The 48,073-nt window shown below is 69.0% G+C and carries 51 protein-coding genes; 25 read left to right on the top strand and 26 right to left on the bottom strand.

Going from position 1 to position 48,073, the window contains the following annotated elements; genetic code table 11:
- Window positions 1–309 precede the first annotated feature (309 nt).
- The 3 genes from AB0H93_RS37620 (at window position 310) to AB0H93_RS37610 (ending at window position 1,983) form a co-directional block, all read left to right on the top strand.
- Window positions 310–882, top strand: coding sequence for a hypothetical protein (locus AB0H93_RS37620; protein WP_358580085.1), 573 nt, complete (start codon window positions 310–312; stop codon window positions 880–882).
- A gap of 397 nt (window positions 883–1,279) precedes the next feature.
- Window positions 1,280–1,756, top strand: coding sequence for a hypothetical protein (locus tag AB0H93_RS37615; RefSeq protein ID WP_358580083.1), 477 nt, complete (start codon window positions 1,280–1,282; stop codon window positions 1,754–1,756).
- A 32-nt stretch (window positions 1,757–1,788) separates the two neighbouring features.
- Entirely contained in the window at window positions 1,789–1,983 is a 195-nt protein-coding gene (locus tag AB0H93_RS37610) for a ubiquitin-like protein Pup (RefSeq protein WP_358580081.1), read from the top strand.
- Between the two features lie 975 nt (window positions 1,984–2,958).
- Here AB0H93_RS37610 and AB0H93_RS37605 read toward each other — a convergent pair.
- Window positions 2,959–3,276: an ANTAR domain-containing protein gene (locus AB0H93_RS37605; protein ID WP_358580079.1), complete on the bottom strand. Its 318-nt coding sequence runs from the start codon at window positions 3,274–3,276 to the stop codon at window positions 2,959–2,961.
- Window positions 3,277–3,669: 393 nt separating this feature from the next.
- Window positions 3,670–4,296, bottom strand: a complete 627-nt coding sequence (locus AB0H93_RS37600) for a hypothetical protein (protein ID WP_358580076.1) — start codon at window positions 4,294–4,296, stop codon at window positions 3,670–3,672.
- Between the two features lie 121 nt (window positions 4,297–4,417).
- Here AB0H93_RS37600 and AB0H93_RS37595 point away from each other — a divergent pair, with 121 nt between their 5' ends.
- Together AB0H93_RS37595 and AB0H93_RS37590 are read left to right on the top strand one after the other, a co-directional pair.
- Entirely contained in the window at window positions 4,418–5,293 is an 876-nt protein-coding gene (locus AB0H93_RS37595; protein ID WP_358580074.1) for a helix-turn-helix transcriptional regulator, read from the top strand.
- Window positions 5,294–5,416: 123 nt separating this feature from the next.
- Window positions 5,417–6,268 carry an oxidoreductase gene (locus AB0H93_RS37590; RefSeq protein ID WP_358580072.1) on the top strand — a complete coding sequence of 284 codons (852 nt, stop codon included), beginning with the start codon at window positions 5,417–5,419 and terminating at the stop codon, window positions 6,266–6,268.
- A gap of 90 nt (window positions 6,269–6,358) precedes the next feature.
- Here AB0H93_RS37590 and AB0H93_RS37585 read toward each other — a convergent pair whose 3' ends face one another.
- The gene (locus AB0H93_RS37585; RefSeq protein WP_358580069.1) at window positions 6,359–6,562 is read right to left on the bottom strand and encodes a hypothetical protein; all 204 of its coding nucleotides are present in this window, start codon (window positions 6,560–6,562) and stop codon (window positions 6,359–6,361) included.
- Window positions 6,563–6,844: 282 nt separating this feature from the next.
- On the opposite strand from AB0H93_RS37585, the gene AB0H93_RS37580 reads away from it, so the two are divergent.
- From AB0H93_RS37580 to AB0H93_RS37570, 3 genes are all read left to right on the top strand, one after another.
- Complete coding sequence (locus AB0H93_RS37580) at window positions 6,845–7,234, top strand: hypothetical protein (protein ID WP_358580066.1); 390 nt, start codon at window positions 6,845–6,847, stop codon at window positions 7,232–7,234.
- 204 nt (window positions 7,235–7,438) lie between these two features.
- A complete protein-coding gene (locus tag AB0H93_RS37575; protein WP_132495539.1) occupies window positions 7,439–8,065 on the top strand; it encodes an ATP-dependent Clp protease proteolytic subunit in 627 nt (208 codons plus the stop codon).
- Window positions 8,062–8,652: an ATP-dependent Clp protease proteolytic subunit gene (locus AB0H93_RS37570; RefSeq protein WP_358580064.1), complete on the top strand. Its 591-nt coding sequence runs from the start codon at window positions 8,062–8,064 to the stop codon at window positions 8,650–8,652. The genes AB0H93_RS37575 and AB0H93_RS37570 overlap by 4 nt, the downstream gene beginning before the upstream one ends.
- Window positions 8,653–8,661: 9 nt before the next feature.
- On the opposite strand, the gene AB0H93_RS37565 is transcribed toward AB0H93_RS37570, so the two are convergent.
- From AB0H93_RS37565 to folP, 3 genes are all read right to left on the bottom strand, one after another.
- A complete protein-coding gene (locus AB0H93_RS37565; protein WP_358580062.1) occupies window positions 8,662–9,009 on the bottom strand; it encodes a helix-turn-helix transcriptional regulator in 348 nt (115 codons plus the stop codon).
- A 187-nt stretch (window positions 9,010–9,196) separates the two neighbouring features.
- On the bottom strand, window positions 9,197–9,946 hold the full coding sequence (locus tag AB0H93_RS37560; RefSeq protein ID WP_358580059.1) for a dihydrofolate reductase family protein: 750 nt from the start codon (window positions 9,944–9,946) through the stop codon (window positions 9,197–9,199).
- A complete protein-coding gene (gene folP, locus AB0H93_RS37555) occupies window positions 9,946–10,761 on the bottom strand; it encodes a dihydropteroate synthase (RefSeq protein WP_358580057.1) in 816 nt (271 codons plus the stop codon). The genes AB0H93_RS37560 and folP overlap by 1 nt, the downstream gene beginning before the upstream one ends.
- Before the next feature lie 266 nt (window positions 10,762–11,027).
- On the opposite strand from folP, the gene AB0H93_RS37550 reads away from it, so the two are divergent.
- Entirely contained in the window at window positions 11,028–11,420 is a 393-nt protein-coding gene (locus tag AB0H93_RS37550) for a VOC family protein (RefSeq protein ID WP_358580055.1), read from the top strand.
- A gap of 60 nt (window positions 11,421–11,480) precedes the next feature.
- On the opposite strand, the gene AB0H93_RS37545 is transcribed toward AB0H93_RS37550, so the two are convergent.
- Entirely contained in the window at window positions 11,481–12,422 is a 942-nt protein-coding gene (locus AB0H93_RS37545) for a bile acid:sodium symporter (protein ID WP_358580090.1), read from the bottom strand.
- 1,255 nt (window positions 12,423–13,677) lie between these two features.
- Between AB0H93_RS37545 and AB0H93_RS37540 the strand changes: the two genes are divergently transcribed.
- Together AB0H93_RS37540 and AB0H93_RS37535 are read left to right on the top strand one after the other, a co-directional pair.
- Window positions 13,678–14,325 (top strand): YeeE/YedE thiosulfate transporter family protein, encoded by a 648-nt coding sequence (locus AB0H93_RS37540; protein ID WP_358580052.1) that lies wholly within the window; start codon window positions 13,678–13,680, stop codon window positions 14,323–14,325.
- Entirely contained in the window at window positions 14,325–14,741 is a 417-nt protein-coding gene (locus AB0H93_RS37535; protein WP_358580050.1) for a YeeE/YedE thiosulfate transporter family protein, read from the top strand. The genes AB0H93_RS37540 and AB0H93_RS37535 overlap by 1 nt, the downstream gene beginning before the upstream one ends.
- 218 nt (window positions 14,742–14,959) lie before the next feature.
- On the opposite strand, the gene AB0H93_RS37530 is transcribed toward AB0H93_RS37535, so the two are convergent.
- From AB0H93_RS37530 to AB0H93_RS37520, 3 genes are read right to left on the bottom strand one after another with little or no spacing between them, the layout of a single operon-like run.
- A complete protein-coding gene (locus AB0H93_RS37530; RefSeq protein ID WP_358580047.1) occupies window positions 14,960–15,361 on the bottom strand; it encodes an arsenate reductase ArsC in 402 nt (133 codons plus the stop codon).
- Entirely contained in the window at window positions 15,358–16,440 is a 1,083-nt protein-coding gene (arsB, locus tag AB0H93_RS37525; RefSeq protein ID WP_358580045.1) for an ACR3 family arsenite efflux transporter, read from the bottom strand. Before arsB ends, AB0H93_RS37530 begins: the two co-directional genes overlap by 4 nt.
- Window positions 16,437–16,799, bottom strand: coding sequence for a metalloregulator ArsR/SmtB family transcription factor (locus AB0H93_RS37520; RefSeq protein ID WP_358580042.1), 363 nt, complete (start codon window positions 16,797–16,799; stop codon window positions 16,437–16,439). Before AB0H93_RS37520 ends, arsB begins: the two co-directional genes overlap by 4 nt.
- A gap of 80 nt (window positions 16,800–16,879) precedes the next feature.
- Between AB0H93_RS37520 and AB0H93_RS37515 the strand changes: the two genes are divergently transcribed.
- Window positions 16,880–17,323, top strand: coding sequence for an ArsI/CadI family heavy metal resistance metalloenzyme (locus AB0H93_RS37515; protein ID WP_132495501.1), 444 nt, complete (start codon window positions 16,880–16,882; stop codon window positions 17,321–17,323).
- A 4-nt stretch (window positions 17,324–17,327) separates the two neighbouring features.
- Here AB0H93_RS37515 and AB0H93_RS37510 read toward each other — a convergent pair whose 3' ends face one another.
- The 4 genes from AB0H93_RS37510 to AB0H93_RS37495 form a co-directional block, all read right to left on the bottom strand.
- On the bottom strand, window positions 17,328–17,975 hold the full coding sequence (locus tag AB0H93_RS37510) for a cation transporter (protein ID WP_358580038.1): 648 nt from the start codon (window positions 17,973–17,975) through the stop codon (window positions 17,328–17,330).
- On the bottom strand, window positions 17,972–18,310 hold the full coding sequence (locus AB0H93_RS37505; RefSeq protein WP_358580035.1) for a metalloregulator ArsR/SmtB family transcription factor: 339 nt from the start codon (window positions 18,308–18,310) through the stop codon (window positions 17,972–17,974). Before AB0H93_RS37505 ends, AB0H93_RS37510 begins: the two co-directional genes overlap by 4 nt.
- A 155-nt stretch (window positions 18,311–18,465) precedes the next feature.
- Entirely contained in the window at window positions 18,466–19,761 is a 1,296-nt protein-coding gene (locus AB0H93_RS37500) for a hypothetical protein (protein WP_358580033.1), read from the bottom strand.
- 106 nt (window positions 19,762–19,867) lie between these two features.
- A complete protein-coding gene (locus AB0H93_RS37495) occupies window positions 19,868–21,469 on the bottom strand; it encodes a hypothetical protein (RefSeq protein WP_358580030.1) in 1,602 nt (533 codons plus the stop codon).
- A 202-nt stretch (window positions 21,470–21,671) separates the two neighbouring features.
- Between AB0H93_RS37495 and AB0H93_RS37490 the strand changes: the two genes are divergently transcribed.
- Window positions 21,672–21,896: a hypothetical protein gene (locus AB0H93_RS37490; RefSeq protein WP_358580027.1), complete on the top strand. Its 225-nt coding sequence runs from the start codon at window positions 21,672–21,674 to the stop codon at window positions 21,894–21,896.
- Between the two features lie 9 nt (window positions 21,897–21,905).
- Here AB0H93_RS37490 and AB0H93_RS37485 read toward each other — a convergent pair whose 3' ends face one another.
- Window positions 21,906–22,451 carry a flavoprotein gene (locus tag AB0H93_RS37485; protein ID WP_358580025.1) on the bottom strand — a complete coding sequence of 182 codons (546 nt, stop codon included), beginning with the start codon at window positions 22,449–22,451 and terminating at the stop codon, window positions 21,906–21,908.
- A gap of 198 nt (window positions 22,452–22,649) precedes the next feature.
- Between AB0H93_RS37485 and AB0H93_RS37480 the strand changes: the two genes are divergently transcribed.
- Both AB0H93_RS37480 and AB0H93_RS37475 read left to right on the top strand, forming a co-directional pair.
- On the top strand, window positions 22,650–22,877 hold the full coding sequence (locus tag AB0H93_RS37480; protein WP_358580022.1) for a hypothetical protein: 228 nt from the start codon (window positions 22,650–22,652) through the stop codon (window positions 22,875–22,877).
- 312 nt (window positions 22,878–23,189) lie between these two features.
- Window positions 23,190–23,417: a hypothetical protein gene (locus AB0H93_RS37475; RefSeq protein ID WP_358580020.1), complete on the top strand. Its 228-nt coding sequence runs from the start codon at window positions 23,190–23,192 to the stop codon at window positions 23,415–23,417.
- Between the two features lie 54 nt (window positions 23,418–23,471).
- Here the strand turns inward: AB0H93_RS37475 and AB0H93_RS37470 are convergent, their stop codons facing one another.
- From AB0H93_RS37470 to AB0H93_RS37460, 3 genes are all read right to left on the bottom strand, one after another.
- On the bottom strand, window positions 23,472–25,403 hold the full coding sequence (locus AB0H93_RS37470) for a peptidoglycan recognition family protein (RefSeq protein ID WP_358580017.1): 1,932 nt from the start codon (window positions 25,401–25,403) through the stop codon (window positions 23,472–23,474).
- 516 nt (window positions 25,404–25,919) lie between these two features.
- On the bottom strand, window positions 25,920–26,480 hold the full coding sequence (locus tag AB0H93_RS37465; protein ID WP_358580014.1) for a GNAT family protein: 561 nt from the start codon (window positions 26,478–26,480) through the stop codon (window positions 25,920–25,922).
- 26 nt (window positions 26,481–26,506) lie between these two features.
- Window positions 26,507–27,364 (bottom strand): helix-turn-helix transcriptional regulator, encoded by an 858-nt coding sequence (locus AB0H93_RS37460; RefSeq protein WP_358580012.1) that lies wholly within the window; start codon window positions 27,362–27,364, stop codon window positions 26,507–26,509.
- 117 nt (window positions 27,365–27,481) lie between these two features.
- On the opposite strand from AB0H93_RS37460, the gene AB0H93_RS37455 reads away from it, so the two are divergent.
- Window positions 27,482–28,477 carry an aldo/keto reductase gene (locus AB0H93_RS37455; RefSeq protein ID WP_358580010.1) on the top strand — a complete coding sequence of 332 codons (996 nt, stop codon included), beginning with the start codon at window positions 27,482–27,484 and terminating at the stop codon, window positions 28,475–28,477.
- A gap of 237 nt (window positions 28,478–28,714) precedes the next feature.
- Here the strand turns inward: AB0H93_RS37455 and AB0H93_RS37450 are convergent, their stop codons facing one another.
- Window positions 28,715–29,662 (bottom strand): sigma-70 family RNA polymerase sigma factor, encoded by a 948-nt coding sequence (locus AB0H93_RS37450; RefSeq protein WP_358580008.1) that lies wholly within the window; start codon window positions 29,660–29,662, stop codon window positions 28,715–28,717.
- A 233-nt stretch (window positions 29,663–29,895) separates the two neighbouring features.
- On the opposite strand from AB0H93_RS37450, the gene AB0H93_RS37445 reads away from it, so the two are divergent.
- Both AB0H93_RS37445 and AB0H93_RS37440 read left to right on the top strand, forming a co-directional pair.
- Window positions 29,896–31,038: a type VII secretion protein EccE gene (locus AB0H93_RS37445; RefSeq protein WP_358580006.1), complete on the top strand. Its 1,143-nt coding sequence runs from the start codon at window positions 29,896–29,898 to the stop codon at window positions 31,036–31,038.
- Window positions 31,035–32,087, top strand: a complete 1,053-nt coding sequence (locus AB0H93_RS37440; protein WP_358580004.1) for a hypothetical protein — start codon at window positions 31,035–31,037, stop codon at window positions 32,085–32,087. The genes AB0H93_RS37445 and AB0H93_RS37440 overlap by 4 nt, the downstream gene beginning before the upstream one ends.
- A gap of 69 nt (window positions 32,088–32,156) precedes the next feature.
- On the opposite strand, the gene AB0H93_RS37435 is transcribed toward AB0H93_RS37440, so the two are convergent.
- The 3 genes from AB0H93_RS37435 to AB0H93_RS37425 are packed head-to-tail and all read right to left on the bottom strand — an operon-like array spanning window position 32,157 to window position 33,495.
- Window positions 32,157–32,429 (bottom strand): DUF397 domain-containing protein, encoded by a 273-nt coding sequence (locus AB0H93_RS37435; protein WP_358580002.1) that lies wholly within the window; start codon window positions 32,427–32,429, stop codon window positions 32,157–32,159.
- A 30-nt stretch (window positions 32,430–32,459) separates the two neighbouring features.
- The gene (locus AB0H93_RS37430; RefSeq protein ID WP_358300477.1) at window positions 32,460–32,657 is read right to left on the bottom strand and encodes a DUF397 domain-containing protein; all 198 of its coding nucleotides are present in this window, start codon (window positions 32,655–32,657) and stop codon (window positions 32,460–32,462) included.
- On the bottom strand, window positions 32,620–33,495 hold the full coding sequence (locus AB0H93_RS37425; protein WP_358300480.1) for a helix-turn-helix transcriptional regulator: 876 nt from the start codon (window positions 33,493–33,495) through the stop codon (window positions 32,620–32,622). The genes AB0H93_RS37430 and AB0H93_RS37425 overlap by 38 nt, the downstream gene beginning before the upstream one ends.
- Window positions 33,496–33,585: 90 nt before the next feature.
- Here AB0H93_RS37425 and AB0H93_RS37420 point away from each other — a divergent pair, with 90 nt between their 5' ends.
- The gene (locus AB0H93_RS37420; protein ID WP_358580000.1) at window positions 33,586–33,849 is read left to right on the top strand and encodes a zinc finger protein; all 264 of its coding nucleotides are present in this window, start codon (window positions 33,586–33,588) and stop codon (window positions 33,847–33,849) included.
- A gap of 1 nt (window position 33,850) precedes the next feature.
- Window positions 33,851–34,135 (top strand): hypothetical protein, encoded by a 285-nt coding sequence (locus AB0H93_RS37415; protein WP_358579998.1) that lies wholly within the window; start codon window positions 33,851–33,853, stop codon window positions 34,133–34,135.
- A 210-nt stretch (window positions 34,136–34,345) separates the two neighbouring features.
- Here AB0H93_RS37415 and AB0H93_RS37410 read toward each other — a convergent pair whose 3' ends face one another.
- The 3 genes from AB0H93_RS37410 to eccCa form a co-directional block, all read right to left on the bottom strand.
- On the bottom strand, window positions 34,346–36,553 hold the full coding sequence (locus AB0H93_RS37410) for a hypothetical protein (RefSeq protein ID WP_358579996.1): 2,208 nt from the start codon (window positions 36,551–36,553) through the stop codon (window positions 34,346–34,348).
- Between the two features lie 5 nt (window positions 36,554–36,558).
- Window positions 36,559–37,542 carry a hypothetical protein gene (locus tag AB0H93_RS37405; RefSeq protein WP_358579994.1) on the bottom strand — a complete coding sequence of 328 codons (984 nt, stop codon included), beginning with the start codon at window positions 37,540–37,542 and terminating at the stop codon, window positions 36,559–36,561.
- A gap of 188 nt (window positions 37,543–37,730) precedes the next feature.
- A complete protein-coding gene (gene eccCa, locus AB0H93_RS37400; protein WP_358579991.1) occupies window positions 37,731–41,696 on the bottom strand; it encodes a type VII secretion protein EccCa in 3,966 nt (1,321 codons plus the stop codon).
- A gap of 258 nt (window positions 41,697–41,954) precedes the next feature.
- Here eccCa and eccD point away from each other — a divergent pair, with 258 nt between their 5' ends.
- The 4 genes from eccD (at window position 41,955) to AB0H93_RS37380 (ending at window position 45,732) form a co-directional block, all read left to right on the top strand.
- Window positions 41,955–43,355 carry a type VII secretion integral membrane protein EccD gene (gene eccD, locus AB0H93_RS37395; RefSeq protein WP_358579989.1) on the top strand — a complete coding sequence of 467 codons (1,401 nt, stop codon included), beginning with the start codon at window positions 41,955–41,957 and terminating at the stop codon, window positions 43,353–43,355.
- 108 nt (window positions 43,356–43,463) lie between these two features.
- Entirely contained in the window at window positions 43,464–44,894 is a 1,431-nt protein-coding gene (gene eccB / locus AB0H93_RS37390; RefSeq protein ID WP_358579986.1) for a type VII secretion protein EccB, read from the top strand.
- Between the two features lie 141 nt (window positions 44,895–45,035).
- Window positions 45,036–45,374, top strand: a complete 339-nt coding sequence (locus AB0H93_RS37385) for a WXG100 family type VII secretion target (protein ID WP_132494485.1) — start codon at window positions 45,036–45,038, stop codon at window positions 45,372–45,374.
- 67 nt (window positions 45,375–45,441) lie between these two features.
- Complete coding sequence (locus AB0H93_RS37380) at window positions 45,442–45,732, top strand: WXG100 family type VII secretion target (protein ID WP_093274562.1); 291 nt, start codon at window positions 45,442–45,444, stop codon at window positions 45,730–45,732.
- 315 nt (window positions 45,733–46,047) lie between these two features.
- On the opposite strand, the gene AB0H93_RS37375 is transcribed toward AB0H93_RS37380, so the two are convergent.
- Window positions 46,048–47,325 (bottom strand): S8 family serine peptidase, encoded by a 1,278-nt coding sequence (locus tag AB0H93_RS37375; protein ID WP_358579983.1) that lies wholly within the window; start codon window positions 47,323–47,325, stop codon window positions 46,048–46,050.
- Window positions 47,326–47,410: 85 nt separating this feature from the next.
- On the opposite strand from AB0H93_RS37375, the gene AB0H93_RS37370 reads away from it, so the two are divergent.
- The gene (locus AB0H93_RS37370) at window positions 47,411–47,824 is read left to right on the top strand and encodes a YbaB/EbfC family nucleoid-associated protein (protein WP_358579981.1); all 414 of its coding nucleotides are present in this window, start codon (window positions 47,411–47,413) and stop codon (window positions 47,822–47,824) included.
- The last annotated feature ends 249 nt before the right edge of the window (window positions 47,825–48,073 follow it).

The raw sequence follows: 48,073 nt of genomic DNA, 5'->3' as shown, positions 1-48,073 counted from the left end.
CCGATCGGCCGGCCGGGCGTGCGGCTCGCTGCGCTCACCGGTCCCGGCCGGCCATCGACGGCGACCGGGCGCGAGCGGAAAGGCCGGCGGCCTCGTCATGGCGCGAGCGGAAGGCAGGCGGCCCCGCAGAAGCCGCCGAGATGGAGATCTGCACCGCGGGCGTCCTGACTCCACGGGTCGGCTGGGCGAGCCTTCGAAGAACGGTGCTGGGCGCGTCGCCGAGCTGGTCGCCTTACCACTCCAGCGGGCACGAAATCGACCGGCTGCGAAGGTACTCACCGGCTTGTGGTCACCACTAGGTTGCCGATCATGGGACCTCAATGGCAGTGGATCGGAAATCTGATCACGGCAGTGGCGACAATCTCGGGCGTCTTCATCGGGCAGGTCCTCACCCGACGTACAGAACGAACCAAGGCGCGCCGCGAGGACGCCACCCGTTGGCTGCAGGAACGACGGCAGGCCTACGCGGACTTCCTAGGAGCGGCGTTGGCACGGCGGGAAGTAATCAGCTACCCGGCCATGTACGAGCTAGGCCACCCGCACCACCCGTCGATCGATCAGCGCCTCAAAGATCTCGCCATGAACCATGAGGTGATCTATCTAATCGCGCCGAGCGACGTGATCCAACGCGCCGACCAGGTTCGTTCGGCCCTCGCTGCGCTCTACGACGACTCTCATCGCAGGATCGACATGAGGGGCGAGCTTCCTCCTGAGCTTGTCACCACAGGCCGCAACGACAGCCAGGTGCCGATGGACATGGCCGTACTTGAAGCTGTGATCGAGTTCCGTAAGGCAGCTCGTCGAGACCTCGGTATCGAGGCTGTGCCCGCCGAAGCGGCTGCCGTCGACGCAAAACGTCCATCTCTGGAGGGCACCCCATGAAGGTGGCCCCGTGTCGGGTGGGACCGGGGGGAGAGATTGCCAACTTATTGCCAACAATCACCCGCAATCGACGGCAAATGACGTCAGGCAACGCGAAACTCGGAACACGCGTTCGTGCAGGTAACCAAAGGTGTTGTCAGGAAACGGCAAACGTCGATGATCATGGAAACCTGATCAGAAGGTTAGGGGTTCGAATCCCTTCGGGCGCGCGTCTGGTCGAGACAGCAGGAACCCCCTCTAGTCAAGGGGGTTCCTTGCTTTTCGGGGCGTAAGGGCAAATTTCTGCTGGTTCAAGGGCACTCTTGCCTCTGCTTCGCGTCCGTCACCAGCTATGTCGAGCATGCTGAGAGTCAGGTAGCTAAGGAGAACCGCAGGCAGGAATGAACAGGGCGGGTTCATGATCAGCTGGGATCGCCAAGGTGACAGGATCATCGTGATCTTCAGCCCACGCCAGATCTGCTGGCTACGAAAGCACTTGACCGATTACCTACATCGTGTCGACCGAGCGCTCAGCGGGCACGTTGACGATCCGGTGATCTCGAACCTGTTCGGCGACACGTGTTCTCATGAGCTCAACTTCGTTACACGGTTCCACCGGGCGCGGGCATCGATCACGACTCTGCTCGATGACTTGCCCGACCGCGGTGGCGTCATCGTGATTCGTGATAACAGGCATCGCATGACCTGGACATGGACTCTCCACGAACTACGCATCGCGCTCGCGACCCGACTCGGGCTGGGTTTGCCCAACGCCGTAGGGCGTCCAGGTCGCGCCAGTGCCCCGAACAAGCTCATGCAGTGGTTGTCAACCGTAGCCGACACCCTGGCCGCAGCGGGCAACCACTCCTTCATGTCGGAATGCTCCGAACAGTGATACCCACTCACACACGCTAAGGAGAATGCCCCGTGGTCCAGCAACAATCACGCCACGAGCGTCAAGACGACGGCGAAGAGCAGGAATCACTCCGAAGCGGAACTACCGGAGCAACTGAACATGACATGGACAAAATTGACGAGCTGATTAAAGAAATAGACGCGGAGATCTCAGAGGAAGAGGCCGAAAGGTTTGTCTCGGGGTTCATCCAAAAGGGCGGTCAATGAATTTCCGGCAATCTTTGATCACAAGTAGTGTCATGGGTAGCCGAACGCGCCGATGGTACTGCGGGCGGGTGCCATGCCCGAGCTGGCGCCCGCCCATGGCGACAGGGTAGCGCTCGTCGGGTCTTCAGTTGCCAAGAGAGTGCCAATAATTGATCACCAAAGGTGTCAGCCAACGGCAAGCAACAAGGGGTTCGTTTTCTTCGTCTGTGCAGGTGGTGGCGGGTATCGGCAAACAACAGCAAGCGTCGGCGGCCATGGAAACGGGATCAGCAGGTTTGGTGGTCGAGGCCGTCCGGTGCCTCCGAGGATGGGCGTTGCGAGCTTGCATACGGCGCCCGCACCTTACCCTCACAAAACAACACCAAGTGACCGCAAACGCCCCATCGCGCTAGTCATTTGCAATTGCGATCAGCTCAGGTGGTCGCAGGTGTTCAGGGTAGACCGCAAACAACCGCAAGTGTCGCCTCAGAATCCGCGGGTTCAGGGTTCGATCCCCTGGCGACCCACCAAAACCCCAGGTCACAGACCTGGGGTTTCGTGTTTGGTGGGCCCGCTTGCCAATAAATTGCCAAGATTCCTCGCTACTCGGCGGAGCCCACGAGCTCCAAAGCCACGGCGCTGGCCCGGGACTCCTGTCCTCGGCCGAAGTAGTGATCTTGCGTCATCGACCGTGAGTACCCCAGCAGGTCCGCCACCTCGCGAGCGGTCAGCCCGGCGTCGGCCAGCAGCGTGGCGACCGTCTTCCGCAGCGCATGGAAGGTTACCCACCCGTACCCCGCGCGAACACGGAACGGCTTCCGCGTTCGGTCGATGACGTTCGAGCAGTTGAGGTAGCCGCCCTCGTGTTGGTGAAGATCGGTTTGCTGGGGTCGACCTTCCCGAGCTGGGATGCTCGATCCGAGAGCATCTGCACCGCGAAGTTCGATCAGCGGCCGAGGCAGACGAGGCCACTTGATCGCATTTGCAAGGCGAGGGTTAGGTTTCTTTGAGTCGGTTCCACTCCTCAAGGACACGGGCGCTTACGTTCTTCACAGTCGACGCGCTCGCTGCGCCCGCGACCCGCTCTACAAGCGTCTGAGCCACGTCACGCATGTCCGTACCGGTGTCGTGTGACATCCCGGCAAGCAGCTCGAGTGCGTCGTGGTCATCGAGTCCGAAGGCCAGCTTCAGCATGCCCTTGGCCTGCTCGATCGCCGGATGGCCCTGAAGTGCCGCGTCGAGGTTGCCGAGGCTGTCGCACGCCCTAGAGCTTCCCCACGGCTGCTGCTGGTCGGAGGTGTCGCGACCTTGCATAGGACCACACCCGAATCTTCCTGATGTCCAGTATGTCACTGTCTGAGCAAACTGGGACCGACGAAACGCACCTGGCGCTGGGATTGGGGTTGGCGGATGCCGCGACCACGCACCGGACATCGGCCGGACAATGTGGTCATCACCGCGCGCTCCGCGAAAGCCCCGGGTTCGGGGGGCTTGCAGGTGGCGTCCGAACACGTGTTCCCAGTATGAGCGTTCCTCAGTGCTACCAGTAGGCTGCTCCCGTCGCCTGCTGGACGGGGTTGCCCGCTCGTGGTACTGATCGGCGGCCGGGTGAACAGAATCCAGTCATGATCGTTGGTGCGCTTAATGATGTCAAACGACCTCAAGTGACCATCCAAACTGGACGTATCAAGTGGTTGATTTTCCTTGCTATGACAGGGATTGTCGTCCGTCGGCAAGTAATGACAAGCCTGATCTTTTAATCCGCGGGTTCAGGGTTCGATCCCCTGGTGACCCACCAAAACCCCAGGTCACAGGCCTGAGGTTTCGTGTTTGGTGGGCCTTCGCCCCTGCTTTGCCCCCGGGAAACGCCATGGCCGTCAGCGCAGATTCGAGGGCAGCTTCCGACCCCATGTGTACGTCCTGCTTCGTCGACGGCCGCGAGTGCCCGAGCTGATCGGCGATCACCCGTGCCGTCGACTCCGCTCCATCGAAGATGGTGGCAGCCGTGCTGCTGAACACGTGCGAGGTGGGCCAGGCGAAGCCCTCGCCACCCCGCGTAGAACGTGCCGGGTATTCGACGATGTAGTCGCGGTCGAGCTGGGCGGCGACGGCGAGCACGACGAAGAGCATGGAGCCCATGCCGTGCGGATCGTAGATCCCGGTCAGGGGTCCGCTCAGCAAATCGAGCTGAATCCCCGTGGCCTGCAAGTCGCCGAGAGCGTCATCAGCTCGGCGGCATTGCGCGCCAAGCGTTTCATCTCGTGCACGGTCAGCAGTCTTCTTTGCGCTGGGTCGTGCAATGAGCTGCAAACTAATTTGCAACAGGCTTGGCATAACCCATGCCCGTTCTCGGCGGACTTTGCCGAGTCTCGCGGCCTCGCACGACCTTTTGCGTAGTACTGGCAGGGCCAGCTATGCCCTTGGTGATCGGCTGGGTGAAGAGCAGACTCAGGGCATGGGCAATAACGACTTGGGCGACTTCCTGCGGGCCCGCCGTGCTGGACTCACGCCGGATGAGATCGGTCTACAGGTCGAGTTCGGCGCCGGTCGCCGGGTCGCCGGTCTGCGGCGCGGTGAGGTCGCGCAGCTGGCCGGGGTGAGTACCGAGTACTACACCCGTCTGGAACAGGGCCGTGCCCGGCAGCCGTCCGAACAGGTACTGCATGCCCTCTGCGACGCGCTGCGGTTCGATGACATCGAGCGGCGGCATCTGTTCGCCCTCGCGGGCACCACAGCCGGGCACAAGGACCGGGCCGAGCACTCGTCACAGCTACGACCGGCGCTGCGACAGGTGTTGGAGTCGATGGATCTGGCTTCTGCTTTTGTCAGCGACCGGAACCTCACCGTCGTCGGCGGGAACACGTTGTGGGCGTTGCTGTTTCCCGATGTGGCCGAGCTGCCGCGCCGGGAACGCAGCATGGCGCGCTGGACGTTGCTGGATCCGCGTGCTCGCCTGGTGTGGCGCGACTGGGAACGCGTCGCCCGCGACTACGTGCACGGGTTGCGGCTGGCCGCCGCCGCCCAGCCGCGAAACCAGCGCATCGCCAACCTGATCGGTGAGCTGATGATGCGCTCACCCGAGTTCCCGGCGTGGTGGTCAGAACACCGCGTCCAGGAACGCAGCACCGGCCTCAAACGCCTCCACCACCCTGTCGCCGGTGACCTGGAACTGCAGTACGAGATCTTCACCTCGGTCGCCGACCCGGGCCAATCGCTCGTCGTCTACTGCGCGCCGTCCGGCTCGCCATCTCAGGAGCGCCTGCGACTGCTGGCCAGCTGGGGCAGCGAACCCGCCACCGCGACTACCCGGGACACCGCCGCCGAGTCCTGACCACCGCCCGAACCGGGCGATCCAGCACCAACACCACCCAGACACGACCCCGCCACACCCGCGGGGTCGATGCCGCCGTGCCCACGCACGCCCCGCGGCCTGATCCACGAAAGGACACCCGTAGTGAGCAAGACATTCCTGATCACCGGCGTCAGCACCGGCCTCGGACTGGCCATCGCCCGACGAGCCCTGGCGGCCGGGCACCGGGTCGCGGGCACCGTGCGCACCGAGGAGCACGCGGCCGCCTTCCAGGCACTGGACCCCGACCGCGCCCGGGCCTTCATCCTCGACCTGACCGACGCGGACCGGATCGACCCCACGGTGCGGGCCGTCGAAGCGGAACTGGGCCCGATCGAAGTGCTCGTGGCCAACGCCGGCTACGGGCTCGAAGGCACCTTCGAAGAGTCATCGATGGCCGATCTGCGCCGCCAGTTCGAGGTCAACGTATTCGGCACGGTAGCGACCGTGAAAGCGGTCCTACCCGGCATGCGGGAACGGCGCGGCGGCCACATCTTCGTCATCACCTCGATGGGCGGGCACACCACCTTCCCCGGACTGGCGTTCTACGAAGGCAGCAAACACGCCCTGGAAGGCATCACCGACACCCTCGCCCAAGAGGTCACCCAGTTCGGCGTGCGGGTCACCGCCGTAGCTCCCGGCGCGTTCAAAACCGACTGGGCAGGTAGGTCACTGGTCCGCGCACCACGCAGCATCGCCGACTACGACGCACTGTTCGACCCGATCCGGACCCGCCGCCAGGCCCTCGCGGGTCAGGGCATCGGTGACCCCGATCGCGCGGGCGACGCCATCCTCACCCTCCTGGACGTGGAGAAGCCTCCCGTGCATCTCCTGCTCGGCTCGGACGCGCTACGCCTGGTCACCGCCGGGCGCCAACGCGTCCAGGACGACTTCGACGCCTGGGAGGAACTCAGCCTCTCCACCGACTCCACCGAAGGCGGAGTAACAGTCGCCTGACACTGGACAATTCACCAAGACAGCGGCCGGTAACGGCGCTGTGGCTACCGACCCCCCGGAGACAGCGACAGCGCCACATCCGACACATGATCAACGAAACGCCACACGTCCGCTCATCAGCGCAAGGCGTTCTGCGTCAAGCAGATGGCCGGTGCCTCGTCCGGCGCGGTCCCCCGTCAGCCGACCGCGCCGGACGAAGTTCTCGGCGTAGATGCAGAACTGGCCACGGTCGTCGCGATCCTCCCGCGCCTCACCGGTCAGCGCGACCACGTCGTCGCAGTCGATCTCGACCATGACCGGCACGACGTAGCGGACCCAGCGCCCCCTGACCAACACCCGCCGCACCCACGCCACACGGGCTCTCCAACGATCTCTAGCGCCCTCTACCAGGCACTACCCGAGCACTTGGCAGGTTTCTCCCGTATCCCGGCGGTCCCCCGTGGTCGGCCTTGGCGGTCAGGGGCAAGGACCGCTGGCGACGCTGCGGGACGCCCCCCACGGCAGGGGCCGCATAATGCCGACCGCGCGTGTCAGTTTCCACGCGACCGTAGTGCAGCAGAACCAGGGAGAGTCGAGATGCCGATGATCGTGTGGTGGCGCAAGCCGCCTAGCGCCAAGGGGCGCGCTGATGGTCGAGCTCTCGTCGCAGCACGCGTGTGCGTCGTCGGTCCATGGGTGTACCTCGTGGTCTTCCTTCCCGTGGCCGTTCTGGCGCCGGCCACGGCACAGATCGGCCAATGGGGTCTGCGGGTACTGGTGGTCATGGCCGTAGTCGGTCTGGTCGCCGTGTTCGTCCGGCGGCCCTACGACGATCAGGATGGTGACCTCGGCTTCACCCTCGGCTTCGGATCGCTGCTGTTGGTGCTGCCAGCTTTGCTGGGCGGGTTCTGGCCACTGGCCCTCCTTCCACCGATCGTGCCGATCCTCATGGTGGCCGCGGCGATCCGCAGGCGCATGCGCCGATGAGTCCGCGCGCGGCGACGAGCGCGTCACATGCGCAGGGCGCCGGCGCAAGCGATCAAGGAGCGATGCTGGGCGCACCGCTCTTATCGCCAGACCGGCTGGACTGCGAGGTCCACAGTGGAGAGTTCGGCGCCGGACTGCTGAGGGCTGATCCGCTCACAGCAGAGAAACCCGAGAAGTGCACCGGGGTGGCGGCATTGTCGGGGCATGACGGACCACGAGAAGCAGCCACTGTTCGACCACCGACTCCGAGAACGGTTCTTCAGCCAGCGGGTACTGGTCCTCGACGGCCCGCTCGACGACGACAACGGGACAGTGCTCGCCACCCAACTGCTGTCCCTCGCGAGCGAGGATCCCCGGAAGGACATCGCGTTGTGGATCCACTCACCGGGCGGCTCGGTCTCCGCGATGCTGGCCATCCGTGACGTGATGCGGCTCGTGCCGTGCGACGTGGCCACGCTCGCGCTGGGACTGGCGTGCAGTGCGGGACAGTTCCTGCTGTCGTCGGGCACACCGGGCAAGCGCTTCGCCCTCCCGCACGCCCGCATCCTGATGCACCAGGGCTCGTCCGGGATCAGCGGATCGGCGGTCGAGGTGGAGGTGCAGGCGGACGACCTGCGGCACACCCGGGACACGGTGCTCGGGATCATCGCGGAGGACACCGGTCAGCCGATCGAACGGATCTTCGCCGACTCGCTGCACGACCGCTGGTTCACCACCGAGCAAGCACGCGAGTACGGCTTCATCGACCACATCGTCGACAGCCTCGACCAGCTCGTGCCCGTGCGCACGCACCAACTGGGGCTCGGCGCGGCGACGGGAGCCGGCGAATGAGCACCTACACCATCCCCAACGTCATCACGCGCAGCGTGGCCGGCGAGCGGATCATGGACGTCTACTCGCACCTTCTGTCGGAGCGGATCGTCTACCTCGGCACCGCGATCGACTCGGGTGTGGCGAACGCGTTGATCGCCCAGTTGCTGCACCTGGAGGCGGACAACCCGGAACGGGAGATCAACCTGTACATCAACTGCGAGGGCGGTGACCCGTCCGCGATGCTCGCGATGTACGACACGATGCGCTACATCAAGGCGCCGGTGGCGACGACGTGCGTGGGCCAGGCGGTTGCGGCCGGTGCGGTGCTGCTGGCCGCGGGCGAGGCCGGACGCCGATCCGTGTTGCCCCACACCCGGGTGGTGCTGCACCAGCCCGCGGCGCAGGGCCGCGGCGCCATCCCGGACCTCATCATCCAGGCGGACGAGGTGGTGCGGGTGCGCACCCAGCTGGAGGAGATCCTCTCGGCGCACACCGGTCGCGATGTCGCGGACCTGCGGCACGACACCGACCGGGACCGCGTGTTGGACGCGGCGGGCGCCGTCGACTACGGGCTCGCGGACCGCGTCCTCGACCACCGGACCTGAAACCGCGTCTCAGGCGGCCATGAGCACGGGTCCCGCGGGGCGGCGCACGACCGCGGGGCCCGCGCCGCGGCGCTGCCGGACGTCGCCCGCGATGCCGGCGAGCAGGTCGGCCAGGTCGACACCCAGCGCACCCGTGACCGCGGCGATCATCTCGCTCGAGGGCTCCTTGCGGCCGCGTTCGATCTCGGACAGGTACTGCGGCGAGATGCCGGCCCGCTCCGCGATGTCGACGAGGCGGCCACCCTGCTCCTCCCTGGTCGCACGCAGGCTCCGGCCCAGCACCTCACGCCACAGCGGTTCCGGCTCGCGATCCGGCATGGGGGTGCGCTTCTGGTGGAAGGGAAGGATGTCCGCCATACCGTCATCCTGACACCGGTCCCGCGCCCGGGGGCAGCGGTTCCGCTCCCGGCGGAAACACCCCGACTCGGCCCGCAGGGCATCGCAGCAGTACCAAAGGAATCCGGCGGGACTGATCACTGTCCGGCTGGCGGATCGTCTGAGCATCGCGCCAGCCCAAGCAACTCGCGCTCCCGGCCGCGCCGATTCAGGGCTTTGCCGGACGGTTCCGCACCAGGTAGCGCACCAGCATCGCGCCGTCTTCGGTCAGGACGGATGCCAGCTCCATGTCGATGGGGTCGAGCGGCAGCCCAGTGGCGATCCGCCCGTGGGTGCCGCTGACCAGCAGAGGCGAGATCGTCAGCCGCAGCTCGTCGACCACACCAGCGGCGAGCAGTCCGCCGAAGAGGTGCGGGCCGCCTTCGCAGTCGATCCGGTTCAGGCCGCGTTCGGCCAGCGCCTCGGTCGCGGCGGCGAGGTCGACGGTGTCCTCCCCGGCGATCAGCAGTTCGGCGCCGGCCTCTTCCCAGGCTTTCTGCTTCTTCACCGGCGCGTTGGCGCAGGTGATCACCAGGGTCGGCGTGGCCGCCTCGGTGATCACCGGCGCATCGACGGGCAGGGACCTTCCGGTCGTGACCACGGCGGTCGGCGGGACGTCCCGGAGCCCGTGGCGACGACGCAGTTCGAGCGTGGATTCGTCCGGGTGCACGCCGCGGAACTCCTCGACCATCGCGGTCGTGGCACCGACGAGCAGGACGTCCGCGAGGTCGCTCCCGAGCTTGAGCACCTTCTGATCGGCTGGGCTGGAGAGCTGGCGCGCGCGGCCGCCCACTTCAACGGCTCCGTCAGCGCTGGAGACGTAGTTGACGACAAGCCATCGGTGGCCTTTTGGGTACGTGTAGAGGCGTTCGAGCTGCTGATCGTCGAGGTCGGCGTGCTCTGGCCAGATCTGCTTCATCACGAGATCCATTCCTGCTCGCGCGCCGGGGTCCGCGTGCCGTTGATGCAGGCGACCATCTCCAGCGTGCGCCGAGTCGGCAGGACCTGATGCACGCGGAACATCGCTGCTCCGACGCGGGCCGCGATCGCGGTGGCCGCCAACGTGCCCGTGAGGAGTTCCTCCCGATCGGCGACGTCGAGGTCGAGGCTTTCGCGAACGAAGGTCTTGTTCGACAGCGCCATCAGCACCGGCCAGCCCGTTTCCACGATCTCCTGCACCCGCGCCACCAGGGCCAGGTGGTCGGGTGTGTTCTTCCCGTATCCGGTGCCGTCGACGAGGATGCCACCGCGCGGGACGCCCTTGGATTCGGCGAGCTCGGCCAGTCGCACCGTCTCGTCCAGCACCGCGGTGACGACATCCTCGTAGTCCGAGCGAACCGGCTCCGCCCGGGGGACGCGGTTGGAGTGGGTGCACACGTAGCCGGCCTCGTAGGCCGCCGCCACGTCGAGGATCTGCGGGTCGGCGGCACCCCACGCGTCGTTGATGATGTCGGCGCCGGCACGGCAAACCGCATCGGCGACCTCGTGCCGCCAGGTATCAACGCTGATCAGGACATCGGGATGCGTTGCCCGGATCCACTCGACGGTGGGCAGCACCCGCCGGATCTCCTCCTCGGCGTCGACCTCCGCGCCGGGACTCGCGGTCACACCGCCGATATCGATCACATCGGCGCCTTCCGCAACGGCACGATCGACGGCCGCTTTGGCCGCGTCCTCCTCGAACGTCGCACCCCGGTCGTAGAAGGAGTCAGGCGTGCGGTTGACGATCGCCATCACCAACGCCCGGTCTCGAACCACTCGCCGGCCACGGAACGAGAGGTCGAATGCGCTAGAGCCGAGTTCCTGCACTGGCCCGATCCTTCCTGCGGTAGCTGCCCGAGCCGCCGTTACCCTCTGCAACCGGATGTGCGCTCAGGGGTGGATACGGGCCAGTCTGCCAGAGCTGATCGCGCTTGTACCCCGGGCAACGTGGCCGACATCGTGCCCGGGAGGTTCGTGCCGACCGGGGCCGGACCCGCGATCGACCTAGGATCGCGAGGATGCGGGTGGAGCTGGCGGCGCTGGTCGTCGAGGACTACGACCGGGCCATCGAGTTCTTCGTCGAAGCACTGGGCTTCGAACTCGTCGAGGACACGCCGTCGTCGACGAATGATGGGCGTCCGAAGCGGTGGGTCGTCGTTCGGCCGCCGGGCGGGGAAACCGGCATCCTGCTCGCTCGCGCGGACGGTGAGCAGCAGGCTTCCGTGGTGGGGAACCAGTTCGCGGGCAGGGTGGGGCTGTTCTTGCGGGTGGACGACTTCGACGCCGCGTTCAACCGCATGGTCGGGGCCGGGGTCGAATTCGTGACCGCGCCACGCGCCGAACCTTATGGGCGGGTCGCTGTCTTCCTGGACATCGCGGGCAACCGGTGGGACCTGCTCGGCCCGGCATGAACGGTCGCCGCGAGCTGCTCGTACTTCACCTCGCTCGATCGGCGTCGTCCGGCTCGGGAATCAGCGGGCGGGTAGGAGCCGGGGCACTGCTCGGACGTAGATCACCATGCCGACGACCTCGACCAGGGTTTGGGCGACGACCACGACCGCCGCGACGGCCAGCGCGTCGGGCAGGGCCAGGGCCAAGGGGAGGACCACCAGTGAGTTGCGGGTGGCGCCGGTGAACACGATCGCGCGGCGGTCCGGGACGTCCAGGCGGAACAGGCGGGCAACGGCGCGGCCGGCGAAGGCCATGACGACCAGGAAGAGCACGTAGAAGGGCACGACGCGGGCCACCGTGGCGAGGCCGTCGCTGAGCTTCGGCACCTGGGAGGCCACCACCGCCAGCAGGGTCGCGGCCATGAGCGGCACCATCAGCGTGCTCACCGCGTCGGCCAATCGTCGTCCGGCCCTCCGGCGAGCCGCCCAGGCTTGGGTGAGCCAGGCCAGCGTCAGCGGGATGACGATCAGCACGACGAACGCCCCGACGAATGGACCGGTCTCGACGACATCGGCGAGGTCCGAGCCCAGGAACAGGAACAGGAAGCCGGGCAGCAGCACCATTTGCGCGAGCAGCAGCAGTGGTGTGGCGGCGAGCAGTCGTTGGCTGCTGCCGCCCGCCAGTCCGCTGAAGACGATCACGTAGTCCACGCACGGCGTCAGCAGGACCAGCAGCACTCCCAATCGCACGGCCTGGTTGGCGGGCAGGAAGGCGAACATGGCCGCGACGACCAGCGGTACCACCACGAAGTTCACCACCAGCGCGGCTCCCAGGAACCGGCCTGCCCGCAAGGAGCGACCCAGCTCGGCGGCCGGTACCTGCAAGAACGTCACGTACAGCAGAGCGGCGAGCACCGGGTTGATGGCCTGCTCCAGGCCCGGCCCCGCATCGGGGGCGGCCCAGCCCACGACAGCCCCAGCCGCGAGCGCGCCCACGTAGACGGCGACCTGGTGGCGTTCCATGCCTGCGACCAGGCCCGATGCGGACGACAACGTTCGTGCTCCTTGCAGGGTGGCGTCGGCGCGGCTTCGTATCAGCCTCTTGCTCGGTGTCTTGGGTTTTTGGTGCGCGAACAACGTCGAACGTCCATGGGTGACCATCTCCAGTGGGCGTTCGTTTTCGTGATCCGTGCAGGTAACAAAGGTACGCGTGCTGCGTCATCGACGGCCGTGAGTCGCGAACGAGGTTCCTCGGCCGCGCCCTCGGCAACTGGCGAATTATCCGCGACTTCGTCCGGCGTGCACCATTTGGCCAGTTGAGGGGCGCGTGTGGCATGTGAGTCAGCAGGTCACGGTAGTGACTTCACCAGATTTCGCCTCTCCGCGTGCAACTGCGAGAGGGCACATAACCGCGCGATATAAAGTAGGACGAATTCCACATAGCCTGGCATCGATTTGAGAACGCTCGTATCACGGTGCAGTAACCATATTCATCGATGTTTTGTTATTTAATCGTGAACATGTCGAAAAAGCCCTGGTCATCGCGCCTTTTCGATTGAGATTCGTCTTTTTGCCGGACGCGTAACGGGAGTAACGAGCCGGGGGATACGTCGTATTAATAATCCGGAGGGGGATCGCGTTACGGTGTGTTGCATTCCGCTACGCCCTGCGATCGCTGGTCGGGTTGTGCAAATACGAGAACGACAAGATCGCGCCATATCGCCTACCCCCGACCAGGCGGTATGAGCAGGTCAGATAGGAGTGATATGGGCTGCTCCCATGCCCAATCCTGCCCCCTCTTCCCGTTGTTGAAGGCAAGCTTGAGCGGCTGGCGCGAATCCTATTGCGACAGCAATGACAGGTGGCACGATTGCGCCCGGTACAAGCTGGCGTCCCGGGGCCAGCTCGTGCCGATCTCGCTGCTCCCGAACGGTGCTGACGTGGGGCACATCAGGAAGGCCGCCGAGCGGTCCGCCACGGCCGAACCGACCCCGCCGGCGCCGCTCATCTCCGAGTCGCCGGAGACCGTGGCCTGGTTCGAACCGGCGCCGAGGCCAGACCTGACCAGGCCTCGCGAGTCGTCATTCCGCTCTCAGTCCCCCCGGCCCCCGCAGCCGCAGCCCCCACAGCGGCCGCAGCCCCCACAATCCCCGTCGGCCCCTTCGCGGGCCCCGCAGGTCCCAAGAACCCCACCAACCTCGGATCGGGTAGCACGGCCCGCGCGAGAGCCGAAGCGCCGCTGGTGGACCCGACTCGCCGAGTGGATGAGAGGCCCCGCATGAGCAACTACTGGCCCTGGTGGGCGGGCGCGATCGGGCTCGCCCTGATCACCATCAACTACACGCTGATCACGGATCGGTCCTTCGGGGTGTCCTCGGCGTGGGACCGCGTCCTGCACTGGCGTGCCGAGCGCCGCATCGAACGGCAGGAGGCCCAGTTCGCCGACGACCGTGCCCTCGAGGAAGCGTTCGCCGCGGCGACCGCCGCGGAGTTCGGAACCCGCTCCGAAGCACCCACCTCGCCGGACGTGATGCGCGGTGACGCGCAGCCGGACGCCGGACCCGCGGCGCGAGAGCGGAGCACGACGCAGATCGTGCGCTCGGCGCCTCTGGTCACCCAGGCCGCCCTGCTCCTGTCGATCTTCGTCGGAGGATGGGTGGCCGCCGTCGTCGCCGGCCGATTCGAGGTCCGCTTCGACATGGGCGAGGGTTTCCGCCAGCTCGTCACCGCCGATTCGAACGTCATGATCGGCGTGCTGTTCGTCGGAGGCATCCTCGTCGGCTTCGGCACTCGCCTGGCCGGGGGCTGCAGCTCCGGCCATGGACTCAGCGGCTGCGGGCGGTTGCGCCCGGTCAGCCTCGTTGCGACTGCCGTCTTCTTCGGCACCGCTGTTGCCGTTTCGTTCCTGCTGTGGAAGGTGATCTGATGCGTACCAGGGGCGCGGTGCTCGTCGCCAACATCATTACCGGGCTGGCTCTCGGCTTCGTCGTCACCAACATCGGGTTCGGCGACTACACCGAGCTGAACCGCATGTTCACCTTCCAGGACCCCCGCATGCTGTACGCCTTCGCCGGGGCCGTGGCGATCATCGTGGTGATCTTCGCCGTGGTGGGTGTCCGCCGCTCGCCAGGGCGGATCCACGGCGGCGTGATCCCCGGCGCGGTGCTGTTCGGCACCGGCTGGGCGATCTCGGGTGGCTGCCCGGCGATCCCGATCATCCAGGTCGCCAGCGGTTACCTGCCCGCTCTCGTCACGATCGCCGGCGTCATGGTCGGGATGTGGCTGTGCCGCTGGGCCAACGCCAGGTTCTTCCAACTCGACCGCGGTTCCTGCGGGCTGTAGCGACCGATGCGGGGGCCTGTCCTGACCGGGCCCCCGCATCCACTTGGCGTCACCACGCCCTTCGGGCGCCTCGACAGCGAAGAACCCCAGGCGCAGGCCTGGGGTTCTTCGCTGCCAGGGCCAGCAGTTCGCCGAACCGGATGGCGACCCACGTCCCTGGCCGGGTGGGACTCACGGGGCGGCCGAAGTCGTTGGCCGCCAATGGAGAACGCCGAAGATCAGGCTCGGAGTTCGGTCAGGAGGTGGCGGACTCGGCGGTCGATCTCGTCCCGGATGGTGCGGACTTCGTCGACGCCCCTCCCCGCCGGGTCGGTGAGTTCCCAGTCCAGGTAGCGCTTTCCGGGGAACACCGGGCAGGCGTCGCCGCAGCCCATGGTGATCACCACGTCCGCGGCTTCGACGGCGTCCGTGGTCAGCTTCGTGGGGATCTCGTTCGACAGGTCGATGCCGAGCTCGCCCATGACGGTCAGGACTGCCGGGTTGATCGTCTCCGCGGGGGCGGATCCGGCCGAGCGCACGGCCACCTCGCCCCGGGCGTGGTGCTGCAGGAGAGCTGCCGCCATCTGGGATCGTCCGGCGTTGTGCACGCAGACGAACAGGACTTCGGGGGTGCGGGTCACGATCGCTCCAGGTGATCAGGGGTGGGGTCGGTGAACCGACGGCGGGCGGCCAGGGCGACGTAGACCAGGGCGACCAGGACGGGCACCTCGATGAGGGGGCCGACGACCCCGGCCAGGGCTTGCCCGCTGGTGACGCCGAAGGTGGCGATGGCGACCGCGATCGCGAGTTCGAAGTTGTTGCCCGCCGCGGTGAACGACAACGTCACCGACCGCTCGTAGCTCAGCCCGATCGCCTTGCCCAGCGCGAAGGAACCGGCCCAGATGATCGCGAAGTACGCCAGCAGCGGCACGGCGATGCGGGCGACGTCGAAGGGCCGGTCGGCGACCTGGTCGCCCTGCAGGGCGAAGAGGATCACGATGGTGAACAGCAGCCCGTGGAGGGCGACCGGGCCGATCTTCGGCAGGAACCGGGTTTCGTACCAGTCCCGGCCCCGGGCGCGTTCGCCGAGCTTGCGGGTCGCGTACCCGGCCACCAGCGGGATGCCCAGGAAGATCAGGACGGACTTGGCGATCTGCCACGCCGAGACGTCCAGCCCGACCTGCGGCAGGCCGAGCCAGCCCGGCAGCACCGACAGGTAGAACCAGCCGAGGCCGGCGAACGCGATCACCTGGAACACCGAGTTCAGCGCCACCAGCACGGCGGCGGCCTCCCGGTCCCCGCAGGCCAGGTCGTTCCAGATGATCACCATGGCGATGCAGCGGGCCAGGCCCACGACGATCAGGCCGGTGCGGTACTCGGGCAGGTCGGGCAGGAACACCCAGGCCAGCGCGAACATCACCGCCGGGCCCACGACCCAGTTGAGCACCAGCGAGGACACCATGAGCCGCTTGTCGCCGGTGACCGTCTCCAGGCGGTCGTAGCGGACCTTGGCCAGCACCGGGTACATCATCACCAGCAGGCCCAGCGCGATCGGCAGCGAAATGCCGTCCACCTGCACGGCGTCCAAGGCCGGGCCGAGGCCGGGGATCCACCGCCCGGCCAGCAGTCCGGCCACCATGGCCGCGCCGATCCACACCGGCAGCAGCCGGTCCAGCGTCGACAAGCGTCCGGCCACCGGGGCTTCTGCCGCCCGGGTCATGCGGTGACCGCCTCGGCGTCGGCCGGCATCAGCACGGACGAGACGGCCCGCAGGGTTTCGGGGCGCACGCGGTAGTAGATCCAGGTCCCGCGCCGTTCGCCCTCGATCACCCCGGCCTCGCGCAGCACCTTGAGGTGGTGCGAGATCGTCGGCCCGGACAGCTCGAACGCGCCGGTCAGATCGCACACGCACGCCTCTCCGCCCGCGTGCGAGGCGATCAACGACAGCAGCCGCAGCCGCACCGGCTCGCCGATCGCCTTGAACACCCGGGCCAGCTCGGCCGACTGCTCCGCGCTCAGCGGTTCCCGCATCACCGGCGAGCAGCACTGGGTCGCATCCTCGGGGCCTTGTTTCGACATGCATCTATCTTGACAGATGTCGAAACAAAGGTCCAAGCTGTGGTCAGCTATTTAGATGACCATCTAAGCAAGGGGATGCGATGTCACGCATGCAGCTCGCCCTCCGGGTCGGTGACCTCGAAGGATCGATCGCGTTCTACTCGAAGCTCTTCGGCGCCGAGCCGGCCAAGCGGCGGCCCGGCTACGCCAACTTCGCCATCGCCGAACCGCCGCTGAAGCTCGTCCTGCTGGAGGGCGAGGCGGGCCAGGACACGGTGATGGACCACCTCGGCGTCGAGGTCGACAGCACCGAGCAGGTCGACGACGCCACCGAGCGGCTCAAGGCGCTCGGCCTGTTCACCGACGTCGAGGAGGACACCACCTGCTGCTACGCCCGCCAGGACAAGGTCTGGGTCCACGGGCCCGGCCGCGAACCCTGGGAGGTCTACGTCGTCAAAGCCGATTCTCAGACCTTCGGTGCGGCCGCGGAGGCCGGGACGCCGTGCTGTGCCGGCGATAACGACGCATCGGTCACCAACGCCTGAGTGCTCAGCAGCAGTGGTGGCCGCGCCAGGCTTCTCGGCCTTCCTTCACCGCGACCGCCGCGATCACCAGGGCGACGACGGGGTCCGCCCAGGACCAGCCGAGGAGGCTGTTGAGCAGCAGTCCCAGCAGTAGGACGCCCGAAAGGTAGGTGCACAGCAGGGTTTGCTTGGAGTCCGCGACCGCGCTGGCCGAACCGAGTTCTCGGCCGGCGCGGCGTTGGGCCGCCGACAGGAACGGCATCACCAGCAGGGACACCGCGGCCAGCACGATGCCCACCGTCGAGTGGTCGGCCGAGTCCGCGCCGAGCAGGGTTCGCACCGACTCGACCGAGACGTAGGCGGCCAGCGCGAAGAACGACACCGCGATCACCTTCAGCGCCGCCCGTTCCCGGGCTTCGGGGTCGCTGCCGGAGAACTGCCACGCCACCGCCGCCGCGGACGCGACCTCGATCACCGAATCCAGGCCGAAGCCGATCAGCGCCGTCGACGAGGCCGCCGTTCCGGCCGAGATCGCCACGACCGCCTCGATGACGTTGTAGGTGATCGTCGCGGCGACCAGCCACCGCACCCGTCGGGCCAGCACCGCTCGTCGCCGCGGGTCGGCCTTGGTGTCCGTCGCGCAGCAGTCGTCGACGCAGCGATCCTCGCTCACCGCGCCGCCTCGGGCTGGGCCTCGTTGAGGCACGGCTGATCCGTTTCCACGGCGAGCACGACCTGGACCAGCTCGCCGAGCGCGCGCGCCAGGTGGGCGTCGGCCAGGGAATAGCGGACCTGACGACCCTCGTAGGTGGCCACGACGAGTCCGCAACCGCGCAGGCAGGCCAGGTGGTTGGAGACGTTCGAGCGGCTCAGCCCCAGCTGCTCGGCGAGCACGCCCGGATAGCTCTCCCCGTCGAGCAGCGCGATCAGGATCCGGCAACGAGTCGGATCGGCCAGCGCCTTGCCCAGCCGGGCCAGCGCCGCGCCCCGCGTCTCACACGTCAGCATGAGCGGAACAGTACAGCAAGCAGTGATATATCAGCAAGGGCTGAACTGTTCAGCAGTAATCGGCTGATCGCCGATCATGCGCGGGCGCGAGGTCCCCGAAGGCCTAGAGGCCGAAGGCGCCGCCTTCGACGAGGATCAGCAGCCCGATGCCGACCCTAGGTCTGCCCTTCTGCGCCGTGCCACTTCTGCATGTGCGTGGCGTGGGTGTGCAGGTAGGCGCCGGGTTTGAAGAAGCGGTCGTAGAAGTCCAGGTCCAGGTGGTGGGCCTGGACGTAGTTCATGATGAACACCGTCGGCACCGTCCCGGGGAACTTCCCGAAGGTGTCCAGGACGTACTGCGCTTGGAGCGCGACGCACGCCTTGAACTCGTCGTCGTGCACCAGGGCGCTGCCGCGGAAGCCCGGACTGTCGGTCCAGGCCCCCGGGGTGTCGCGGTGGAACGGCCCGCCGGGGCCGAATTTGCGTTCGGCGAACGCCTCGACCGCCGCTGCCATGTCTCGGTACCGCGGTGGGCAGCAGGCCTCGAAGACGCCTTCCCGGCCGGTGGGGTTCGGCGTCGGCCAGCGCTCGTCCTCGTCGTAGCGGAACCCGAGGCCGGGGACGCCGGGCTCGCCCGAGGCGCCGAGCATCGCGAAGCGGTCGATCCCGTCGAACATCCAGCCGCCGAGCCCCATCGCCTGCAGCATCAGCACGCCCGCGTAGCAGGCGGAAGCCAGTTCCGCCGTCGCCTCGGTCAGCGCGTACTGCTCGGTGAAGGTGAGCGGGAACGGCTCCTCGACGTCGACCAGCCCGGCGAACTCCGCCAGCCCGGGGAGCTTGCGATCGTTGACGTCGTCGTAGATCGCGTAGCCGTTCTGGGCGAAGAAGCACAGGATGGCGATGAGGTGCTGGGCGATGTCGGCCACCGGGATGACCAGCAGCGAACCGGGAACGTTGACGCACCAGGTGTTGTGCCCCTCCAGGTAGGGCTCCTCCGCCGGCAGGTGCAGCCGCCCGGGCGAGAGCCGGCGCAGCCGCTCGCGGTGCCGCTCGACCACCAGCTCCGGGGTGACCTCCTCGACGGCCGGGTCGACCAGCGCGCCGGCGTCGCGGGTCGGGAAGAAGTAGAGCCCGGAGTCGTCGGTGAAGAACAACTCGGTGGTGTGGACCCCGGCCGCGGACGGGAAGGTGCGTCCGGCGGCGGCGCCGGCGTAGTTCGAGACGTGCGGGGCGTACCGGGCGTGCCGGGTGATCGAGTAGTGCCAGCCGGTCGTGCCGCCCATCGCGCTCAGCACGAGCATCCGCTCCAGGTCCGTCAGGGGCACCGGCTCGTGCCTGGAGCGGTAGGCGAGCGGGCCGTCCGGGATCTCGTCGCCCAGGGCGAAACGCCGCGAGCGGCGGCCGAAAATCGCCTCCACCAGCGGGAAATCCGCGAGCTCCGCAAGCGCCGTCTCGAAGTCCTCCTCGGGCACAGCGCCAGACTGCGCCCGGAGAGCGGGGCCGGACCAAGGACTTTCTGCCCGCTGCCCCGGACGGCCACTGCTCACGGGTGCCCGCGCATCAGTCCGAAACGACCCCTCAGGCCAGGTGGGCCCTGATCCTTTCGATGCGCTGCTCGATCGGGACCGCGCGGGCCGCCTCAAGTGCGTTGAGAAGTTGTTGGAGGGATGGGGAATCGGCGACGCCCCGGTTCTTGAACTCGCGTGCGTCGACCACGTTCGGGAACCTCGCGAGCGCCGGGTGGTTCGTCGTCAGCACCTCGTTCCCGCTGCGCGGCAGGAACGCCTTCTGCATCGTCGACGGCGGTTCGTCCACGATGATCAGCGCGTCGTCCGTGCGCCCGTGTTCCTCCAGGCAGGCGATCTCCTGGGCCAGGGCTGGGGTCAGCTCCGCCGCCCAGACGATGATCTGGGCGGCCAGCGGGATCAGCTTCGCGACGGTCTCGAACCACGTCGCGTCCGGGAGGTACAGGGCGGCCCTGGGGACGAACTGGCCGAACGCCGACGACAGCTCCAGTTCGCCCGCCTTCGTGCTGGCCACCGTGATCATCGGCACCGCGAGTTCCAGTTCCGCCAAGGCGGGACCGCAGTCGCGGTACACGATGGTCTGCACGTAGTCGCCCTGCGGGTCGTCGGGGTCTTCGAGGACCGACGCGAGCGCCGACGACGCGCGTGACTCCTCGGCCAGGCCGAAGTTGCGCAGCAGGACCACGAACGGTTCGCCGGAGCACAGCCAGCTGCGGACCTGGCCGACCGAGCTCAGGTGCTTTTCCCGGGCGGCGCGGACGAGTTTGGCCATGTGGTTGCGCGGGGCGCCCGACAGCAGCCACGGCAGGCCGAAGCCCCTGCGCCGCCTCCTGCGGTCCCAGTCGCGCTGCTTCCGCAGGTAGTCGAGGTTCAGCTCGGGCTCGCCGACCGCGAACCCGTCCAGCACCGCGCCTGCGTGCTCGGCCCGGCTGAGCCATTCGTCCACGTCGGGATTCCCGCCCCGATCCCGGCCGAACGACTTCACGAGCTCGTCGAACTTCTCCCGGGCGGCCCTTTCATCGCCTTCCTGGAGCGATACCAGCGCCGTGTTGTACAAGCCCTGCGCCGCTCTCCCGCGCAGTTCGGGATCCGAATTGTGCCGGTACCGCCGGAAGATCTCCGTCCACAGCGCCGCTTGCTCCTCGCGTTTGCTCGACAGGTTCTTGACTGCCGCGAGGTGATCGCCGCGCAGGTGCGCGTGGATCGCCAGCGCCCGGCACAGCGCGCGCTCCACCCGGACGTCCACCGGACCGCGGACTGCGTCCACCACGTCGCGCAGGACGCCGGCTGCGGCGGCGTTGCCCGCCGCATCGGCTTGCCCGGTGTAGGCGCACAGGTCGGTCAGCATGTCGAGCACCCGCGCGCCCAGTTCGGGATCCGGGTGGTGCGCATAATGCACGCCGTACCAGCGCAGCAAGAGGAACGAGTCGGCGATTTCGCCGGCGCGGTAGAGCGCCGTCGCGGTCTCGTACACGATGTAGGCGTGGTCGCGCGGGTCGTACGGGCCCGCGCTCGCCGCCTGCTCCGGGAGGGTCTCGAACAGCCAGGTCCGGAATTCCCGGTCGGCCACCTGCCTGGCGGACTCGCTCCGCATCCGCCGCCACCTGCCGATGGCGCCGTCCACCACGTCCGCGAGCGTCAAGTCGTCGTCCACTGGCGTCACCCCCAACTTGTGCGTGCCTCTACCGTTCACGGGCCGGTTTCGAGGCCTTTGGCCTCGTGGTTCGGTGCGTGTGCGCGCGTAAGGTTTCTTGGCAGAACCGGGTTTAGCGATTCGGTCGGAACATACCGGGGCCCAGGTTCGTCCAGCGGGGTTTCGCGGGCTTCGCCGATTATCAACCGAAGGAGCATCTGTGATGCGTACTGTCCTGCGCCGTTCGCTCGGCCTCGCGCTGGCGCTGCCACTCCTGTCCGGAGTCGCTGCGCTCGCCCCGGCCGCGTTCGCCGCCCTTCCGGCGCCTGCGGTGGTGCAGCTCGCCCCGCAGCAGCAGACCGATGAGTGCAACCTGGACGACCAGGTCTGCCAGGAGCACCAGCAACAACACCAGCAACAGCAAGACCAGCAGCAGCACGGGCGCTGAGGTTCGGGCTCAGGTCGGGTCGTCGAGCGCCGCGTCGAGGATCTTGAGCCAGGGGATCTCCAGGGCCTGCCTGGGGCCTTGCAGGGGCCAGTAGTCGTCGCCCGTCAGGAGTTGCACGTCGGCTTGGCGCAGCGTTTCCACGTGCGACTTCCACGCCGGGTGGCGGACCTGCGTGACGTTGATCTTCGGGAACACCACCACCGGGATCCCGGGGGTTCCCATCGCCTCGCCCAGCGTGGTCAGGGCCTGGTTGTCGGCTAAGCCGAGGGCGAGCTTGGCGACCGTGTTCGCCGTCGCCGGGCAGGCCAGGTAGCGGTCGATGGGCGGGTGCGGGCGGCCGGCACCGGGCAGCCGGGGTTCGACCCGGCACGGCAGTCCGGTCACCTGCTCGATCCGCTCGACCTCGCCGAGCGACCTCAGCCACGCGCCGGCCGCGGGCGTCAGCGTCACCGCGACCCGCCAGCCCCGCGCGACCGCCGGTTCGATCAGGGCCGGGCGGATCTGCTCCACGCCGCCTGCCGCCGATCCGATCAGTCCCAGGGTCCGCTCGCTCATCCCGCCAGTATGTCGGGGGACGGATCACCCGGGAACCGCGGTGGGTGTCCACAGGGGACACAACCGGTGTCTAGGGCCGTTGGGCTCGGGATTCGGCGGGCGCGGGCGCGTAAGGTTGGTCGGCGGAGCCGATTTCCAGCCGTTCGGTTCGGAAAGTGCCGAGGTGGGTCTCGGCGAACGTCAACCGAAGGAGCATCGGTGATGCGTACTGTTCTGCGCGGATCGCTCGGCATCGCGCTGGCGCTGCCACTCGTGTTCGGCCTCGCCCCGGCTGCGTTCGCGGCCAGTCCGGCGCCTGCGGTGGCGGTGCAGCTCGCCCTTCAGCCGCGGTACCACCACCACTGCGCGGAGGACGACGTGATCTGCGAGACGCACGAGCACTTGCACGATCTCCAACGCCACCTGCAAGAGCACGGGCAACACTAGAGGTTCGGGCTCAGGTCGGGTCGTTGAGAGCCGCGTCGAGGATCTTGAGCCAGGGGATCTCCAGGGCCTGCCTGGGGCCTTGCAGGGGCCAGTAGTCGTCGCCCGTCAGGAGTTGCACGTCGGCTTGGCGCAGCGTTTCCACGTGCGACTTCCACGTCGGGTGGCGGACCTGCGTGTTGTTCTTCGGGAACGGGCCTTTGGGCTCCGGATTCGGTGCGCGCGGGCGCGTAGGCTTGATGAGCCGATTTCCAGCCGCTCGGTTCGGAAGGTGCCGAGGTGAGTCTCGGCGAACATCAAACCGAAGGAGCATCGGTGATGCGTACTGTTCTGCGCGGTTCGCTCGGCATCGCGCTGGCGGTGCCACTCCTGTTCGGTCTCGCCCCGGCTGCGTTCGCGGCCAGTCCGGCGCCTGTGGTGGTGGCGCGGCTCGCCCACCAGCAGATGCACCACCACAACTGCGCGAGGGGCGACATGATCTGCGAGATGCACGTGCACGAGCACGAGCACCAACACCACCTGCTAGAACACCGGCACCACTAGGTGGTTCGACAGCAGGATCGGCGGAGCGCCGGGCAGGGCGCTCCGCCGGGATCGTCAGACCGACTTGAGGTCCGATTCCTTCACGTAGACCCAGCGGTAGTTGTACGAGATCGGGATGTAGACCTCGTCACCGACGATCACCTCGTGGTTCTTCGGGTCGTTCAGCCCGTCGTAGACCACGTTGTAGTCGAGCGCCTTGGTCTCCTCGCCCGCCACGTACACCTGACCGGCCGGCACCTTGTACGGCAGCGGCTTGATCTTGCGCGGGTCGATGCCGGACGGGTAGTCGCCCGGCTGCGGCAGCGACAGGCCGTAGGTCGGGATCTGGTCCCGGACCGGCGTGACCAGGTCGGCGTCGTCGGCGGGTGCCGTGTTCGTGCCGCCCGGGTCGCGCAGCCAGGCCTTCTTGCCGTCGAACCAGATGGCCAGCCAGTCGCCCGAGCGTTCCGCCACCGCGTACTGCCGGCCCGTGTTGGCCTTGGCCGACCAGTCCTCGATCTTGGTCGTGCCCGGCGAGCCGTCCGGGTGCACCGTCGGCGAGCCGATCAGCGGCGCGTCATCGCGCGGCTCGGTGCGCAGGTACAGGAAGTTCGCCCCCTGCGCCGGCAGGGTCCGGCAGGGCTCGTCCTTCGGGCATTCGACGACCTCCGGCCGGTTCGCGTCGAACCGCGGGAAGATGGTCACCACGTCGTCGCCGCCGGTGTCGCCGTCCAGCGGCTCGTCCAGCAGCTTCATGTAGTGCGCCCAGTCCCAGAACGGGCCCGGGTCGTAGTGCTCGCCGCCCGCCTTCGCCGGGTTGTCGGCGCTGACGTCGTCGTGGCCGACGATGTGCTCGCGGTCCAGCGGGATGTCGTACTTGTCCGCCAGGAACTTCACCAGCTCAGCCGACGAGCGGTACATCTGCTCGGTGTACCACTTGCCGCCCTCGGCGGCGAAGCCCTCGTGCTCGATGCCGATCGAGCGCATGTTCCGGTCCCAGTTGCCTGCGTGCCACGCCATGTCCTTGGTGGGGACCATCTGCGTGATCTGGCCGTCGGAGGAGCGGACGATGTAGTGCGACGCCGCGCCGTGCGCCGGGTTCTGGAACGCCGAGATCGCCGTCTGGTACGAGGTCTCCGTGTCGTGGATGACGATGGAGTCGATCTTGACGTCCTTCGGCCGGTTCGCCGTGTCGTAGTTGCCGTAGCCGCCGGTGGGATCCTGCGGATCGGTCGGGGCGTAGGCCGCCGGGATGTAGCGGCAGTCCAGCTCGGTCGGGCACTCCGGCTTCGGGCCGAGCGGGGCGTCCTTGACGTTCTTCAGGTTGGTGCCGCTGAGATCCCGGTCCGGCAGCACCTCCGGGATCTTGGCGAACGCCAGCCGCTGGCCGGTCGAGGTGGTGCGGGCGCGGCCCTGGCCGAGCACGTCGTAGACGTCGTCGGCGAAGGACTGCGCGCCGCTGGCCTGCGGGCTGCCGCTGAGCTCGGCGATCGCCGGGTACCAGCCGCCGATGTTGTTCGGCAGGTTTCCCTCGCCGAGGTTCTTGGCGCGCTGGGCCAACAGCGCGGCACCGGCCCGGATGTTCTGCTCCGGGTCGCGCTTCACCTGCTCCGGCGGGAGGTTCACCAGCGCCGCGGCCTCGGTCAGGGTGTGCAGCGTCGGGTGGTCCCCGAGCTTCTGCAGCTTCGGGTTCTCGCTGCGGAGCTCGTCCGGGTCGATGTCGGTCAGGTGCATCGGGCCGTAGCCACCGGCCACGCTCTGCTCGCCGTTGTGGTCTTCCCACCTGGTGAGCTGGAACGAGGTCGCCATCAGCAGCGGCATCGGGATGCCGAATTCGACGGCGGCCGATTCGAAGGCGCGCTGCTCGACGGTGTCGGGCGCGGCCGGGGTCATAGGGGCGGCGTCCGGGCCGGCGCCGAGGGCAGTGTGGGCTGCGCCGGTCAGCAGCCCGGTGACGCTCGCCGTGACCACAGCGGCTCGCCACCAGTGGAGCTTCCTGGCAGTCAAAGTTCGCTACCTCGCAAAACCAGAACTGGTGTCCTAAGTGGACCTGTGGGGTGCGCTGTCGATCACCGAACCTGCCAGTGGTCCGCAAGCGCTCGTGAGCGGTTCGGATTGCTATGACGCTCCAAAGCGCTCACGAGTCCCGGGCGCAGCCGGTCGGCCGCCGCGGGACGCGTCGGGCCATCGTCGTGTCCTCGGTTGATCAACTGCGGGGCCCACCATTCCACCGTTCGAGCGATTCGGCACCGTCGAAATCAGATCTGAAACCGGGTCGATACGTGCAGAGCGGGAATTCTTCGCTTTCGGGCCGCCCGGATGCCCGAAAGTGCCAGCGGTGGTCGGCCCGCGCTGCTGAGGCGTTTCGGAAAACTTCGGGCGCGCGGCGCTCATGCGGAGAGCCGGTTTCGCGCGAAAACGGCGCCCAGCCCTCACGCGGAACGCTGGTTTCGCGGGAAAACGGCGTTCAGCGTTCCAGACGATCATGGCTCATGCGTACCCGCACGCCATTCTGGGGGATCCCTAAACCCGGTCCTGCCATTCGGATCGGAGGATCGCGTAGACGAGTTCGTCGCGCCAGACGCCCTTGACGTGGGCGTTCTGGACGAAATGCGCCTCGCGGCGCATGCCGAGGCGCTCCATGAGCCGCGCCGAGGCGGCGTTCAGGGCGTTGCACCGGCCGATGATCCGGTGCAGGCCGAGTTCTTCGAAGCCCAGCCGCAGGACTTCGCGGGCGGCCTCGGTGGCCAGGCCCCGGCCCTGGTGGTCGGGGTTGAAGATGTAGCCGAGCTCGCCCTCCCGGTGCTTCTCGCTGCGCCAGACGAGTTCCACCTGCCCCACGATCGCGTCCAGCTCCGGCGCGACCACCGCGAGGGTGAGGCAGTCGCCCTCGGCGTCGAGCCGGGTCTCCCCGGCCATCTGCGCGACGGCGTCCCGCGCCTGGTCGCGGTCGCGCGGCTCCCACAGGAGGTAGCGGGCGACCTCCGGTTGGCGCTGGTAGGCCCAGACGTCCGCCGTGTCGTCGGTGGTGAACGGGCGCAGCAGCAGGCGGTCGGTCGTGATCGGGTAGTCAGGTCGGAGCACCTGCCGACCGTACTTCAGCGCCCGGATCACCCGTGGTGCGTTCGGTGCGGCTCCTCGCGGCGGCTGACGATGCCGAGCAGCGTCATCGCGTCGTGGTCCGGGGTGCCCGGCTCGGCCTGGTAGACGACGAGCCGCTGGTCGCCGCCGCGCACCGCCAGGACCTCGTAGTCCAGGTCCATCCGGCCCACCGCCGGGTGGTCGAAGCGCTTCACGCCCGCCGCCTTCGGCTGCACCTGGTGGCTCGCCCACATCGCCGGGAACTCCTCGCTCTTGGTGGTGAGCTCGTCGATGAGCGCGGTGAGCCGCCGGTCGGCCGGGTTGTCGCCGTAGGTCGCGCGCAGGTCGGCCACCGAGTGCTGCGCCACCTCGCGCCAGCCCACGAACAGCGTCCGGGCCGCCGGGTGCAGGAACAGGTAGCGGGTCGTGTTGCGCCGCTGCGCGGGCCACTGGTCGATACCCGCGAGCAGCGCGAGGCCCGCCGGATTCGCCGCCACCATGTCGTTTCCGCCGCCCAGCACGTAAGCCGGGGCCTCGCCGACCATGTCGAGCAGCCGCAGCACCGTCGGTCGCACCGGCTCGGCCTCCGGCTGCGCCGGCTTCTGGCTGCGCGACGCGTGCCTGGTCAGGTTGCTCAGGTACTGGCGCTCGGTGGCGTCGAGCTGCAGCGTCCGCGCCAGCGCGTCCAGCACCGCCTCGCTCGGGTGCCGCTCGCGGCCCTGCTCCAGCCTCGTGTAGTAGTCCATGCTGATCCCGGCCACCGCCGCGACCTCTTCGCGCCGCAGGCCCGGCGTCCGCCGCACCCCGGGCCCGGCCGGGATGCCGACGTCGCTCGGCTTCCGGCGCGCCCGGCACGCCTTCAGGAAGCTGCCCAGCTCGTTGCTCACCCCATCGATGCTGCCACGACCCCAGCCTGGGTGTGCCACACCCAGGAGAAACTCGCCCTGCCGCATACCCGCGACGGCGGCCAGCATCGATAGCAGCCGATCCGAAGGGGAAACGAGATGACGTTGCGGCAGGTTCAGCTGGGATCCGGCCCGGTGGTGGGCGCGCAGGGCCTGGGCTGCATGGGGATGAGCGAGTTCTACGGCCCGACCGACCAGGACGAGGCCCGGCGCACGTTGGAGCACGCCCTGGAGCGCGGCGTGACGATGTTCGACACCGCCGACATCTACGGCTCCGGCGCCAACGAGGAGTTCCTCGCGCCGTTCGTGAACGCGAACCGCGAGCAGGTGGTGCTGGCCACCAAGTTCGGCCTGGTCCGCAAGGCCGAAGACCCGAACTACCGGGGCTTCCGCGGCGACGCGGCCTACGTCCGCGCGGCGGCCGAGGCGAGCCTGCGGCGGCTGGACATCGACGTGATCGACCTCTACTACATGCACCGGCGCGACGTGACGGTGCCGATCGAGGAGACCGTCGGGGCGATGGCGGAACTGGTCGCCGAGGGCAAGGTGCGCCACCTCGGGCTGTCCGAGGTGACCGGCGCCGAGCTGCGCGCCGCGCACGCGGTGCACCCGATCGCGGCGCTGCAGAGCGAGTGGTCGGTGTTCAACCGCGACGTCGAGAACACCGCGGTGCCGGCGGCCAAGGAGCTCGGTGTGGCGCTCGTGCCCTACTCGCCGCTCGGCCGCGGCTTCCTCACCGGGGCGTTCGCCAACACGGCGGAGCTGCCGGACGGCGACTTCCGGCGGAACTTCCCGCAGTACTCCGGGGAGAACGCCGCCAGCAACGCCGAGCTCCTGACGCCGCTGCGGGAGGTGGCGCAGCGGCACGGCGCGACGCTCGCGCAGGTGGCGCTGGCCTGGCTGTACGCACAGCAGGACGGCCTGGCGGTGGTCCCGATCCCGGGCACCCGGCGCCGCACCAGGCTCGACGAGAACCTCGGCGGCGCCGACCTGGCGCTCACGGCGGCGGACCTGGAACTCCTGGAGCCGATCTCGGCGAAGGTCGCGGGCACCCGCTACGCCGACATGAGCTTCACCTCGGCCGGCCGCGAGTAGCACCGGGCGAGCCGCAGCTGTCGAGGTGAACGGACCGTTCGCGCCAATCCAGGCGGTGCGGGCCTGGGGGTCGGGTGGATGGAGTGAACGGCCTGTTCGTCTCGTCTATTGAGGTGAACGGTCCGTTCGCTCGAAACCGGCAACGCCGGGCGGGTGGCGTGAACGGACCGTTCACCTCTTCTATCGGAGCGAACAGGCCGTTCACCTCGATCCGCCCGGTGGGGACCGCCCGGCCGGTCAGCCGACGTAGGCGAGGAGGCGTTCCGCGCGGGCTGGTTCGCGGAGCTTTCGCAGGACTCGGTGCTCCAACTGGCGGATTCGCTCTCGGGTCACGCCGAGCTCGTGGCCGATCTCCGCCAGCGTTCGCTGGCGTCCGTCGTCGAGGCCGCAGCGCAGCCGGATGACCTGTTGCTCTCGTGGGCTGAGGGTGCCGAGGACGTCTTCGATCTCGTTGCGCAGCAACTGGATTCCCGCCGCTTCGCCGTCGTCGGGCAGGGCCAGCAGGTCGGCCAGGGTGCCGCCGCTCGGGCCGGTCGGTTGGTCCAGGCTCAGCGGTTCCTGCGCGAGCGAGAGCAGTTCGAGCAGTTGGCGGACCGGGATGTCCAGTGCCTGTGCGAGTTCGTCGTGTCCCGGTGCCCGGTCCAGCTTCGCCGTCAGTTCCCGGCGCAGGCGCGCCAGCCGGGTCAGCTGCTCGGTGAGGTGCAGCGGCAGCCGGATGGTGCGGGACTGGTCCGCCAGCGCGCGGCTGATCGCCTTGCGGATCCACCAGGTCGCGTAGGTCGCGAACCGGAAACCCGGGCTGTGGTCGTACTTCTCGACGGCGCGCAGCAGCCCGACGTTGCCCTCCTGGATCAGGTCCAGCAGCGGCATGCCGCGCCCGGTGTAGCGCTTGGCGATGCTCACCACCAGCCGCAGGTTCGCCTCCACCAGCGCGGCTCTGGCCACGCGCCCGTCGTCGGCGACGGCTCGCAGCTCGATGCGGCGGGCCGCGGGCAGATCCGGGATTTCCAGGGCTTCTTCGGCGCGGAGCCCGGCCGCCGCGCGTTCGGCCAGGTCGGTTTCCCCGGCCCGGTCGAGGAGTTCCGCCCGGCCGATCCCGGCCAGGTAGAGGCGCACCGAATCGACGGCCGCCGAAGGCCGTTCGGTTCCGGGAACGTCGTCGAATTCGAGCAGCGGGGCCGCCACCTGCCAAGCCTTCCGGACACGGGTGCACGCCCTGCCCAGCGTGCCGAACGCTGCTGGCAGCGTGCTGACGCGCGGATCGGCGGCTCGCCTGCGGCGTAATCGCTGGCTGTGCGGCCGGAGCCGGGATTCCGGCGGCGGTGTGGTGCGGTCCGGGTACGGCTGGTGTCGAATCGGGTACTGTCCGCGGCGCCGTGGTCGGGATAGCCTTGCCGCGTGGGAGGGATCCGCCTTCGATGACAAGCCAGACCAGCGCACCGCCGAAGTCGAGCGCGTTCGGCCGTTCGCGGGATGACGAGTGGTTCCGCCCGCAGCGCAGGCCGGGCCGCATTGGTCCGGTCAGCCTAACGCGGCTGCTCGCCTTCGTGGTCGTGCAGCTCGCCCTGTGCTTCTTCTTGTTCCAGGCGTTGTGGGCGTTGATCGTGGGCGGCCTGATCGGGTTGGCCGCGGCCGTTGCCACCTTCGGCTGGCGCGGCGACCAGTGGTGGACCGAGATGCTCTGGCTCCGCCTTCGGTTCCGCCGCAGGCGCGGCATCGTCGCGGCCCGCCGGGACGACGCGCGGCTGTCCGCGCTGTGCGAGCTGGCGCCCGACCTGACCGTGGAAGACGTTGCGGGCGAAGGGGATTCGCGGCTGGGCATGGGCAGCGACGGCGCCGGTTGGTTCGCCGTGCTGGAGGTCGCCGACGACGAGGGGCCGCGGCCGCCGGTTCCGATGGCGGCGCTGGCGCGGATCGCGACCGAGCAGCCGGGCGTGGTGGTGCAGGTCGTCCTGCACAGCGCGCCACTGTCGGGCACGAACCGGCGCGACGACGTGGTGTGGATCGCGGTGCGGCTGGACGCGCAGGTGGTCGCCCAGTCGGCAGTGGACAGCAGCAGCGATCCGGAGATCCCGGTGCTGCTCGCCGAACTGGCCAGGCGGGTCGAGAGGTTGTTGCGGCGCAGGGGACTGCGCGCGCGCCCGCTCGACACCAACGGGCTGCTCGACGCGCTGGTGCGCTCCTGCGACCTGGCCGAACCGGCGGACCGGCGGCCCGTGCAGCCGCGCGAGGAGTGGGATTCCTGGCGTTCCACCAGGTTGCGGCACGGCTGCTTCTGGATGCGGTCGTGGCCGAACCCGGAGCGCGGCGCGCTGCTGCTGTCGGCGCTGGCGGAGGTGCCGGACGCGCAGGTCAGCATCTCGATCGCGCTGGAGCCGGGGCAGCGCGGCACCGATCTGTCCGCGCTGGTCCGGGTGGCCGCCGACGCGCAGCGGTACGAGCAGACCTGCGAGCTGGTGGCGCGCCTCGTCGAGCACGCGGGCGGCCGGTTGTCCAGATTGGACGGACAGCAGCTGCCAGCGGTGTACGCGTCGGCGCCGACCGGAGGAGGGGCGCGGTGAACGAGGGTCAGCACCCGGTGCAGTCGGCGGTCGCGCCGCCCGCGGTCGCGCGGCCGGAGCCACCGAAACCCGTTGCGGCCAAGCGAGTCCCGGTGATCTCGGTGGCGAAGCCGCCGGAGACGACGGGGCCGGTCCAGGTCCCGAAGGGCCAGGACGCCGACGACGCGGCGTTCGCGCCCGCGCTCGGCACGTCGGAGTGGAACCAGCAGGCCGGCGGCGCGGTCCTGACGAACACCGCCGCCGCGTCAGCGTCGGTGGCGACCGCGCAGGCCGTCGCCGCGCCGCTGCCACCCGGCGGACCCGGCCCGCGCCAGGACGACACGCCGACGGTTGAGGTGCGCAAGCCCCGAGGCTGGCGGCCGCGCAAGCAGCGTTCGGTGCCGAGGCTGGACATCGGCAGGCACCAGGCCACCGAACCGGATCTCGACCTGCTGCAGCTCACCGGCACGTCCTTCGGCTTCCCGCTGGGCCGGAACCAGGCGGGCTTCCCGGTCACGATGACGCTGTTCCAGCCGGAACCGGTGTCGATCGCGCTGGTCGGCGCGTCCTGGGCGGCGCGCCTGCTGGCCTACCGGGCGCTGCGCTTCGGTGCGAAGGTCTTGGTGTTCACCGACCAACCGGCGGGCTGGTCGGACCTCGGGCAGGCGGCGACGGGCCGTGCCGACCGGGTCGCGGTGCTGGAACCGGGCGCCCCGGCGGGAGTCGTGGCCTCGGCGGACGCACCGGTCCTGTCCTTGTACGACGCGGAATCACCGCCGTCCCCGGCGCAGCCCGCGCCGTGGCAGACGCGAGTCATGGTGCTGCACCGGTTCACGCCGCAGCGAGCCCACGCTGCCCTGCAAGCGGATGTGCTGCTGCTGCAGCGGTTGGCGGCTGACGAAGCGGCGGCGATCGCCGCGGCCCGCCGCTTCACGTCGCGAACGGCGGAGCAATTGCAGGCCGTGCACGACGACATGCTGGCGGTGCTGACGAAGTCGGAGAACCACTACGTGTGGGTAAACCCGGCGGACCGCGAGCAAGAAGAACTCGGCGCCCCAGGCCGCTACTGATCAGTGTTTGAGGCTCGTGAGTGCGTAACCGGGCTCCAGCCCGGTTACGCACTCACGACCCCAACGCCCTCACCGCTCGAACCGGCTGTCCTTGACGGCGGCGATGAACGCCGACCACTGCGCGCGGTCGGTGACGAGGTACCCGCCGTCGCGATCCTTGCTGTCCCGGACAGCGGCGCCGCCGGATAGCTCGCCGACTTCGACGCATGCGTTGCCGGTGGAGCTCTGGCTGGACTTACGCCAGTTCTCGACCTCGCTCATCTCGCATACTTCGACGCAGTTGGTCTGGTTCCCGCTGTAGCTGGACTTTTGCCATCTGGTTGGCACACACGGCCAGGACATGGTGTCGCCTCCAGTTCTTTGATGACGCCCTCAGCGCTCGAACCGGCCGCCCTTGACGGCGCCGATGAACGCCGACCACTGCGTGCGGTCGGTGACGAAGTACCCGGCGGCGCGGTCCTTGCTGTCCCGGACAGCAGTGAGACCAGGAGCACTTCCCACTTCAACGCAGGTCTGTGTCGCCGTGCTGTAGCTACTCGTCCGCCACCTGCTGATCTCGTCGAGTCTCATCGGCCCTGCTCTCCCACTCGTCAGCACTTTGCGACAGCAGCTCGACGGACTCGTCGACACTGAGTGCTGTCGAGAGGACGTTATCCCGCAACGTCACGTATGCGGAAACGTCTTCGGGTTCGTCCAGGAAGCCGCTGGACCTGTGGTGCTCCAGGTGGACTATCGAGGGAGCCTTCGGGAACTCGAACAACGAGAACGAGCCGTCGATGCCGGGATGAACACCAAACGGCAACATGCGGATCTCGACGTTGGGAAGTGCGGCGGCCTTGATCAGTTGCTGCAACTGATCGGCCATGACTGTGCTGTCGCCAACCGGACGCAGCAACGCGCCCTGATCGATGATGGCCACGAACTGGACCGGGTTCCGCCGGGTAATGATGTCTTGCCTGCCTCGCCTGATGGCAACCCGGGCATCTACGTCGCTCTCGGACACCCCGCCACCGAGCATGAGCGCACGGGCGTAGTCGTGGGTTTGCAGCAAGCCGGGCACCAGCGTGATCGACAGTTCGGTGATGCGGTGGGCGTCGCGTTCAAAACCGAGCAATGCGGTCAGTTGCGTGGGCAGTCCGGTCGTCGAACCGGTTTCCCACCAGACGGGTTGATCCAGCTCGCGGGCCAGCGAGAGCAGCTTCTCGCGTTCGTCGCCGGTCACGCCGAGAACTGCGAGAACCGCTGAAACGTCTGTCTCGTTGACTCGCCGCATCCCGTTCTCGACGCGGCTCATGGTCGACTTCGACCAGCCCAGGCGCTTCCCGACCTCCTGAGCTTCAAGCCCCGTCTTCAGCCGGGCCGCGCGCAGCTCGGCGCCAAGACCACGCGCACGTGCACTTCTCGCCATGCGGCAAGCCTAGATCGAAGGTCAGCCCAGTTGTTTACACCCGATCGATGAATTGTCCAGTTGTCGCAACTGATCTAGTTTCTGAAATCAATGAAACTGACATGGAAGCGAGCAACTATGTATCCCTTCCACTGGGTTCCTGCTGCTGGGTTGCGGCATGCGAGTACCGATCGGCGGCCCGATGGGGCTTTGGCCTATCCGACCGGGACCTTCGTTTCGACGTTGTGCCGCCAGGCGTTGTTCGCCGACAACTCCGAGATCGCTTGGTTGTGGTCGACGTGCGGTGACTGCGATGCCGAGGCGCACCGAATAGTTCGACAGCTTCCCGACCCTGCTACCGGAAGGATCTGCTGACATGTTGGCCGTGCTCCCCGGGATTGCCGGGATCACCGGTGTTGTCGCGCTCTACCTGATCATCACCTGCTGGAAGTCCTACCGGCCGCAGCACGCCGGTGGCGGCGAAGGCGCTCTGACTGTTTGGCAGCTCATCGCACACGTCGAGGCCGAGCGGCGACAACGGGATCAGGGCGGTCGGCATCGGCTCCGCGAACCGCAGCCGCCGCCACCGTCCACATCGGATGACGAGACGCCGTCGCTGGAAGTTCAGCGCCGAATACTGGACGCCCTCCGGCGCCTCTGACGGCGCACAGACCCGGGCCCGGCCGCCGATGCCCCCGACCTGCGGCGGGCGGGTCCTGCGGGCCGGTCGGCGCGACCCCCTCCCCCCTCGCGTCGGCCGGCCACCCCGAATCGGGGCTTCGAGGGCATGGGTTTTGCCTGGTCAGGGTCCGTGAGTACTTTGTGTTTCTATAGCAGCACAAAGTACTCACGGGTCCTCAGCTCACCGGTGTCAGGCCTTGCCGTTGAGGGTCGGCTCCGGTTCCGGGCGGTAGCGGTACTCCGCTTCGCCGTTCACCACCGGGCCGCCCGGCGTTTCCACTTCCCAGGCGTCCTGGTCCGCAGGCGTTTCCGCGGGCCGGGTGCGCCGGGCCGCGCGGTCGGCGCCGATGTCCTCCGGCTCGTGCGCCGCGAGCACCGACGGCCGGTCGCGCAGCGCGGCGGGCACCTGGGCGCCCAGCTCCGCCTGCACGTCGACTTCCGGTGCGGTCCTGGCTTCCAGGACCGGCGCGGTGCTCAGCGGCAGGTCGACCGCGAACTCCGAAGTCGGTTGCGGCTTCAGCTTCTTCTCGCGTTCGCGCTTCCGCTGGGCTCGGCGTTCGGTGAAGGTCTTCAGCGGTCCGGTGCGGTGCGGGTTGCTCAGCACCGGCGGCGGAACGTCGCTCCTGCCGGAGTGGCGGTCCGGCGACTCCGCGCTGCTGCCCGGGCGTGTTTTCCGCTGCTCGCCGCCCAGCACCGAAGGCGCCGCGTTCGGCGGCGGGAGGAACGCTTCGGGAACCTCCGCCTGCGAACCCGTCGCCGGCCGGCCATCGGGCCGGGAGCCGGGCGAACCCGTCGCCGACCGGCCACCGGGCGAGCCCGGTGCGCCTGGTGGCGGCGCGGTCTGCCCCGCCGGCGGCCGGATGGTGCCCGCCTCCGGGTCGGAAGGCGTTGCCAGGCCAGGGTTTCCGATGCGCGGGCCGAGGATCTTGCCCTGCTGCTGCTTCGGCGGCTGCGCCCCCGAACCGCCCGGTGGCGGCGGAGTCATCGTTCCCGGCGGCGTGCCGGTGCCAGGCGCGTTGGGCGCGTTGATTCCCGGCGCGCCCGTGCCGTTGATCGTGCCGGGCGGCCTGCCGGGCGCGGCATCGCCCGGCGCAGTCATGCCCGGCGTGCCAGGAGCGCCGGGTGCGCCGGGCGCCGGGCTGCCGATCGGCGCACCGGGGGAGGGATGGCCGATGGCGGGCCCGGTGCCCGGCGCGGTCGGTGGGGCGAGCGCAGGCGGTGCGCTGCCTTCGGGTGCGCCGCCGGGAAGCGACGGCGGTGCTCCTGGTGCCGGGCCGCCCGGTGCTTTGCCGGGCGGCGTGACGCCGTCCGGCATTCCGGGGGCTCGGCCCGGCGGTGGTGCTCCGACCGGTGGCTGGCCGGGAGGTGCCGTGCCCGGCGGTGCCCCGGGGGCCCGGCCGGGCGGCGCTTGGCCTGGTCCGTTCGGTGGCGCTGTCCCCTGGGGCATTCCGGGGCCTTGGCCGGGTGGCGCCGATCCCTTCGGTGCGCCGGGCGGCGCTGCGGCGGGCGGCGGTGCGCCGACAGGCGCGTTAGGACCGTCGCCACCGGGCGGCGCTGCGCCGTTCGGTCCGCCGGGAGGCGCAAATCCGTTCTGTCCGCCGGGAGCTCCGTCGGGCGGCGCGATGCCGCCGGGGCCTCCGGGACCGCCCGGGGCCGCGGGGAGCTTCGGCGGCTTGAGGCCGAGCGCGCCCGGGTGCTGGATCGCGTTCAGCGGGTCGACCTTCATCGCCCGCCCGAGCGCCAGCTTGGTGATGTACGGGGCGTAGCTGTCGGCCGTCCGGCTGGCCAGCTCGCGGGCCTTCCGGTTGTACTTCTCGTGGGACTCCTCCTTCGCCTTGTCCCACGCACCGCTGCTGTAGCCCTCCACCGACACCTGCTGCTGGAAGCTGGTGTCGATGTCGCGGAGGTCCTGCTTGTACTCCGTCCACAGCGCGCGCATGTCCTCCTGCGCTTCGCGCATCGCCGCGGCGAGCCCGTGCAGGCCGCTCGCCGTGCGGCTCGCCGCGCTCTCCCAGACCTCCAGGTACGCCAGGGTTTCCCCGACCTTGCTCAGGAACGCGTCCTTGGCAGCAGGGGAATCCCACTCCGCCTTCAGCGATTCCGTCTGGCCGCGCAGCTGGCTCTGCACGTGCGACAGCATCGTCGCGACGTTGGCGAACTGGTCGCCGCGCTCGTCGGCCGTGCCGGGCTGCTCGCCCATGATCTGCCGGCGGATCATCGCGATGGTGGTGTCCCCGGCGCCCTTCGAATCCGGCCCCGGCGTGTAGTTCTTGCCGGTGTCGGTCTCGCCGCTGTAGTAGAGCTCGTCCGGGCCGATCGGCCCGGCGCCGCCGCCGTTGGAGTAGTTCTCCAGCGCGTCGTGGTTGTAGCCGTAGTAGTCGTCAGCGGGTCCGGCCATCCGAATCACATCCCCCCGGCCATCCGGCGGTTCTCCTTCATGGTGCGACGCGCCTCGTCGGCCCAGTCCTCGGGCGTGACCCGCTTGGGCTGCCGTCCGATGTAGCGCTCGTCGCTGCGCTTGCCGTCCTCTTCCTTGTAGTAGTGCCGGGATTCGGTGCCGTCCGAGTACTTCTTGGTGACCTTGTGCTCTTCGACGACGGTCTCGTCCTTGCCCGTCTGCTTGGTGCGGACGGTGGTGACCTCGTCCCGGCCGCCGGCGATCTTCCTGGACTCGACGGTGCGGTTGGTGGTGCTGACGACCTTGCCGTTCTCGCCGTAGGTCTTGGTGATCATCACGCCGCTCGGCTTGGACGTCGTGCTGTAGCTCTCGTTGCCGTCCTTGTCGTAGCCGGTCTCGGTGATGCCGCCCTCGGTCTGCACCACGCTGCGGGTCCGGCCGTCCTTGGACTCGTACATGTAGACGACGCCGCCGGAGAAGTGGTGCGTGCCGGTCAGCTTCTCGCCGTCGAGCTCGCCGATGCCCTTGGGCTGGTCGGGCATGTTGTCGGCGATCGTCTCCTTGAGGTACGGGGGAGCGCCGGGCGGGCGTTCCGCGCCGGGCTCGTTGAAGGCCCACTCGACGCCGGAGAGCCGCACGCCGTTGGCGGCGTCGGCGTCCTCGTACAGGTCGGCGCAGATGTGCGCCACCGACGAGATCGCCAGGTGGTTCTGCCGGATGTCCTGCAGGAACCGCATCATCTCCTGGGCGTTGCGGGCCATCAGCTGATCGGCCTGCTCGCCCTCCGGGAAACCGCCGGTGCTGATGGAGATGTCGTCGCCGACGCCGTTGATGTTCATGGCGCCGCCCATGGTGTCGGACTGCAGGTTCTTGCCGATGGTCGCGACGTTCGTGCCGTAACCGCGCAGCGAACTGGGATCGGCCTTGAGGTTTTCGCCGTTGGTGGGCCAGCTCGCCGCACCGCGGCCGTCCGGATCTGGAACCGCCATCTCGTCCCCTTCGTCGCGCGTGGGGCGGAGAACCCCGCTTCCTTCAACAAACCACCCGGTGTCAACCCCCTACGCTCAGTCGTGAGTGGTGATGGTCGCTGGAACGACCATTGCCACTCACGACTGGGGTGGTGTGGCTCGTGAGTGGTGATGGTCGTCAGAACAGCCATTGCCACTCACGAGGCCGCTCAGTGCTCTGGCGGGAGGTTGGCGAACTGGACGAGTTCGTTGCCACGGGCGCGGGTGACCAGCCAGCCGCGGCCAGGCGGCAGCGGTTCCGGCTTGAGCTTGCCGAACACCGGGCCTTCTTCCGGGTTGCCGGACAGCAGGATGCCCGGCGAGGCCAGGTCGCGGACCCGGGAGATCACCGGGTCGAACACCGCCCGCGCCACGCCGCCGACCCGGCGCGTCAGCACCAGGTGCAGGCCGATGTCGCGGCCCTGCGTCATGAAGTCCAGCAGCTTCGTGAACGGGTTGTCGTGCGGGTTCGGCGCCACCAGGTCGTAGTCGTCGATCAGCATGAACAGCTCCGGGCCCTGCCACCAGCTGCGGTTGCGCAGCTGCTCGGGCGTGATGTCCGGGCCCGGCAACCGCTTCTGCATCGCCTGGATGGTCAGCTGCACCATCTCCTTGGTCGCGTTCGACGCGCTGGCGTAGCCGACCAGGTATTCGTCCGGCACCACGCCGAGCAGGCTGCGGCGGAAGTCGACGACCGCGATCTGCGCCTGCTCGGGGCTGTAGCGGGTCATGATGCTGCGCGCCAGCGACCGCAGGAACGTGCTCTTGCCGGACTCCACGTCGCCGAAGAGCATCAGGTGCGGCTCCACCTCGAAGTTCAGGTGCACCGGCTGCAGATCTGCTTCGGAGATGCCGACCGCGATGCCGCGCGGCGAGGCGATCTCGGCCTCGGGCAGCGCCGCGTACGGCAGCTCGGCGGGCAGCAGTCGGACGCCGGACGCGCGGTCGCCGGGCCACGCCTCGTTGACCGAGTCGACGAAGTGCCGCACCCCGTCGGAGAGTTCTTCGGCGGTGGACCTGCCGTCGACCCGCGGCACCGCCGCCAGGAACTGCCCGGCGTCGGGCGCGAGCCCGCGGCCCGGCGACTGCTCGGGCACGCTCGCCGCTTCCCGCCTGCCGAGCATGGAGTCCACCGCGTCGCCCAGCTTCAGCTCGATGCGGCTGCCGAACACGTCGCGCATGTTCATCCGCAGGTCCATCCACCGGTTGCAGCTGCCGATGACGTGGATGCCGTACGCCAGGCCCCGGTTCACCAGCTGCGTGACGGCGGGCTCCAGCGACTCGAAGTCGCTGCGCAGCGTCATCCAGCCGTCCACGACGAGGAAGAGGTCGCCGAAGCGGTCCTCCGGGAACCGGCCCTCGCGCAGCAGCCGCCGGTAGGTGCCCATGCCGTCGATGCCGTGCTCGGCGAACCGCGCCTCGCGCTCGGCCAGCAGCGCGAGCGCCTCGGCGATGCTGCGGCGCACCTGGTTGGTCTCGCGCCGCGTCGCGACGCTGCCGATGTGCGCCAGGTCGCGCATGCCGGTGAGCCCGCCGCCGCCGAAGTCCAGGCAGATGAACTGCACCTCGTCCGGCGTGTGCGTGAGCGCGAGGCTGCCGATGATGCCGCGGATCACGGTGCTCTTGCCGCTGTGCGGGCCGCCGACGACCACCACGTTGCCGCCCGCGCCCGCGAGGTCCAGCCAGCACAGGTCGCGGCGCTGGTCGAAGGGCCGGTCGATGACGCCGGCCGCGGCGCGCAGCTTGCCCCGCAGCTCCTCCTTGCCGGTGGTCAGCCCGCGCTCGGGGTCGACGACCAGCGGTTCGAGCAGCTGGTCCAGGGTGGGCGGCTCGTCCAGCGGCGGCAGCCACACCTGGTGCGCCGCCTTGCCCTGCCCCTCCAGCCGGTCCACCAGCACGTCGAGCAGGGTGTCGCCGACCTGCTCGGTCTCGGTGGTCTCCGCGGGCAGCTCCTCGGTGACCCGGGGGCGCAGGTAGCGGGTGGAGTAGTCCTGCACCGGGTCGATCTGCCGGCCCTCGTCGTCGGTGCGCTTGACCACGCCGCGCTGGTGCAGGCCGGAGACGTAGGCGGCCTTGAACCGCAGCAGTTCTTCGGTGCCGGAGCGCAGGAAACCGTTGCCGGGCGAGCGCGGCAGCTCGTAGGCATCGGGCGCGCCGAGCACGACGCGGCTCTCCATCGCCGAGAACGTGCGCAGGCCGATCCGGTAGGACAGGTGCGAGTCCAGGCCGCGCAGCTTGCCCTCCTCCAGGCGCTGCGAGGCCAGCAGCAGGTGCACGGCCAGCGAGCGGCCGACGCGTCCGATCTGGACGAACATGTCGATGAAGTCCGGCCGGGCGGTGAGCAGTTCGGAGAACTCGTCGACGATGACCAGCAGCGACGGCAGCGGTTCCAGCGGCGCCCCGGCGGTGCGGGCGCGCTCGTAGTCGCGCTGGGAGGCGTAGTCGCCCGCCTTGCGCAGCAGCTCCTGACGCCGCATCAGCTCGCCCTGGATCGCGTCCAGCATCCGGTCCACGAGGTGCAGCTCGTCGGCGAGGTTGGTGATCACCGCGCTGGTGTGCGGCAGCCGGTCGAGCTTGGTGAACGTCGCGCCGCCCTTGAAGTCGACGAGCACGAAGTTGAGGACTTCCGAGTCGTGGGTGACCGCGAGCGCCAGCACCAGGGTGCGCAGCAGCTCCGACTTGCCGGAACCGGTGGCGCCCACCAGCAGGCCGTGCGGGCCCATGCCGTCCTGGGCGGATTCCTTGAGGTCCAGCTCCATCGGGCGGCCGTCGGCGGTGATGCCGATCGGCACCCGCAGCTTGTCCCGGTTGGAGCGGGCCGTCCAGTTCTTCACCGGCTCGAACTCGAACGGGTCGCCGAGGCCCAGCAGGTCGGTGAGCTCCAGCGAGCCGGACAGCGGCTGGTCGCCGGTGGACAGCGCGGAAAGCCGCATCGGGGCGAGGGATCGCACCAGGCCCTGCATGCCGTCGAGGTCGAACGCGTCGGCGCGGCCGACGGACCCGGTGCCGTCCATGGTGCGGCTGGTGAGGCTGCCGTCCGCGGCGATGTCGAGGACCAGCGTGGTCGCGTCCAGCACCCGCGGCGGGTCGGTGGCCAGGTTGATCAGCGTGACGCCCTCGACGCCGCCCTCGATCATCAGGTGCTCGGAGCCGGAGGTGTCGCCGCCGTCGAGGAAGACCACCAGGTGCGCGGCGCCTTCGATCGGCATCGAACCCGGGTTGAACCGGGGCCGGTTGGCGAGCACGTCGTCGAGCATCGCCTCCAGCGCGGTGACGCTCGGCGCCACCAGCCGGATCTGGCCGACCGCGTCGGTCTTGGTCGGGTGCAGCGCGTGCGGCAGCCACTTCGCCCAGTCCCACGCGTCGCGCTCGGCGGGGTGGATGCAGAACGCGGTGAGCACGTTGCTGGGCGCGTGGAAGGTGCCCAGCTGCGCGACCACCGCGCGGGCGAACGCCCGCTTGGCCTCGCGGTCGCCGGTCACGTAGATCTGGGAGAAACCGCGCAGCGCCACCGCGACCGGCAGGTCGGGCACTGTCGAGTAGGTCGTGACGAACTTCCGCAGCGCCATCGCGCACAGCGGTTCGAGCTCGTCGACCGGGCGGGTTTCCGGCGGCACCAGGCGGGTCGCCAGCTCCTGCGGGCCGAGCCCCATCCGGACGACGGTGTAGTCCCAGTCGTTGGGGCGGCGCTCCCACAATCGCGCGCTGTGCGCGGTGGACCACAGCTGGTCGGGGTTCGGGTGCCGGTAGAACATCGCGTGCCGCTGGCGTTCCACGGTGTCGCGCACCTGCGCCCGCAGTTGGCTCAGCCGCCGCATGTACCGGCGGCGCTCGGCGATCATCTCCTGCTTGCTGGCGCCCTGGCCGACCTGGCTCATCACCTGGAAGCCGATCATGCCGAGCATCGCGGCGCCGTAGAGCCCGCCCGCGACGTACATCAGCGGGCCCGAGCGCCCGGCGCCGATCAGCAGCGCCATGCCCGCCATGCCCGCCATCATCGGCAGCACCATCAGCACCCGCGTCCAGTTCCGGCCGGGCGGCGGCGGGTTCTCCGGCGGCGGGTCGAGCACCAGCTCGCCGGAGGGCAGGTCCGGGGCGGGACGCCGCAACGGCCGCCGGACGATGATCGTTCCCAAAACCGAGACCTCCAGATCGCCTGCGGCCCGGGCGCGATCTCGCCATCCCGCTGCCGCGATCCGAATTGCTACGCTGCTGGCGAAGTTCCGCTGGGTCGCCTCGCCGACGGCGGCCCGAGTGCGGTGCGTTTGGACCTACATTAGACGGAGATCCCGGACCGCCGTGGCGTCCGAGGTTACGTTATCGACACCGCCGAGCAGATCATCGATGAGAGACTCCTAGCGAATTCGAGTTCACGCCTCTCCCGGAGGAGCGCCATGTCGTCCACATTGGGCATCACTCTGGCGAAAGTCACGATATCCACGCCGAAGCGCGGAATCGACGTCGCGTTGCCCGAGGATGTCGCAGTCGCCGAGCTGCTGCCCTACATCCTGCGCCACGCCGGGGACGACGCGGCGGATGCCGGTGAACGGCACGGCGGTTGGGCGTTGCGCCGCCCCACCGGGGAACGGCTCGACCCGCGGCAAACCCTGGGTGCACAGGAAATTCGCGACGGCGAAGTGCTCCATTTGGTTCCGGGTCAGTCCGAATGGCCGGAAATCGAATACGACGATCTGGTGGAAACAATTGCCAGCGGCGCTAGGCGGAATGGACGAAGCTGGGGCCGGGTCGCGACCCGGCGCTGCGGTTTGGTCGTCGCCGCTGCGCTGCTGCTCGGCGGCAACCTGATCACGTTGCTGTTCCAGGGACCTTGGCTGGCTCCGGGGCTGGTCATGCTGGCCGCCGCGGTGGTCCTGACGGCGCTCGGCATCGTCGTCGCACGCGCGGTGCCGGACGCCCGCGCGGGTGCCTTGTTCGCCGGAGGTGGCTTGCCATATGCCTTTTTGGGCGGTTTGCTGATCACGGCGCCCGCGCACGTCGGGCTGTTGCAGTTCGGCAGCGCGCAGTTGCTGGTCGGCACGGTGTCGCTGCTGGTGTTCGGCATCTCCGGCTACGTCGGCGTCGCGGCCGAAGCCCGCGCGTTCGTGGCCGCGATCGCGATCGGGCTGCTCGGCACGCTGGGCGCGGCGCTCGGCGGCTGGCTCGGCGCGGACGCGGCGGCGGCAGTGGTGCTGACCGCGGGAATCGCTTTGCTGCCGGGATATCCGCTGCTGGCGATCCGGCTCGGACGACTGCCGGTGCCGGAACTCCCGCAGCGCGCGGCCGACATGCTCGCCGACAAGCCGGCGGCACCGACGTCGACGGTCTTCGCCGCGGCGCGCCGCACCGACGAGATCCTCACCGGCCTCCTGCTGGGCCTGGCCGTCGCGGCGGCGTTCTGCGTTCCGCCGCTGCTCGCGCACGGCGGTGCTGCGCGCCTGACCATGCTCGCGCTGGCCGCCGCCGCGCTGCTGCTGCGGTCGCGGCTGTTCCCGATCCCGCGGCAGCGAATCCCGCTGCTGGTGGCCGGATTGGCGGTGGCGGCCGGGTTCGCCGGCAGCCTGATCACGGGCTTCGGAAGCACCCTCGGCCTCGCGCTTTCCCTGCTGGGGCTGGTGATCGTCGCGCTGCTGGTCGCGGCGGCGGGCGTGGTGTACGCGCGGCGGACCCCGTCGCCGCACCTCGGCCGGATCGCCGACTGGACGGACGTCCTGGCGGTCCTGGCGCTGATCCCGTACGCGGCTTACATCACCGGCTTCTTCACCTACGTCCAAAGCCTCATGGCTTCCATCGGTTGAGGTGGGGAAGCCGTGGTGGTTCCAGGAGTTTCGCGGTGTTTCCGCCGGTCTCTGACCTGCCGGAACGTCGCCTCAGACGTGCTCGAACTCGGGAGACGGGGCTGAACCGTGGCTAATCGTCGAGACCAGCTGCAGGCGTACCAGTTCATGATGCAGCGGGTCGTGTCCGCGCTGGTGGTGCGCGAGACCGATCCCGAGCTGACGCCGCTGCGCCGCGGCGTCGGCGCCGCGTTCGCGGGCGTGATGATCGCGGTGCTGGTCGCGGCCGGTTTCGGCGTCTACGGCGTGTTCACCGGCGTCGGCGGCAACGCCTGGCAGGCCGAGGGATCGGTGGTCGTCGAGCGCGAGACCGGCGCGAGCTACGTCTACCGGCAGGGCGCCCTGCAGCCCACCCTGAACTTCACCTCGGCCAAGCTGCTGGCCGGGAAGAAGGACGCCAAGGTGCACCGGGTGTCGGGCAAGAGCCTGACCGGCGTGCCGCGGCGCGCGGTGGTCGGCATCCCGGGCGCGCCGGACTCCCTGCCGGAAGCCCAGTTCGCGCTCAAGGACGGGTGGACGATGTGCTCGGTCCCGGGGCGCAACGCCGCCGGCGGGCCGATCACCACCAGCACCCTGTTCGTCGGCGGCTCCCTCGCGGGCGGGCTGCCGCTGGAGCAGCGGGCGGTGCTGGCCCGGGACGCCAAGGACCACATGAACTACCTGATCTGGCGCAACCACCGGTACCGGATCGTCGGCAACCCCGATGACACGGTCAAGCCGGAGCAGGTCATCCGCGCCATCTTCGGGCCGCAGGCCGTGGTGCTGGACGCCGGAACGGCCTGGCTGAACGGGCTTCCGGCCGGGCAGGACATCGCCCCGATCACCATCGACGAATTCGGCGCACCGTCCACAGTGCTCAGCGGCCACCGGATCGGCGACCTGGTGCACCACCCCATCGGCGACCGGGAGCAGTACTACCTGGTGCGTTCGGACGGGCTGGCCCCGCTGACCGAGCTGCAGGTGCGCATCGTGCGCGGCCAGTACCCGGTGGAGCCGGTGGCGATCGCGCCGTCGGTGGCGAACTCGGCGCCGGTCACCACCGCGCTGTCCGCGCCCAGCGGGGAATCGGCGAAGCCCGCTGACGTGCCGGAACTCGCCCCGGTGCCGGCCGAACGCCGGGCCACGCTGTGCGCGCGAACGCTGGATGCCGCCACCGCACCGGAGATCACGCTGGGCGGCGACGCGGGCGTGCTCGATGCGGGCATCGCGACCAGCGCGGAGACGTCGGAGGGCACCAAGCTCGCGGACCGGGTGCTGGTCCCCGCCGGTGGCGTGGTGGTCGTCCGGGCCAAGGCGTCGGCGACGGATCCGGCCGGGTCGTACCACATCGTCACCGACCTGGGCCTGCGCTTCCCGGTGCCGTCCGAGGCGGTGCTGGACGTGCTCGGCTTCAGCCCGGCCGACGCCGTGTCGATGCCCGCCGAGCTCGTGCAGCGGATCCCGGCCGGCCCGACGCTGGACCCGGCGGCGGCGCTGCAGACCGCGTCGGCGCTCCCGTAGTTCTCCCGCAGGCAGCCCCGCATTCGCGGGTGTGACCTGCGAAATCGCCTTGGCGGCCGCGATTTCCGGCTATCCGGGATCTGGCAGCGCACCGGAATAGCCTGTGGGCAAACCACTGCCCACCTGGAGAGGTGACCGGAGTTGCCCGATCTCAAGCTAACACCGGAACAGACGACGCAGCTGCAGACCGCGATCGGCGACACGTACGACAACGCGAGCAGCCTGATCAGGCAGATCAGCGGGGACTACATGTCCATCGCCGGCGCCGCGTGGATGGGTGGCGCATCGACGGCCGCCGTCTCCAAGCAGCAGGAATTCGAGCAGATCTGGAAGAACCTGTCGCAGATCCTCGTCGACCTCGCCCAGGGCGTGGCCGGTACCACCCAGATGGTCGGCCAGCAGGACGAGGACTACCAGCAACTGCTCAACGCAGTCGACGGGACCGGAGACACCGGAATGGGCAACTTTTCCCGCCTGTGACCGGAAATCGTCCGGCAGCGCAAGGCCAGTGCGGTTCAGAACTTCTGCCTGAGGGAAGGGCGACACGATGACGATCAAGTACGGTTTCGGCTCGATCAGCGACACCGGTGGCAACACGGTCACCGCAGCGGGCCAGATGAAGAGCCTGTTCGACGACCTGAAGACCAAGGCGAAGGCGATCCTCGCCGAGGACTGGAACGGTGCGGCGGCGGACGCCTTCGACCAGGCGGAGGCCAAGTGGGACGTCCAGGCCAACGCGCTCGGCGACGCCCAGGTGCGAACGGGCCAGCTGACCACGCAGGCCAGCGACGACATGCTCGCGACGGACATCCGCGCCTCCAACCTCTTCAACGCCTGACCCGCCGCTTCGCGGGCGGATGCGGTGGTGCGGTGGGCGGTTCCGGCCGGAGCCGCCCACAATCCGCGCTGACACCGAGCTCATGACTACCAGTGGGCCGCAGCCAAAACGATCGCCACGCACAAGACGTCGTGAGTGCTTGTGGTCGTGATAGCGACTATTGCCGCTCACGAGCGGGTGTTGTGGTGTCGTGAGTGGTTGTGGTCGCTATGGCGACTATTGCCGCTCACGAGCGGGTTCGGGTGTACGGGCGTCGGGTTGGGCGTGCGTTGGGATTGGGTTTTCAGCGGTGACTTGGAGGGACCGGACTTGGGGTCAGACGCCGGTTTTCGGCCGGTCGTCGAAGAGGTCGGCCGGGGGCTCCGGGAGCTCGTCCTCGGGGCGGTCGACCGGGGCTTCGGCGACGCCGGACCGCCAGCGGCGGCGCCGGCCGCGCGGCCCGAACACCACCACGGCGGTCATCACCACCGCCGCCGACACACCCACCGCGACCAGGCCGTAGGCGAGGGAATCGCTTTGCTGCCAAGCCGCTTCCCGGGCCAGCTCCTCGGCGGTCGGGACACCGGGATCGGCCGGTGCCAGCGTGGTCGGGTGGCCGTCGACCAGGTTCGCCACCGCCGCCTGGTACGGGTTGATGAGCCCGTGGCCGTAGTTCCTGCTGCCGACGCCCTCCGGCGCCGGCGACGCGGTCGCCAGCAGCCGCTGGACGACCTCCTCATTGGACAGTTGTGGTCGGTAGTCCCGCAGCAGCGCGACGGTTCCGGCGACGTAACCCGCGGCGAGTTCGGTGCCGCTCGCCGGGCCGACCCCGCCGCCCGGGTAGGCGGCCGTGACCTCGGCGCCCGGGGCGACCAGGTCGACGCGCGGCGCGTGCGTGTCAGCCGCCACCATGCCGTCCTCCCCGATCATCCCGACCGAGAGAACTCCCTCGTACGAGGCGGGATACGGGGCGATGCCGGGCGGATCGTTCTGCTCGGCGCGACCGGCCGCGGCGATCACCACGACGTCGGCGTCCAGGGCCCGCTTCGTCGCCTGCCGCAGCGCCGGGCTGTCCTGATAGGACACCGCGGCCACGGTGACGATGGTCGCGCTCTGGTCCAGGGACCAGTTGATCCCGGCAGCCAGCGTGTCCGGCGCCACGGAATCGTTCGGCTGCGTGCCCTGCGGGAACGAATCGCCCACCACCTTCGCGGACAGCAGCTTCGTTTTCGGTGCCACGCCGTGGAATCCGTGCTCGCTGGTCTCCTTCGCGCCGATGACGCCGGCGACGGCGGTGCCCAGGCCGAGGCAGTCCGGCTTGCCGCTGGCCCCGGTCCGCGACGGCGGGCTGAGGTCGACGCTCGCCGCGATCGCGCCGTCCAGCAACGGACTCGACACGCCGGTGCCGACGACGGCCACCCGCTGCTTGGAGCCGGACGTCAGCGGCCAAAGCCGTTCCGGGGTGAGGACCTGCTGGGCCCACGGCACCGGGCTGTTCGGCTGACCGGCGCCGACGCACTGCTGCGCTTGGGCGGCGGACGGGTCGATCAGCAGGATGCCGAGACTGCCGACGGCAGCGGCGAGCAGCGTTCGCAAGCAGCGTTTCGCGTACACGCCGGGGATGTTAGCCGGTGTACCGCGCGAGTTGTCCACGTTTTCGGTGCGATGAATTCGGGGTGCTGCCGTGGAATTTGAGCCCATGTCGGTGAATCCGGTCTACCGGGACCTGCTGGAACAGCTGCAGCAGACGGCCCGCCGGATCCCGGAAACCCAGCGGAGGATGATGAACCAGCTCGGCGTGGCGTGGTCGCCGGACCGCATGGTGAAGGTGGTGGTCGGCCCGCGCGGTCAACTCGTCGACCTGGTGATCGATCCGCGCGTCTTCCGGCAGCCCAACGCCGCCGCGCTGACCGCGATGATCCTGCAGGCCAGCCGGGACGCGGTCGCCCAGGTCACCGAGCGGGTGCAGGAGATCATGGCCGAGCAGATGCCGCCCGAGCTGGCCGAGATCCGCGCCGAGCAGTCGCGCGAGGACCTCGGTTTCGACGACCACTTCGCAGACCTGATGCGCAGCGACGCCGAGCGCTACGCGGAGCGGGAGGAGAAGTCATGAGCACCCCAGGGGACCATGACGCAAACCAGCCACGAGAAACCGCGCGACGGGGGTTTGACCCGGGACGTAACCACAACTGTGAATCGCGGAGAGGCGGGCCCTGTGTCAGCCCCGGTTCTGCTCAACCGCACCTCAGGGGACCGTGACGCAACCCAGCCACGAGAAACCGCGCGACGGGGGTTTGACCCGGGACGTAACCACAACTGTGAATCGCGGAGAGGCGGGCCCTGTGTCAGCCCCGGTTCTGCT

It is taken from the genome of Saccharopolyspora sp. NPDC050642 (assembly GCF_040654735.1).
Classification (GTDB): domain Bacteria; phylum Actinomycetota; class Actinomycetes; order Mycobacteriales; family Pseudonocardiaceae; genus Saccharopolyspora; species Saccharopolyspora elongata.
Note: the sequence above shows the minus strand (reverse complement) of the source record. Positions and strands in the feature narration are given on the sequence as shown.

Coding starts and splice junctions, on each gene's coding strand:
- folP (WP_358580057.1), bottom strand. CDS start 10,761: ATGGCGATCGTCAACCGCACGCCTGACTCCTTCTACGACCGGGGTGCG.
- AB0H93_RS37410 (WP_358579996.1), bottom strand. CDS start 36,553: ATGGCCGGACCCGCTGACGACTACTACGGCTACAACCACGACGCGCTG.
- AB0H93_RS37520 (WP_358580042.1), bottom strand. CDS start 16,799: ATGTCGAAACAAGGCCCCGAGGATGCGACCCAGTGCTGCTCGCCGGTG.
- AB0H93_RS37575 (WP_132495539.1), top strand. CDS start 7,439: ATGACGGACCACGAGAAGCAGCCACTGTTCGACCACCGACTCCGAGAA.
- eccD (WP_358579989.1), top strand. CDS start 41,955: ATGTCGTCCACATTGGGCATCACTCTGGCGAAAGTCACGATATCCACG.
- AB0H93_RS37455 (WP_358580010.1), top strand. CDS start 27,482: ATGACGTTGCGGCAGGTTCAGCTGGGATCCGGCCCGGTGGTGGGCGCG.
- AB0H93_RS37425 (WP_358300480.1), bottom strand. CDS start 33,495: ATGGCGAGAAGTGCACGTGCGCGTGGTCTTGGCGCCGAGCTGCGCGCG.
- AB0H93_RS37405 (WP_358579994.1), bottom strand. CDS start 37,542: ATGGCGGTTCCAGATCCGGACGGCCGCGGTGCGGCGAGCTGGCCCACC.
- AB0H93_RS37540 (WP_358580052.1), top strand. CDS start 13,678: ATGAGCAACTACTGGCCCTGGTGGGCGGGCGCGATCGGGCTCGCCCTG.
- AB0H93_RS37505 (WP_358580035.1), bottom strand. CDS start 18,310: ATGCTGACGTGTGAGACGCGGGGCGCGGCGCTGGCCCGGCTGGGCAAG.
- AB0H93_RS37585 (WP_358580069.1), bottom strand. CDS start 6,562: ATGGTCGAGATCGACTGCGACGACGTGGTCGCGCTGACCGGTGAGGCG.
- AB0H93_RS37605 (WP_358580079.1), bottom strand. CDS start 3,276: ATGCAAGGTCGCGACACCTCCGACCAGCAGCAGCCGTGGGGAAGCTCT.
- AB0H93_RS37420 (WP_358580000.1), top strand. CDS start 33,586: ATGAAACTGACATGGAAGCGAGCAACTATGTATCCCTTCCACTGGGTT.
- AB0H93_RS37550 (WP_358580055.1), top strand. CDS start 11,028: ATGCGGGTGGAGCTGGCGGCGCTGGTCGTCGAGGACTACGACCGGGCC.
- AB0H93_RS37580 (WP_358580066.1), top strand. CDS start 6,845: ATGCCGATGATCGTGTGGTGGCGCAAGCCGCCTAGCGCCAAGGGGCGC.
- AB0H93_RS37370 (WP_358579981.1), top strand. CDS start 47,411: ATGTCGGTGAATCCGGTCTACCGGGACCTGCTGGAACAGCTGCAGCAG.
- AB0H93_RS37615 (WP_358580083.1), top strand. CDS start 1,280: ATGATCAGCTGGGATCGCCAAGGTGACAGGATCATCGTGATCTTCAGC.
- AB0H93_RS37545 (WP_358580090.1), bottom strand. CDS start 12,422: ATGGAACGCCACCAGGTCGCCGTCTACGTGGGCGCGCTCGCGGCTGGG.
- AB0H93_RS37445 (WP_358580006.1), top strand. CDS start 29,896: ATGACAAGCCAGACCAGCGCACCGCCGAAGTCGAGCGCGTTCGGCCGT.
- AB0H93_RS37565 (WP_358580062.1), bottom strand. CDS start 9,009: ATGGCGGACATCCTTCCCTTCCACCAGAAGCGCACCCCCATGCCGGAT.
- AB0H93_RS37415 (WP_358579998.1), top strand. CDS start 33,851: ATGTTGGCCGTGCTCCCCGGGATTGCCGGGATCACCGGTGTTGTCGCG.
- AB0H93_RS37570 (WP_358580064.1), top strand. CDS start 8,062: ATGAGCACCTACACCATCCCCAACGTCATCACGCGCAGCGTGGCCGGC.
- AB0H93_RS37380 (WP_093274562.1), top strand. CDS start 45,442: ATGACGATCAAGTACGGTTTCGGCTCGATCAGCGACACCGGTGGCAAC.
- AB0H93_RS37515 (WP_132495501.1), top strand. CDS start 16,880: ATGTCACGCATGCAGCTCGCCCTCCGGGTCGGTGACCTCGAAGGATCG.
- AB0H93_RS37535 (WP_358580050.1), top strand. CDS start 14,325: ATGCGTACCAGGGGCGCGGTGCTCGTCGCCAACATCATTACCGGGCTG.
- arsB (WP_358580045.1), bottom strand. CDS start 16,440: ATGACCCGGGCGGCAGAAGCCCCGGTGGCCGGACGCTTGTCGACGCTG.
- AB0H93_RS37595 (WP_358580074.1), top strand. CDS start 4,418: ATGGGCAATAACGACTTGGGCGACTTCCTGCGGGCCCGCCGTGCTGGA.
- AB0H93_RS37620 (WP_358580085.1), top strand. CDS start 310: ATGGGACCTCAATGGCAGTGGATCGGAAATCTGATCACGGCAGTGGCG.
- AB0H93_RS37600 (WP_358580076.1), bottom strand. CDS start 4,296: ATGCCAAGCCTGTTGCAAATTAGTTTGCAGCTCATTGCACGACCCAGC.
- AB0H93_RS37435 (WP_358580002.1), bottom strand. CDS start 32,429: ATGTCCTGGCCGTGTGTGCCAACCAGATGGCAAAAGTCCAGCTACAGC.
- AB0H93_RS37485 (WP_358580025.1), bottom strand. CDS start 22,451: ATGAGCGAGCGGACCCTGGGACTGATCGGATCGGCGGCAGGCGGCGTG.
- AB0H93_RS37430 (WP_358300477.1), bottom strand. CDS start 32,657: ATGAGACTCGACGAGATCAGCAGGTGGCGGACGAGTAGCTACAGCACG.
- AB0H93_RS37560 (WP_358580059.1), bottom strand. CDS start 9,946: ATGAAGCAGATCTGGCCAGAGCACGCCGACCTCGACGATCAGCAGCTC.
- AB0H93_RS37490 (WP_358580027.1), top strand. CDS start 21,672: ATGCGTACTGTCCTGCGCCGTTCGCTCGGCCTCGCGCTGGCGCTGCCA.